Genomic DNA, 55541 nt, shown 5'->3' with positions numbered 1-55541 from the left:
CAGGACGCGCCGTCCGCCCCGCACGCGCCTCAAGGCGCCTACCCGGGCACGTGCAGGAACCTTTCCACGGCGGAGCTTGAGATCCGGCGGGCCTCCCGCCCGGCCGCCATCCGGCTCCGCGCCGAGACTCATGAATGGACTGTGGAGGACGGGCTGCAGGGGCCATACACGGGCGTCGTGGACGACTTTGTGCTCCGACGGAACGACGGCGTCACTGCCTACAATTTGGCCGTCGTGGTGGATGACGCGGAACAGGGCGTGGACCAAGTGGTCCGCGGAGACGACCTCCTGTCGTCCACACCCCGCCAGGCCTATTTGGCCTCCTTGTTGGGCATAGCCGTTCCGGAATACGCCCATGTCCCCTTGGTACTGAATCGCGACGGCGCCCGCCTGGCCAAGCGCGACGGTGCAGTGACGCTCGGCGACCTTGCCGCCGTCGGGCTGTCTGCCGGGGAGGTGCGGGAGGTGATCCTGGAATCGCTCGGCTTGCCGGGAGCGCCGCTTGGTAAGGCTTTGGATGGATTTGATCCGGCCCGATTGCCACGCGGGCCATGGATATGGAATGGCATTCAGCAATCAACCCTCCGGAAAGGGGCCTAAGTGCTCGCCTATGTGCTGACCCGCTACGGTGGCGCCGACGCAATGGAGCTGCAGGACGTCCCGAGGCCGATTGCCGGTCCGGGCGAGGTCCTGGTCAGGGTGTTTGCCGCGGGGCTCAATCCCGTGGACTACAAGCAGCGCGAAGGTGCAGTCCGGGTGATCACCAGGCCGAGACTTCCCTTGGTGGCAGGAAGCGAACTGGCGGGGATCGTCGAAGCCGTAGGGCCGGGCGTCAGCCGCTTCGCGACGGGAGACCGGGTGTTTGCCCGCGTGGACAAGACCCTGCTGGGAGCCTTTGCCGAGCACGCCGCCGTCCACGAGGATCTCGTGGCGCTCATGCCAAGGTCGCTCAGCTACATCGAGGCCGCGAGCCTCCCCTTGGCGGGCCTCACTGCGTTGCAGGCATTGCGCGACGAACTCAAGGTCAAGCCCGGGACCAAGCTGTTCGTCTCCGGAGGCGCGGGCGGCGTGGGAACGCTCGCCATCCAGCTCGCCAAATACTTTGGCGCCGAGGTGACCACCACCGCGTCTCCCCGTGGAGAAGGGTTGGTGCGGCGACTGGGGGCGGACGCCGTCGTCGACTACACGAAGGAAAACCTGGCCGAAGTGCTCAGTGGCTTCGACGCCGCGCTGGACCTCGTGGGCGGCGAGACACTCGATCAGACATTCAAGATCCTCAAGCCGGGCTCGAAAGTGGTCAGCATCGCCGGGATGCCCGAACCGCAGACGGCCCTGAAGGACCTTGCGGCCCCGGCCTGGATGACCGCGCTGTTCTGGGCAATCAGCCTCGGAATCCGGAGCCGCGCCCGTGAAGCCAACGTCCGGTACCGCTACCTTTTCATGCACCCCAGCGGCGAGGACTTGAAATTCCTGGCACGCCTGGTTTCCGAAGGGAAGCTGCAACCCGTGGTGGACAGCAGCTATCCGCTCGAAAAGATCGGCGACGCTTTCGCCGCGCTGGAGCAGGGACGCGCCAAGGGCAAGATCGTAGTGACCATGGACACTCGCGGCAGGGCCCACGCTGCTGGGTTCCCTGGCCGAGCGTAGCGAGGTTAGGGGGCGGCTGGGCCCACGCTGCTGGGTTCCCTGGCCGAGCGTAGCGAGGTTAGGGGGCGGCGGGGATTAGGCTGTCCGGGTGGATGCACAGACGATTGCCCCTGGATTCGAATCAGTCGCCGAACTCTTTGGCCGATTCCTCAATGAGGACCCGGAATATTCGGCCCAGCTCGCGGCCTACCACCGCGGCGTAAAGGTATTGGACATCAGCGGCGGGCCGTACCGCCGCCCGGATTCCGTAACCGGTGTTTTCTCTTGCTCCAAGGGAGTATCCGGTCTCGTCATCGCATTGCTGGTCCAGGGCGGCTTCCTGGACCTCGACGCCGAAGTGGTCAAATACTGGCCGGAATTCGGCGCCGAAGGAAAGGCTACGATCACCGTGGCCCAGCTGCTCTCCCATCAGGCCGGGCTTCTGGGAGTCGAAGGCGGACTCACCCTGGCCGAATACAACAACTCCGAGCTAGCCGCCGCCAAACTCGCCCAGATGCGGCCGCTGTGGAAGCCCGGGACCGCCTTTGGGTACCACGCCCTGACCATCGGCGTCTTCATGGAGGAGCTTTGCCGCCGGATCACCGGGTCCACGCTCCAGGAAATCTACGAGCAGCGCATCCGATCGGTCACGGGCGCACACTTCTTCCTGGGACTACCTGAGTCCGAGGAGCCCCGCTATGCCACCCTCCGTTGGACCGAGGATCCTTCCCAGCCGTGGATTGATCCTGCGAGCCATTTCGGCATTTCGGCAAACTCCGCCGTGGGGGACATCCTTGACCTGCCCAACATCCGGGAGGTCCGCGCAGCCGGCCTGAGTTCAGCCGCCGGAGTCGCCAGCGCCGAAGGCATGGCCCGCGTCTACGCTGCGGCACTCACCGGACTTGCCCCCGACGGCGACCGTCCCGCCGTCGCGCCCCTCCTGAGCGAAGAGACCATCCAGGCGGTCTCGGCCGAGCAGGTCTTCGGCATTGACCGAGTGTTCGGCGAGACCAGCTGCTTTGGGACCGTGTTCATGAAGTCGCACGCCCGCTCGCCATACGGCAGCTACCGTGCGTTCGGGCACGACGGCGCCAGCGCATCTTTGGGGTTCGCTGACCCTGTGTATGAACTCGCCTTCGGGTACGTGCCCCAACAGGCCGAGCCGGGTGGAGCGGGATGCCGCAACCTCGAACTGAGCGCCGCCGTGCGGAAGGCAGTCACCGAACTGGCTCAGTAGGATGAAGCCATGACCGAACCGAGATTCACCGTTGAAACAGCCATGGTCCTTGCCGAAGTGGCGCACAACCGCCAGAAGGACAAGCTGAAGCGGCCTTACCGCGAGCACGTGCTGGCGGTAGGGGATGCGCTCGCCGATTTCGACGACGACATCCGGATCGCGGGCTACCTGCACGACATCGCCAAGGACACACCTATTACCAAGCAGGCGCTGCTTGACATGGGTGTTTCGGAGCGTGCCGTGGGCATCATCGAACGAGTGACGCGCCGATTCCAGGACGACTCGGACAACGATGAAGCCGTCATGCTGCACATCGCACAGGACCATGACGGCGCCTTGGTCAAGATCGCCTGCAACGCCCACCACTCCGTGCCGGAGCGCGTGCGGGCGCTCGCCGACAAATGGCCGGACAAGGGACCCACCACACGCTACGCGGACGCCCGGGAAGTGCTCTACAAGGCGGTTCCACGGGGAGAAATCCACCTGGTCCTGCAGCGCATCAACCCGGATCTGCTGTCCGAGATGGACCGCTTGGCGGACTAGCAGTTCGACCCGGCACGTCCCGCCTGTCTACGGTTTCGTCGGTTCGTCCTGCATCGGGTTGGCTGCGGCCGCCGCCTCCCGGCTAGTGGATGCGGTGACTTCCGCCAAGACACGCTGGTGGATCTGGGCGGTGAGCTCGTGAATCGCACGCGTGAGGTCGGTGTTCTCTTCGAGCAGATGCTCCTGGGCGTTGTAGTCATGGTCCGCCTTCACCTGCTGGAAAGCCGCCTGACGGTTCTGTCCGATCATGACGAAGGTCGAGAGGAAGATCGCTTCGAGCGAGACGATCAGCGTCAATGTCGGCCACGGACTCTGCTCGAACACGAGCATCCACACGGCGAAAAGCAATATGTGCAGGTAGACGAAGTTCATCGATCCGGCGAAGGCCGTGATTGCATCCGCGACTCGAAGCTGAATGCTTGCTGCCCGGCGCTCAGCCTCCGCCAGGACCGATGGATGGAGCTTTTCCCGCTCGCTTTGAGAGAGCAACCGTGTAGGTCTCAGATAAGAGCGTGAATGCGGAAGAGTGCCCGCAGTGGAAGTCGATTGGTGTCCGGCCTGCTGTGCCATACGTTCAATCCCTTGGCTCGCGGCGAGCCAATCTCGCCTCTGAGAGCGAGCCTAGCGTCGCCATGCGCGCGAACCTAGGATCGAACCGAGCTACCCGCCCATCAACCTTCGCCGATGCTTGAGCTCCTTGACCCAGTCCCTCGTCTGCAGCGGCCCGAAAGGTGAGGCACCGGCGTCGAGCTCTGCGATGAGCGGGCCTGAGGCCTTGAGGGCGAGTCCCAAAACTCCTTCCGCCGCGCGCTCCTTGAGCCCGAGCTTGCCGGCCCAGGCAAGGAAGTGCTTTCGGGAGATTCCGCTCTTCTTGCCGCCGATGCCCAGCGCGAGCGTCTTGTCCCCGTAGACCACGGTGGAGGGGATGTCGTAGACCGGAGCGATGGTGTATTCGCCCTGCGGCGACTGAAGCCCTGCCTGTGACTGAACCATTGACACGTTCTTGGCGTGGAGGTCGCCGTTGCCGCTGAGCCAGGCGAAAGCCAGCTGGATGACGAGGTTCCGCAAGGCCGGGAGAGGTGCGGAACAGTGCGCCGCCAAAGCCTCGCATACCTCGCCGAACGGCACGCTGTACTTGTCCGCAGGGTAGAGGCCCAGCACTTGGGCTCCGTCCTCGACGGCGAGACGCACGGGGGTGCCGTCGGCTCCGGTGAGGCGATCGAAACGCTCGACGAGCAGCCCGGCCCGCCCGCCGACGTCGTGCACCAACTGAACGCTACTCACCGGGATCCGGAGCTTGCGGGCATAGCGGAACATGAGGAATTCGTTTTCCACCACGAACGGGAACTCGGGGGCGTTGAGTTTGAGGATGAAGCGCTTGCCCGCTTGCGCCACCGGGAGCGAAATCATCCCGGCCGACAACTTGTCCTGCACCCCCGCCAATGCCACAGGATCGATGAGGCCTGAATCGCCGAGTAGCGCGTCGAAGTCGAGCGGCAGTTTCGAATCGAGCACGACGGCGGAGCCTCCTTCCGTGGGCGGCTCACCGTGGGGAACCGTCTGGACATCGCCCACGGCGTCCCCGCCCGCGCCCATGAGGAGCGCGAGCTCGTCGTCGGCGCTGGCTTTGACCGCCCGGCGCAGTGAATTCAGGCGGCGGCCTTCCGGGAGGAGGCCCGTGAAGTAGGGCGGAACTGCGCCGCTCGGGGTGAACACTGCTTCGCGCGTCAGCGGGAGCGTTGTGGCGACGGCCGGGCCGCCTGATTCGACGTACCGCGGCAAGTAGCTGAACTTGGTGCCGCCTTCATGCCGCTCGATGCGCGCAGCCAGGATGCCCTGCTTGTAGACGTCGGCGATGCGGTGGAATGTCATGGCTGGCTGTTTGCAGTCTGGCTGCCCGCGGCTTGGACGTTGAGCTCGAGGCCCAGTGTGCCGAGGACCGCGAGGAGTGGTTCCAATTGGACTGTGGTCTTCCCCTGCTCCACGAAGCGGACGAACCGTTCCGAGACTCCTGCGAGGTCTGCGAGGTCGGACTGGCTGAGGCTGAGGGAGGCGCGGCGGGCGCGGACCTTGGCGCCGAGGGACTCGGTGAATTCCTTGGGGGACATGTCCATCCTTCCGAGCCTTTTGTGGGCATGCGCGTTGTGCGCGTCCGGTACGTTCGTGCCGGTTTCATAATTTTCCGCTTACTTTGGAGGCGAATCAAGGGTTGGTCGCCGGGAATCGGTACGTTCGTGCCGGTGTGCCGACGTCGACATCGTGGGTGCGGGCCGTTCGCTGTGTTCCGGTACAGCGATTTGGGGCCCAGACCCGCGAATTCGCCTAAGTGGCCGGGTGTGCCCTCAGCCTTTCCAGTGCCGCTTCCCGGCGTTGGGCCCCGCGCCGTTCGTCGATCACGATCGAGATACCCAACGCCGCCACAATCACCATCATGCAGACAGGAACTGAGACATCCAGGGCGGCCAGGCCCACACTGCCGCAGAGCAACACGACCACGAGAGCCGTGACTCCGAGGAGAGCGCGGTCGAAGCCCAGCAGGTAGCCATACAGCGAACTCAGGGCTACCTTGAACAGGGCCACCGGGACGGCGATGGTGGCTACTACAACGGTGGCGCTGATGTGGGCGGCATGATCAATGAAGAGCGCGGCCACATGAAGTCCACCACCAGTAGCGGCGATCGACCCAAAGATGAACATGTGACCGTATCCGAAGGCGAATGCCCGGTGCCGTTGGTGATGCAGGGCGTGGCCAGCCGGGAGGATGAAGTAGATCCACCACATTCCAAAGGCCAGCCCGGTCCCGCCGAGACCCACGAGGGCGGCGTCAACAGACCAGCCGTGAAGGGCCACGATTGCCCGAAGGGATTCGATGGCTCCGATCAGGCATTCGCCCAAGGCGATGATGGCCAGGAGGCCGTAGCGTTCCGCGATGTGGTGCGCGTGCCACGGCGTCTTGGCTTTGCGCTCGGCGATGGTCGGGGTCGCCATTTCCAGCAGGAAAAGCGGGGCGGCCATGAGGAAATTCGTCAGGATGTCGGCCTGGACAATCAGCACCACCACCCAGCCAACCTGCGCCACCACCAGGAATTTCGCGTAGGTGAGGCAAGCGCTTCGGCGCTCCGGATCCTGCTTCGCGGCGCGCAGCCACTGAAACACCAACGCCAACCGCATGATGATGTAGCCCAGCACCATGGTGGAGTTGTCCACGCGGTGGCCCTCGTCGAGCGATTGGAACATCGGTTCGATGCCCATGGCAAGGATGAGCACACCCACCATCTGCACCATGGTGACAACCCGGAAGACCCAGTCGTCAGTGTCGTAGGCGCTGGCAAACCACGAAAAATTGATCCAGGCCCACATGACGGCGAACATCGCGAAGGTGAAGCCCATCAACCCGGAGCCGAAACGGGCCTCGGCCAGCTCATGCGCGAACTGGCTGCCGGCCACCCCGAAGGCGATGACAAAAGTCAGGTCAAAGAAAAGTTCCAAGGGTGTGGCGGTGCGATTCAGCTCCTGGGGATCGCGCCCGCCCATGCGCGAAAGTGCATGGCGCAATGGATTCATGGACATGGTTCAGGGTACCGCCGGGAGGCCCCCCGAGTCCCGATCCTTGGAGAGAGCACCCGGGTTCCTCTTGGCCCACAACAGCAGCCCGATGTACGTCAGGTCGAAGACGCTGCACAGGACGCCAATGCCCAGAATGAACAGTGAACTCTCGAGGATCCCAAAGGTGATGGTGGGCGCGAGGGTTCCGATCCACTTCGCTACAGCGATCACCAGGGATTGGCCCCGCAGGCTGCGTCGGGCAGCGAACATCGCAATAAACAGGCCTGACATCAGCAGATTCTGCAGGAAAGCCGCGTACCGGGACGCGGGATCCCAATCGAATTCGGTGATGAAAAGCCATTGCACGGCGAACGACGCCAGGCCCAGCAGGACTGCCCATCCGATGAACAGCGGCCGTGTGACAAATCCAGGAAGTTCCCGCCTGCCGAACGCGAAGAACGTGTACACAATCGCGACGTCGGCCAACGCCCAGGCAATGTTGATGACGCCCTGCACGGAGAGCCTCGTGCTGAGCGAATGCACCGAGTAGATGACCTCCCACGCGAAGTTCAGACCAAGCGCCGCTGCCGGGATGGCATATGTCTTGTCGCGAAACCCGATCCGGATCGCGCAAAAATAGACAGTCGTCCAGGCGACACCGCTCAGGATGGTCAGAAACAGGTTCACGGTTCCTCCTTCTCCAACGCGGGGTCACTTGGCGCCCATCCAGGGCCCGAATATGGGCCGTAAGTGACCCCGCGTTGCTCTAAACCCGGGCGAGAGAGTCGATGTCTTCGAGGAAGTCTTGGTGGACTTCGTCGCTGACGGTGGTGCGGGTGTCGGCGATGGCGTCGAGATAGTCCTGAGTGACCGGTCCCTTGCGGGCGTTCGACGCCGGTGCGGGGCCCCCTGAGGAGGCGCCGGCGCCGTCGTCGTACACGGCTTTTTCCAAAGCGCGCTGGGAGGCGCTGCGTGCCGCGTACTCGATGTCGGCGGGGGAGAAGCCTTCTGTCCGCGAGACGAGCAGCGCCACGTCGACGGAGTCCACCACGCTGGCCGGGATGAAGCGCTGCCACATCGCTTCGCGGGCGTGGACGTCGGGCAGGCCGATGGGGATGACGTAGTCGAAGCGGCCGTGGCGCAGGAAGGCGGTGTCCAGGGCGCGGATGAAGTTGGTGGCGCACACCAGGAGGCGGCCGGGCTGTTCGCGGAAGGCCGGGATGATCTTGAGGAGTTCGTTGGTGACGCCCTGCAGCGGGGACGGCGGCTCGCCGGAGCGCTGCGACGCGATCTCCTCCACTTCGTCGATGAACACGACCGCGTGTTCCAGTTCGGCGATTTCCAGGAACGTCTCGCGCAGGGCGCCGGCAAGGCCCTTGGGGTCGGCGGCCAGCCGCGAGGGGAAGACCTCCACGAAGGGCCACTCGAGCCGGGACGCGATCGCCTTCGCAAAGGTGGTCTTGCCGGTCCCGGGAGGGCCGAAGAGCACGACGGCGCGCGGCGGCACCACGCCGAATTGGTCGGCGAGGTCGGCCTCGGCCAGTGGAAGGACCAGTCGGCGTTCGAGCAGCTCTTTTTCGCGGCGCATACCGGCGACGTTTTCCCACAGGTCCCGGGCCAGGATGCGGCCGCCGAGCTGGCTCAACGGCTCGAGCTCCTGGCGCTGCACCGGGATGGTCCGCTCAAAATAGTGCAGGTTTTGCTTGAGCAGGAAGCCGCGGCCCAGGAACGCTTCGACGCGGGTTTCGGACTCCGGCATGAGGGCCGAGAGCTTGTTGAGCCCGTGCGGGGTCATCCGGTTCTCGACGGCGGCCAGCAGCGAGGTGCCGATCCCCCGTCCGCGGAACTCGGGCAGCGTGGCAAGGAAAACGATCCAGCCCTGGTCATGGGCCGCGCGTCCGACGGCGGCACCCACCACCTGCTCGCCCTGCACCGCCACCACGGCGTGGTCCTTCTCGCATGACGCGAGGACCTCGGAGAGTGCATAGACCGGGTCCACGTTGTCCGCTTTGAGCGACTCCCACAGGTGCAGGATGCCGTCCATGTCCGACGAGTGGAAGTCCCTGATGCGCCAATTGCTCATGCCCTGCTCCTTGGTGGATCGCCATCGATTGCCTGGTGTTGAGCATAGGCGAATCAGTGGCGGGGAGAGGTTGCGCGGGCGTTGCGTTACGTGCCTACCCCACCGGGCGCAACCGCAGCCCCTGCATGCCGCCGTCGATCGCCAGGGACGTGCCCGACGTCGAGCCGGACAGCGGGCTCGCGAGGTAGGCGACGGCGCCCGCTACCTCGGCTGCTTCCACCAGGCGGCCGTGTGGCTGGCGGGCATTGAGCGCGGCGCGCTCGGCGGCAGGATCGGCGGAGGATTCGAGGAGCCTGCCCACCCACGGGGTGTCTACCGTGCCCGGGTTGACGCAGTTGACGCGGATCCCTTCGCGGACATGGTCGGCCGCCATGGCCAGCGTGAGGGACAAGACAGCGCCCTTCGACGCCGAATACAAGGCCCTTTGCGGCAGCCCGGCGGTCGCGGCGATGGAGCACGTGTTGACGATCGCGGCCGCGGTCGACTCGCGCAGGTACGGCAGGGCCGCACGGCTGACGCGGGCGATGCCCACCACGTTGATGTCCAGCACGCGGTGCCATTCGTCGTCGTCGTTTGCAGAAATATCACCTTGGGCGCCGATCCCCGCGTTGTTGACCACCACGTCGAGCCGGCCGAACTTCCTGACGACGGCGTCGACGGCGGCGCGCACCGAGGCGTCGTCGGCCACGTTGCATTCGACCCCGAAATGCGGGGTCCCGGAGGGGTTGAGGTCGAGCACGGCGACCTGCGCCCCGCCGTCGGCGAGCCGCTCCGCGATGGCCGCGCCGATGCCCGACGCCCCGCCGGTGACCAGTGCTACGAGCCCCTCGAACTCGGTGCTCACCGCGTGGCCTTGTCGGTGCCCACTGCTGCAAGCGAACCGGAGCGGGCGCGGTAGAACTCTTGCCGCTGGCGTCCGAGCCCTTCTACCTCGAGCTCCACCACGTCGCCGGGTTGGATGTACGGGAAGCGGCCGGAGAGTGCCACCCCTTCCGGAGTGCCGGTGAGAATGACGTCCCCGGGCTCCAAAACCATGTACTGGCTGAGGTGGTGGACCACGGTATGGGCATCGAAGATCATGTCTGAAGTGTCCGATGATTGGCGGATCTCGCCGTTGACCCACGTGCGCAACGCGAGGTGTCCGGCGTCGAGCTCATCCGCGGGAACCAGCCACGGTCCGAGGGGAGTGGACTGCGGAAGCGACTTGCCTTTGGTCCACTGGCCCGCGGCGCCGGGCAGTTGGTAATCGCGTTCGGAGAGGTCGTTGGCGACGACGTAGCCCGCGATGCAGTCAGCGGCCTCGTCCGCACTGGAAAGGTATGACGCTTCGCGGCCGACCACGATTCCGAGTTCCACCTCCCAGTCGTACTTTTCCGACGACGGCGGAATGGGCGCGGCGTCGAACGGGCCATTGACCGTGTTGCTTGGCTTCAGGAACACCACCGGTGATTCCGGGGGTGTGGCACCGGATTCGGCCGCGTGCGCGGTGTAGTTGAGGCCGATGCAGACGACGTTGCCAGGCCGCGCGATGGGTGAACCGATCCGGAGGCGCTCTGCCGATATCTCCGGCAGATTCCCGGCCGCAAGGGCTTCCCGTGTGCGTGCGATGCCGTCCTTGGAGAGGAACTCTCCATTGATGTCCTTCGTCAGCGGGTCAAGGCTGAAGTATCTTTCGGTGCCGTTGGCGTCTTGGGCGATGACAACCGGCTTTTCATTTCCGGCAGCGCCCAGCCGGGCGAATTTCATGTTCATGTATTCCTCCGTGCTCTGGCTCTAACATCCGAGCTCTAGTCTGCTGTTGCTCTCCATAATACGGAAATGTGACCCATTGACAATGCAGACATCGGATGTTTACGCTCGTCCCAGCAAACTACCTGCTGCCAAGCAAGGAGCACAATGAGCGTCATCACCGCGGTGGACACCTTCGATATCCGCTTTCCCACCTCCCAGGAACTGGACGGATCGGACGCCATGAATCCGGATCCGGACTATTCGGCGGCATATTTGGTGATCCGTACCGACGCCGGTGACGGTCATGAGGGCCACGGTTTCGTCTTCACCATCGGGCGCGGCAACGAGGTGGAGGCGGTGGCGATCGGGGCACTCCGCCACCACATCCTGGGCCGCAACGTCGAAGAATTGCTCGGCGACATGGGCGGCACCTGGAAGCTTCTTGCCCACGATTCCCAACTCCGTTGGCTCGGTCCCGAAAAGGGCGTGATGCACATGGCGATCGGCGCCGTCGTCAACGCGCTTTGGGACCTCAAGGCCAAGCGGGCCGGGCTCCCGCTGTGGGAGCTGCTTTCCGGAATGAGCTCCGAGGAGATCGTGGCACTCGTGGACTTCAGGTACCTTAGCGATGCGCTCACGCCCGCCGAGGCGCTGGGAATATTGCGGAGGGCGGAGCCGGGGCGCGCCGCCCGCAGGGCAGCGCTTCTCTCGGAGGGATACCCCGCATACACCACGACGCCGGGCTGGTTGGGTTACAGCGACGACAAACTTGTGCGCCTGGCCAAGGAAGCCGTCGCCGACGGTTTCGGGCAGATCAAGCTCAAGGTGGGGGCCTCGCTGGAAGACGACATCAGGCGCGTCCGCACGGCACGCGATGCCGTGGGACCGGATATCAAGATAGCGGTGGACGCGAACCAACGCTGGGACGTCCAGGAAGCCATTGACTGGATGGCACACCTGGCGCCCTATGACATTGCCTGGATTGAGGAACCCACCAGTCCCGATGACGTCCTCGGCCATGCCGCGATTGCCCGGGGCGTGGCGCCGATCCTCGTGGCCACGGGTGAGCATGTCCAGAACCGTGTGATGTTCAAGCAGATGCTGCAGGCCGGATCACTGCAGGTCTTGCAATTGGATGCCGCGAGGGTTGCAGGAGTGAACGAGAACATCGCCATCCTCCTCCTTGCCGCGAAGTTCGGCGTCCGCGTCTGCCCGCATGCAGGCGGAGTGGGTCTCTGCGAGGCCGTCCAGCACTTGTCGATGTTCGATTTCGTGGCGGTTTCCGGCGACAAGAATGGTCGGATGATTGAGTTCGTCGACCATCTGCATGAGCACTTCGTCACTCCGGTGGATGTCCACGACGGCTGCTACTGGCCGCCTTCGGCGCCCGGTGCCGGCGGCGAAATGGTCGGTGGCACCCTGACCGACTACAGCTTTCCCGACGGCCCTGTGTGGGCCGCGGGGTCCAATCCGTTGACTCCCCAGCAATAACCTTCATCGAAATTCCTCGAAAGCACAGTTCCCTACTGAAAGCACGTGGTGAAAGATATGCGCAAAGAAGCGTTGGTGGCAGGTGCCTTGGCACTTGGCCTTATTGGACTCATAGGCTGCGGGGGCAGCTCGTCCGGCAGTACCGCAGACGGCAAGACCGCCATGACCTGGGCCATGTGGGTCGGCGGCACGGAAGACCAGAAGAACTGGGAGAAAGTTGCCGATGACGTTAGCAACACCCTGGGCGATGTGAAGATCACCCTGCAGGGGTCTACTTTCCAGGACTACTTCACCAAGATGAGCACCCAGCTCAGCTCGAATACGGCCCCGTGCCTCGTGGCGGTACAGAGCCTGCGGACAGCGCAGCTCAAGGATGGCATGCTTCCGCTGGACGACCTCGTCAAAAAGAACAACGTGGATTTGAGCGCCTTCGACCCCTCTATGATCAAGGGGCTCAGCGCCGACAACAATCTGTACGCCCTGCCGTATGACGTGGGCCCGGTGATGATGTTCTACAACAAGGACATGTTCGACGCCGCAGGTGTGCCCGTCCCGAAAGCAGGCTGGACGGCCGATGAGTTCGTGGCCGCCGCGAAGAAGCTGTCGATCAATGGAAAGCACGCCATCGCACCAAACACGGCCGATCTCTTCGTTGAATCGCAAGTCCTCGCCTACAACGGCGGACGCGTCTTGAAGGAAGACGGCACCATGGACGCGAGCGATCCGACATTTGCCAAGGGACTCCAGTGGGTCTCGGACCTGACAAACAAGGAGAAGGTCGCCCCGCAGCTGCCCGGTGGCGACCCGGCGTTCAGCGCCAATGAATTCATGGCGGGCAATACCGCGATGAATATTGACGGCCCGTGGTCCCTGCTGGACGTCAAGGGCAAAGCCAAGTTCAAAGTAGGCGTCACCACCCTTCCCGTGGGCCCTGGCGGCGGGAAGACCTTCAGCGCCGGCTCCGGCTGGGGCATCTCCAAGCAATGCGCTACTCCGGACAAGGCCTTTGCCGCCCTCAAGGAAATGACCGGCGACAAGGTCCTGGGGAATCTGGCGGCAGCCGGGCGCGCACTGGCCGCACGCACCGCCCAGCAGACGAAGTGGATCGACAACGCGGGCATTCCGGGAGTCGCGGAGACCCTCAAGAGCGCCGAGGCCACGGCAGTGCCGATGCCAACCAACACCAACAGCGACCAACTGGGCCAGCTTTTCAACCAGTATCTCGTCAAATCCATCAACGGACAGCAGAGCGCAGCGGATGTCATGAAAGACATTGCGGCCCAGCTGCCCCGATGATCAGTGTGGTGCCTGCCCGGCAGTCCCTGTGCAACGGCCGGGCAGGCATGCACTCTTCGCAAAGGAATGAGAAATGACACTACTCAAGCCAACCAAGGCGCCGCTTGCTGAAGTCGAGGCAACCATCTCCCGTGGGCGGGCGAAAAGGAAGGCGAAGACCGAGCCGGATGCCCAGCTAGGCCGGAGGACCATGTGGGGACCGGCCTTTGCCCTTCCGCATGGCCTCGGCCTCGCGATCTTCACACTGCTGCCGATCGTTGTTTCCCTCGTCATCAGCCTCTTCCGCTGGCCGCTCCTGGGAACTCCGAGTTTCCTTGGCTTGGGTAACTACGAGCGGCTGTTCAGCGATCCCATCTTCGGGCAGGTTGTCGCGAACACGGTGCTGTTCGTGGTCCTCTATGTGCCCCTGAACCTGGTTGTTTCCCTGGGCCTTGCCGCGTGGTTGACTCCGCGCATCAAGGGCCGCCACATCTTCCGGGTCATCTTCTTCATTCCTTCGATCACCCCTGTGGTGGCCAACGTCGTCGTCTGGAGGATGCTCTACCAACCCGGTGGATTCATCGACGGCACCCTTCAAAGCACCACGGGAATTTCAGCGCCAAACTTCCTCGGAGACGAACACTGGGCAATGATGGCCATAGTCGTCATGAGTGTATGGCAGGGGTTCGGCTACAACATGCTGGTGTTCTCGGCTGCCTTGGACGCCGTGCCTGAGAACCTCACCGAGGCGGCGGCGATCGACGGCGCCAACGCCTGGACCATCTTCTGGCGGATCAAGCTCAAGCTCATTTCGCCGTCCATCTTCTTTGGCACGATGATGACCCTCATTACTTCCTTCCAGGTCTTCGCCCAGCCGTTCATCCTCACCAAGGGAGGACCCGGCTCGGCCACCTCGACGATCGTCCTGTACATCTACAACCAGGGTTTCCAGTTCCACCAGCTCGGCCTGGCATCCGCGGCCGCTTGGATCCTGTTCGTCATCATCCTGGGAGTGACGGCAGTCCAGTTCCTCGGACAAAAGAAGTGGGTCCACTACGATGCTTGAGACAACCAGCCGGATACGCCCGCTCACCGCCCGTCCCCGTGGCTCCGGAGTGCCCGGAAGGCGATGGACCGCAAGGGTCCGGCCTGCCATCGGCTACGTGATCCTTTGCCTGATCGCGCTCCTCTTCTTGTCCCCGCTGATCTACATGTTCGCCACATCGTTCAAACCCCCTGCTGAGATCTTCAGCGTTCCGCCGAAACTGTTCGGATCGGAATTCCGGTGGCAGAACTACCAGGAGGCCCTGAACTACATGCCGTTCCTGCGCTTCATGGGCAACGGTCTGTTGGTCTCGGCTGCCGGAACGGCACTCACCCTGGTGGTTTCGGCATTCTCCGGGTACGCCTTCTCCCGGCAGCGCTGGCGGGGACGGAACCTGGTGTTCATGGTGTTCCTCGCAACCCTGATGATTCCCCAAGAAGTCTTGATCGTCCCGATGTTCGTCATGATGCAGAAGGTGGGCTGGGTGAACACTTTCCAGGCACTCATTGTGCCCTGGGCGTTCACGGCATTCGGCGCATTCCTGCTCCGTCAGTTCTTCCTTGGCGTACCCCAAGAACTCGACGATGCGGCCAGGGTGGACGGCGCAGGAACCCTTAGGACGTTCCTATTGGTCATGCTTCCGCTGGCCAGGCCCACCATGGCTGTGCTGGCGGTCTTCAGTTTCATCAGCTATTGGAACTCGTTCCTGTGGCCGCTGGTAGTGATCAATGACGTCAACAACCTCGGTACCATTCCGCTCGGGCTGCAGATGTTCTTCGGCCAGCAGGGTAATCAGTGGCACCTCGTCATGGCCGCCTCCGTGATTTCGATGGCTCCCACCCTTTTGCTGCTGATCCTCCTGCAGAAACACCTCGTCAAAGGCATCGTCACGAGCGGCTTTGGCGGACGCTAACGCTAACGCGCCAGACCGCCGGCCGGCGACGCCACGTTCAACAACCCAAAGACACAACAAGGTCAGAACAACTTTGAAGGAGTAACCAGCAATGATCGCCCAAGCACCTTGGTTCAAGGAGTCCCGGTTCGGCATGTTCGTCCACTGGGGCTTGTACGCCCTGCCGGCCCGGCACGAGTGGGTCATGAACCGCGAACGCATTCCTGCCGAGGAATATGAGAAGTACTTCCAGCACTTCAACCCGGATCTCTACGATCCCCGGGAATGGGCCCGTGCTGCGAAGGACGCCGGCATGAAGTACGTGGTGCTGACCACCAAGCACCACGAGGGCTTCTGCCTCTGGGATTCCGCACTCACAGACTACAAATCCACCAAGACCCCATCCGGCCAGGACCTGGTGGCCCAATACGTCGAGGCACTGCGGGAATTCGGCCTGAAGGTGGGTTTCTACCATTCACTCATTGACTGGCACCACCCGGATTTCACGATCGACGGATTCCACCCCGAACGGGACAACCCCGACGCCGAAAAACTCAACGAGGGCCGCGACTTGGCGCGCTACCGCGAATACCTCCATGGCCAGGTACGCGAGCTGCTGAGCAACTACGGCCAGATCGATTACCTCTTCTTCGACTTTTCCTACACCAGCGAGGACCACAAGCACATCTGGGGCGGCAAGGGCCGCGAGGCGTGGGGTTCCGTGGAACTCTTGAAGATGGTCCGGGAACTTCAACCGGGCATCATCGTCAACGACCGCCTGGACATTCCCGGCGACTTCGCCACGCCCGAGCAGTACCAACCGGCTGGTCCCATGGTGGTGGACGGCGTCGAGGTGCCTTGGGAGGCATGCCAGACCCTGAACGGCAGCTGGGGCTATGACCGGGACAACTTGGACTACAAGTCGGTGGATCTGCTGGTGCGGATGCTTGTGGATGGGGTGTCCAAGGATGGCAACCTGCTCCTCAATGTCGGCCCCACGGGCCGAGGGAATTTCGATCCGAGGGCCGTGGAGTCCCTCCGGGGCATCGGCGACTGGATGAAGCTGCATTCCCGGGCCATCTACGGAGCCGGACCCGCGGCATGGACCCCGCCCGCAGACGCCCGGTACACGCGCCGCGGGGACCGCCTTTACGTGCATCTGTTTGCGTGGCCGTTCGAATACGTCCACCTCCCCGGACTCGCCGGCAAGGTGGAATATGCCCAGCTGCTCAACGATGCCTCCGAAGTCGCGATGCTCGAGATCTCACCGGACCGCGAGGCAATCAACACCACCCCAGGAGGACAACCCGCCGGTACCCTGACACTGAAGCTGCCCGTCCAACGACCGGACGTGGCGGTGCCCGTCGTCGAACTCTTCCTGAAGCCCGGGGTATAGCGTGCCGGAAACCATTGCCCTGCACACCCGGCTCAAACCGGGTGCCGATCAGGACTATGCGGATGCCCATGCGGGGATCCCTGCCGAACTCGTCGCTGCCCTGAAGGAGGCCGGCGTGGGCAATTGGCGGATCTGGCGCAGCGGCCAGGACCTCTTCCACCTCGTTGAGGTGACGGACTACCAAGCCATGCGCCGGGCGCTCGCGGACCATCCGGCCAATGTCCCGTGGCAAGCCCGCATGGCGGAGCTTCTGGACGTCCAAGATGACTATTCGGGCAATGACTCGGGCATCCCGTTGGTATGGGAGCTGGCATGAGCGGCGCGCGATGGGATGGCCAGCTGGGCAAGCTCGGGTTCGGCGCCGCCGGCATCGGCAATTTGTACCGTGCCATGCCGAACGCGCAAGCAGCCTCCACTGTCAACGCGGCCTGGGATGCCGGGGTCCGCTACTTCGACACCGCCCCCCATTACGGCTTGGGACTGTCCGAGCGCAGGCTTGGTGCCGTGCTTAGGGAGAAGCCCCGGACTGAGTTCACCGTGTCCACCAAGGTGGGCCGGTTGCTGGTACCGAATGCGGCCGGAGCCAGCGCGAAGGACGCCGAAGGTTTCGATGTCCCGGCAACGAGCAAACGCCAGTGGGACTTTTCCGAAGCAGGCATCCGCCGAAGCATCGAGGAATCACTCGAACGCCTCGGCCTGGACCACGTGGATATCGCCTACCTGCATGATCCGGATGTCCATGACCTCACCAAGGGGATCGGCGAAGCCTTGCCTGCACTGGAAAAGCTGCGTGCGGACGGCATGGTGAAGGCGATCGGCGTCGGGACGAACTCGGCGGAAGCCGCACTTGAATGCGTCGAAGCCGCGGATCTGGACCTGGTGATGCTTGCCGGCAGGTATACCTTGCTTGAGCAGCCCGGCGTTCCGCTCCTGGACCGCTGTTTGGCCCGCGGCACCGGCGTCGTGAATGTGGGCGTGTTCAACTCCGGCCTGCTGGCGCGACCCGAGGTCGCCGAGGACGCGCACTACAACTATGCGCGTGCCCCGCGGGCGCTGGTGGAGCGTGCCCGGGCGCTCGCCGGCGTGTGCCGCGACTTCGGTGTGGAGCTCCCGACGGCGGCACTCCAGTTCAGCCTGCGACACCCGGCTGTCGTGAACGTAACGGTGGGGGCCAGCAGCCCGGAGCAAGTGTCCACAAATGCCGCGAGGATGAATGAGCATGTGCCCGAAGAGCTCTGGGCGGCTTTGGCGGGTGTGCCCGGGTGATTGATTCGCACCTGCATCTGTGGGAGCTCGGGCCGGAGCTGGGTCCCGGCCCGGGTCCAGCCGGCGGCGGACCCGGCACTGGTCCGTGTCCCTATGCGTGGCTTGGCCCGCAGCACGGCGGACTGTTCCGTAGCTTCGGCGAAGCCGAGGCCCGGGAAACCCTGGATACGGCGGGCGTCGGGGGAGCAGTGCTCGTCCAGGCTGACGACACCCTCGCGGATACCGAGTCCATGCTCGCCGTCGCCGACCGCAACCCGTGGGTACTCGGCGTCGTGGGCTGGATTCCCCTCGAAAAGCCCGCCGAAGCGGAGCCGGAGCTGGATCGGTTCCTGGTGAGCTCCGCGTTCCGGGGCGTCCGGCACTTGGTCCATAACGACCCCAGGGACGACTTCCTCGAGTTGCCCACAGTCCGCTATTCCTTGCGCATGCTCGCCAGCCACGGATTGGCCTTCGACGTTCCGGACGCTTATCCGAGGCACCTTGGGCGTACGGTCCAGCTTGCCCGGGAGTTGCCCGAGCTGATGGTCGTGCTGGACCATCTCGGGAAGCCGCCGTTGGGCGATGCTGCGGCGATGGACTTATGGCGTGCGGATTTCCGGGCCTTGGCGGAGCTGCCCAACACTGTGGCCAAGGTATCCGGTCTGCATTTGCCGGGGATTCCTTACACGGCCGAGGCGTTGCGTCCACTGTGGGACGAAGCGATGGATGCCTTCGGTCCTGGGCGGCTCATGTTCGGTGGCGATTGGCCCGTCAGCACCTTGGGTACTCCGTATGGACACACACTCGGGGTGCTGCTGGAACTCGCCGGGGAGCTGACTTCGGCCGAGCGCCAGGAGTTCCTTGAAGGGACCGCGGTCCGGACTTACGGGCTTCATCAGCGAAGCATCGGCGCAAGCTAGAGCGCCTGGCGTAGCCAGCTTTCGACGCCGCTGATGTGGACTGTAACAAGCGCCCGGACCAGCTCGGCGTCGCCGCGTTCCAAGGCGTCCGCGATGGCCTTGTGCTCGGCAAGGGTGTGAGCCACAGCCTTTTCCTGGGTCAAGCCGCGCCAAATGCGGGCCCGGACGGTGCTGCTGGAGAGGGCCTCGAGCAGGCCGGCGAGGTAGTCGTTTCCGGCGGCCTGGGTGATGATGCCGTGGAATTCGAGGTCGTGGGCCACGAGTTCTTCGACGTCGGTGTTCTCGTCGATCCCGTCCATCGTGGCGCGTAGGGCCGTGAGTGCCGTTGGAGTGATCTTGCCTGTCGCGATGAATGCGGTGGCGGGCTCCAGGATTCGTCGGACCTCAAAGAGTTCCAGGATGGAACGGTCCTGATGAAGATCAACGACGAACGCCACGGCCTCGTTGAGCAACTTGGCGTCAAGGCTCGTGACGTAAGTGCCGTCCCCACGCCGCACGTCCAGGACACGGATGAGTTCGAGGGCCTTGACGGCTTCGCGCAGAGAGCTTCGCGAGAGGCCGAGCCGCTCGCTCAGTTCCTTCTCTGGCGGGAGGCGGTCCCCGGCCTTGAGTTCCCCGCGGATCAGCATGTCCTTGATCTTGCTGATCGCTTCATCTGTGACAGCCATGGCTACATCCTAACGGCGAATGATCCGATGTCTGGCACCCACCTAACGCACGACGGCGGCACCCGGGTCCGCGCGAACGGAACCTCAGGTGCCGCCGTCGGGCACTCAATACTGAAGGGCTAGATCTTGTCCTCTGCACCAGCAACCGGCAGGTTGGCGATCACGGGAGAGCTGCCCGTGAAGCCGTCGCGGGCTGCTGCGAGTTCGTGGATTTGCTTGCGGCACAGGTACCAGCCAACCACAATGAGCGCACAGGCGATGGCCGTGACAAGCATGGTGAGCGGGGAGTCGATGAACACCATCACCAGCACGCCCACGAGGAACAGCAGAGAGAGGTAACCGGTGTAGGGGGCGCCGAACATCCGGAAGGACGGACGTTTCAGCCAGCCCTTGTCCGCCCAGCGCTTGAGCTGCATCTGGCACAGGACGATCGTGGCCCACGTGACGATGATGCCCACGGAGGCGACGTTCAGCACGATCTCGAAGGCGTCGGACGGTACGAGGTAGTTCAGCGGGACGCCGAGCAGGGAGACGCCGGCCGTGATGGCGATGCCGCCGTAGGGGACACCGGCCTTGTTCATGCGCTGGGCGAACTTCGGAGCGGAACCGGCCACGGACATGGAGCGCAGAATGCGGCCGGTGGAGTACAGGCCGGCGTTCAGCGAGGACAGGGCAGCGGTGAGGACCACGAGGTTCATGATCACATCCACGCCCTGCACGCCGATGTGGCCGAAGAAGGTCACAAACGGGCTGACACCCTTGACGTAGGAGGTGTACGGCAGCAGCAGCGCCAGCAGGATGACGGAACCCACGTAGAAGACGGCGATGCGGAAGACCACGGAGTTGATGGCCTTGGGCATGATTTTCTCGGGGTTCTCCGTTTCACCCGCGGCGGTCCCCACGAGCTCGATCGAGGCGTAGGCGAACAGCACGCCCTGCATGAGCATGATCATGGGCAGCATGCCGGTGGGGAAGATCCCGCCGTGGTCCGCGAGGAGGCTGAAGCCCACTTCTTGGCCCGGTACCGGCGTGCCGAAGATGACGAAGTACGTGCCGATCACCAGGAACGCCGCCAGGGCAGCCACCTTGATCAGGGCGAAGTAGAACTCCATTTCGCCGAAGACCTTGACCGAGACCAGGTTCAGGCAAAGCACCACCAGAAGCGCGATAAGTGCCCAGGCCCACTGCGGGACGACGCCGATCCAAGGGACATATTTGCCGAAGAAGTTCATGTAGAGGGCCGCGGCCGTGGTGTCGACGATGGTGGTGGTGGCCCAGTTGATCCAGTAGAACCAACCGGAAACGAACGCAGCCTTCTCGCCGAAGAACTCGCGGGCGTAGGAGACAAAGGAGCCCGACGACGGGCGGTGCAGCACGAGTTCGCCGAGGGCGCGCAGGATCAGGAAGGCAAAGAAGCCGCAGACCGCATACGCGATGACGAGGGAGGGGCCCGCAGCGTTGAGGCGGCCGCCGGCACCCAGGAACAGGCCGGTGCCGATGGCGCCGCCAATTGCGATCATCTGGATCTGACGCGGCTTCAGGCTCTTGTGATAGCCCTTGTCCTCGGCGTGGAGGAGCTTTTCAGTGGCGTGCGCCTGTGGCGGGACGGTGTGGTCCGTGATGGGTGCATTGGTCATGGGAATCCTTAGGGGGTGTCCTGTTGGGGGTCCGGATCTCGCCGTCCGGCCTGGTTTTTCGCGCGTTCAGGCTCGACGGCGGCTGGTGGGCGCCGCCGTCGTGGGTCGTTTTGCGCGGCTCAGCCTAGTTGCTGAGGTTAGCCAGGCGTTCGGGGCGGAGGAGCTCGTCGAGCTGCTCCGAGGTCAGCAAGCCGTGTTCGAGAACGAGCTCGGCGACGCCCTTGCCGCTTGCCAGCGCTTCTTGGGCGATGGCTGTGGCTGAGGCGTAGCCGATGTGCGGATTGAGTGCCGTGACGAGTCCGATCGACTGCTCTACCGTGAGGCGCAGGCGTTCGGTGTTCGCGGTAATGCCCTGGACACAGCGCGACGTGAGGGTGCGGCACGCGGCTTCCAGGTGGGAGATGCTCTTGTGGAGGCTGTGGACGATAATCGGCTCGAAGGCGTTCAGCTGGAGCTGTCCCGCTTCGGCTGCCATGGTGACTGTGACATCGTTGCCGATGACTTCATAGGCCACTTGGCTGACCACTTCCGGGATCACCGGATTGATCTTGCCTGGCATGATGGACGATCCCGACTGCACAGCCGGGAGGTTGATCTCGCCCAGTCCCGCACGCGGTCCGGAGGACAGCAAGCGGAGATCGTTGCAAATCTTGGAAAGCTTGACGGCGACGCGCTTGAGCACGCCCGAGAGGTGGACGAACGCGCCCACGTCCTGGGTGGCCTCGATGAGGTCGACCGACGTGACGAGCGGCAGGCCGGTGATCTCAGCCAAGTGCCTGCAGGCTGCTGCGGCGTATCCAACCGGGGCGTTCAGGCCGGTTCCGATGGCAGTGGCGCCAAGGTTGATCTCGTGGATGAGCAGCTGGGACTCGGCCAGTCGAGCCCGGTCCTCGCCCACGGTCACGGCGTAACCGCCGAATTCCTGGCCAAGGGTCATGGGTACGGCGTCCTGCAACTGAGTGCGGCCCATCTTGACCACGGTGCGGAATTCTTCGCCCTTTTCGGCGAACGCGATCTGGAGTTCCTGAAGAGCCGAAAGAAGGCCCTGCACGGAGAAGATGGTGGCCAGGTTGACGGCTGTGGGGTACACGTCGTTGGTGGACTGGCTCAAGTTGACGTGGTCGTTCGGGTGCAGCCTTGCGTAGTCGCCCTTCGGGTGGCCAAGGATTTCGAGGGCCCGGTTGGCGATGACCTCGTTGGCGTTCATGTTGGAGCTGGTGCCAGCACCGCCCTGGATGACGTCCACCATGAACTGCTCGTGGAGCTTGCCGTCCAAGATGTCCTGGCAGGCCTGCTCGATGGCGTCTGCCCGCTCGTCGTCCAGGAGGCCGAGTTCGCGGTTGGTGCGCGCGGCGGCGAGCTTGACTGCGGCGAGGCCCTTGACGAGGTTGGCGTTGCTGGCCAGCGGGTGGCCGGTGATGGGAAAGTTCTCGATGGCACGCAGCGTGTGCACGCCCCAGTAGGCATCAGCAGGGACGTCGCGGTCACCGAGGAGATCATGTTCCGAGCGGAACTCTGGAATTGTCGTGGAGTGCACGGCAGATGTCATTGCTGTCCTTTGGTCTTTGTGCTTGTTTGGCTGCGTCAGTTGGACTCAGTCGAAGTCAGTTGGATGCGAGGAAGTTCGCGGCACGGAGCACGCCAACCGAATGGCCGCCGCCCAACACGGGCGCGCTGGCGAGCGTGGCGAGCTGGCCGCCGTCGAGCCCTAGTTCCTCAAGGACGCGGACGGTGACGGGCATGCGGGCGCGGTCGCCGCCGTCGGAAATCTTGATGGCGATGCCGGTGCCGTCCCGCAGGCCGATAAGCTGGAGGCCTTCGAAACCGTCCTTGGCGAGCAGTCCGGGAACTGCGCGCATGATCGCTGTGACGTCGCGACCCTCGCCGGCCACCATCTCGGGGAAGGTGCGCATGGCGTGGGCTACCTGGCCTTCTGCTTCCGTGTTTTCCGCCGCGGCTATACGGCCATAGGCCCGGGCCATGCCGTGCAGGCTGTGGGCAAAGAGCGGGGTGCCGCAACCGTCCGTGCTGATGGCCGCGGCGTCTTCGCCCGTGAGTTCGGTGATGGTGTCCTTCACAAGCATTTGGAGGGGATGCTCGGGATGCAGGTAACCATGGACCGGCCAGCCGTTGATCACGCACGTGGCGGCCATGGAAGCGTGCTTTCCGGAACAGTTCTGTGCGAGCTGGGTGGGTGTGCCGCCGGCGCGGAGCCATTCTTCGCGCTCGGCGGTGCCGTAAGGGAGGTCGGTGCTGTTTTCCAACGCGCTTTGGTCCAGGCCGTGCATTTCGAGGATGCGTGCGGCGCCGTCGAGGTGCATCGCGGCGCCGGAGTGGCTTGCCGCGGTGAGGGCGAGGAGGTTCTCCGGAAGCTTGAGTCCCGCACGGACCATGGCGACCGCCTGCAGCGGTTTGAGGGAGGACCGTGGGTAGAACGCGGCGTCGGGCTGGCCGGCTTCGAGGAGTGTTTCGCCGTCCGGCCCGACGGCGATAAGGGAGCCGTAGTGGATGCTCTCGACCAAGCCGTCGCGGGTCTGTTCCGCGAGGGGGACATGGCGCGGGGTGGTTCGAATGGTTGCTGCCGGGGTGGTTGCGGGCATAGCGGTGCGCGGTGCATGCGGGGTGGGCATGACTTCCTTCAGTTGGTGGATCATTTGCTGAGGATGGTGTCCAAGGCAACGCTGACGGCGCTGAGATGGTCGGCCATGGCGGCTTCGGCGGCGGGGGCGTCACCGGCTTCGATGGCTTTGACGATGCGGAGGTGTTCATCGTCTGAAACATGCTGGCGGTCGGCCACCATGTTCAAGGTTTCGGATTGATGGGCAAGGGCTTCGCGGATATCTGCGACAACGCTTTCGAAGACCTTGTTGCCGCTTGCGCGGGCGATGGCAGAATGGAAACTGGCGTCGAGGCTGACCCAGGTCTCAGGGTCGGTCTCGGCTGCCATTGAATCCACGATTTCCTTGAGGTGTTCAAGGTCTTCCGGGCTGCGGCGCTTCGCCGCAAGGCCGGCTGCCGGGACTTCGATATGCGGGCGGGCCTCGTTAAGGTCCCGTGCCGAGTACTGGCCAAGTGTGAGGTCATTGGCCACCCGGTCCGCTACGACGAACGTGCCTTTGCCAGTCTTGGTCACCGTCAGCCCGAGCGCTGTGCACGAGCGGAGCGCCTCACGGATGACCGAGCGGCTCACGCCGTACTGCGTGGCCAAGGTGGCTTCAGAGCTGAGTTTGGCCCCCACTTCCACGGTTCCGCCTTCGATGTCCTGGCGGATGGCGCTGAACACGGCCTCCGCTGCACTGAAGCGGGCGAGAGGCCGGGAGCTTGATGGCCGCGCCACTTGGGCCGGCCGGGGGACGGCGCCGCTTGTGGCGGTGCGCTGGCCAACCGCAGCTTTCTGGCTGACGGCTGGCTGTCCAGTGGCGGCCTGTCCGGCTGTCCGGCTGTCTGACAGGTTCACCCTATGAATATGGCACGGGTCACAGGGTGGTGTCAATGTTGGCCGGCTTGCTGGCTGAGCACCCGTTGCTGACATGGCGCCTCGACCAGATGCGATTCATGCCTCAGATACTGAGAGACACTCAATAGGCCAGTCAGTCGAACCGGCATTCCTGAGGCGAACCAACTGCTGCCGGAGCATAATTACATCCATGGCCAACCGTCCGCGCGGGGGATGGGATTCAACGACACAGGTAGCACCGCCCATCACGGTGGAGGTGCCGGTCCTCGGTGTCGGGGCTGGACCTTCGGACTATGAGCAGTTGGCGCGGTACGTGTTTGCCTTGCGCAGGCCGCGGGGATTGCACATGACGCTGTTGCACTTGGGCGTCCTGGATGACTTTTGCCGGGACGTGGCCGATTGGACCAAAGGCAACACAAGCGCCGAGTCCGCCCTGCTCAAGACCATCGCGTGGCTTGAAGCCCTGCCGGTGCTGGATGCCTTCTCCGGGAGTGCCGAACGGCTGATCGTCCTAGGCAGCGGCGGAGTGTGCGGGCTGGAAGTGGATGTGCCCGCCTCGGTGCGTGACTATCAGGTCTCCCTAGTGCACGCCCTTCATGAACTCCTGGATGAACTGCTGGTCGACAACATAGACGACTTCATCCTCAGCTCCCCTGCCCTTGGATTCCGTTCGCCTCACTGGGTACCCCATGTGGCTGTGGGCAGGCCGATGCGCGGGGGCCGCGGACCGTGGGAGATTGGCCAGGTCGGAATTGATTTCGGCGAATCGCGGATCAGGAACCGCCGGGTCCTCCGGGATAGCGGTCCCGGCTGAGGGCTATCCGTGGCTTCTGAGCCGGAGCGTCCGGGCCTGGCGGATGGCGGCCAGGGCAACGGCGCTGGCTGTGAGCCTGAGGGCGTGCACCTTGTACCACCGCTTCAACAGCGGACTGCGGCGCGTCTCGTCGAGCGGCTTGGGGCTGAAGAACAGCTTGGGATTGACGGATCGAAGCAGGTACGCCGTAGCGGCCGCGCCCGTGATGGAACTGGCGGCACCCACTATCAACCAAGGTCTGCTGCCGGAAAGCTTCCACCCGGTGATCAGGGCTGCGACGGCGGCAGGGGCACTGAGCGGTGCGATCGGTGCGTAGTAGCGCCCGGGGCTTCCCGCCCCAAAGGGGGTTCGAGGGAGTCCGGGGCGTGCTTCCGAGGCCGCGACCCGGTCCGGGATTTTGACGAGCGCCTCATAGAGATTGCCGAAGAACCAGTGTGCGTGGGTGAACTCCGCGACACCCAAGAGTCGGTCAGCGAACACGTCTCGACGGTCTGAAGAAGTCTGACCCATGCCCACAATCTACCGCCGATGCAGAGCAGCGGGCATGTAGTTCGCCTTCCACGCAAGCTGGACGGGCTATATGGTCAACACCATGGTCTGAGGACCTTGAGGCCAAACGAGCAGCGTGATGGAGGAGTAGCCCTTGGTCAAGATCCATATGATTTTGCCCGCAAATGTGCGCCATCGTTCCGGGGGAAATATCTACAACGCGAGGCTGGCTGAAGCCCTCCGCGCCCAGGGCGCAGAGGTCTCGGTCTGCAAGCTCGACGGCGACTGGCCTTCGAGGAGTGCCTCAGACCTGAGCAGCTTTGCCGACGCACTTTCCGGAGGCGATCAGTCCATCTACATTGTCGATGGCCTGATTGCCACGGGCGCGCCTATGGAAATCGAGACAGCAACCGCTACAGGGCACCACGTTTGGGTGTTGCTTCACGTGCCCCCTTCCGGCGGGGATCCAGTGGAAACGAGCGCGCTCCGCACAGCGACGGGTCTTATCTGCACTGGTTCCCGTTCCGCCGATGCGGCCAGAAGCTTAGGCCTGAGCAACGTGCACCTGGCGACCCCCGGTGTAGATCGCCCATCGAAAGAACGCCCAAGTCGACGAGGCGCTGCGGCGGCACCGCATTTCATGATGGTGGGCGCCTTACTCCCCAATAAGGACCAGATCTTCTTCGTCGACGCGCTGGCCCGGATCAAGGACCTGGCGTGGACCGCGGCGCTCGTGGGGTCCACAAAAGCAGACCCCTCCTACGCCGCCGCCGTGCGGGAGCGTATCCTCCGGAATGGACTTGAAAAGCGGGTGGAAACCACAGGTGAGCTTTCCGGCCCGGCCTTGGAAGAGCAGTGGCTCCGTGCTGAACTCAGTCTGTTGATCTCACACTCGGAGTCCTTCGGCATGGTGGTCCAGGAATCCCTGGCTCACGGCATACCGGTAGTCGTGCGCAAGGGAACCGGCGCCGTCGAAGCGCTCGGCGCCCACGGTGCCGGTGAAGCGATCGATCTCACGGCAGGAATCGGATCGTTGGAGAAGCTCCTGCGGAGATGGCTCAGCGACCCTGCCCTGCGGGAGGGATGGCGGGCAGCAGCCGAGGCAGCCAGCAGTGTGTTGCCGCGATGGGAAGACACAGCACGGGAGGTCCTTCGCGCCGTTACGGCGACGTAAGGGCTTCCCTAGAGGTGCTGGATGCCTGCCCGTTGCATCGCGTCCCTGTAGGTTTCGATGTTCTTGGCCAGGAGTTCCTGCTGCTTCGCCTCGGACAGGGCAAATGCCCGTCCACCGAGCGCGCTGGCCTTGTAGACCTTGATCCCGTGCTGCCGGAGCGGCGAGTGGTAGGTCTTCTCAAAGAGTGCCAGGAAAGCGGCGGCCTCCGCGCCGTGAGCGACGACGGCGGAAACCCGCTTGTTGATCTTGAGGAACTGGCGGAACGGGCGAAGACCGTCGGTCTTCTCCTGTGCGCTCAGTGCCGGTGGCAGTTCGGGGTCGCGGACCCAGGGGTAGCAGTTCCACGGCATGACATAGCGGACGTCCAAGTCGGCTGAGTCATAGATCAGCTGCGCACGTCGGGCGGCGTCGTCGTCGTTGAGGTGCGATACGAAACCCGAGGTGGGAGCCCGCCCCGGGCTGGTCTGGAGGGTGACGATCCGGCACTCATCTTCGTCATGCACCGGATCGATGTAAGGCACGGTAGAACCGGGCCTTTTGGCCATCAGTTCGTCGCACAGCTGCGTCACCGCAGCAATGTTGGGCTCCTGTAGCAAAGCCCTTTTTTCGTCCCAGTCAATGGTCACGTTCTCTCCTTCGGCAGCGCGGCGTCCAGAATCGGCGTCTCTTGTCACTTTACGCGTCGCTCACGCTCCTGCAGAGCCGAGGGACAAAACTGCCCGACGCCGGGCCTTGCAGCGAGCTTCCAGTCCCGCCTTTCCGCGGGCTACTGTCCCTTGAGCTTCTGCATATCGCGCCGGTCCTTTTTGGTAGGCCGTCCTGCGCCTCGATCGCGCTGCGGCAGCCCGAGGGCGGGCGCGGCGGGGCGCTCCGGAGTGTGGTCGGTAAAGCAGTGGGACGCAGCTTCGGCCCCTACCCTCTTTGCAATGAGCTTGCGGACCTCAAGGATGCGCTCGAAGCCGGGCTGCCGGACACGGATGGTGTCGCCGATAATCACGGACTGCGAGGCCTTGACCGGGTTCCCGTTGATTCGCACGTGTCCCGCCCTGCAAGCGGTCGTCGCTGCGGAACGGGTCTTGTAAGCGCGGATAGCCCAGAGCCAGGCGTCAATGCGCACATTGCCGGTTTTTGATGCTTGGGCGGAAGTCGGAAGGCTAGTCATGATTGCGAACGAGTATAGTCGGCGCGCGGCCTGGGCTGTTGTCCACGAAGCCGATTACCGGCGTCGAAGTTCCGCATATTCAAGGTGCGGGACAACGGTCCCTGCGTCACGCTCCAGGAAGTTGGTGCCGGGCGCCACGATCTCGTCAATGGCATCCAGGACGGCTTTGTTGAGGACAACATCGGCGGCCTTGAGGTAATCGACCAGATGGTCCTCCGTGCGTGGACCGATAACCACGCTGCTGACGGCCGGGTGATTCAGGGCGAAGCCGACAGCAAGCTGGATAAGGGTGAGTCCATGCCGTTCGGCGACGCGGGCCAAGGCGTCGGCCGCCAGGAGTTTGTTCCTGTTGAAAGGTGCCGAGACGTCGAAGCGCCCGGGAACGGCCGACGCGCGGGAGCTTGCGGGCTGGGGGACTCCCACGCGGTAGTTCCCGGAGAGCCAGCCGCCGTCGAGCGGTCCGTAGCTGAGCACGCCAAGGTTGTACTGCTGCGTGATCGCGAAGACGTCGCGCTCATTCGCCCGGACCAGCAAGGAATAGGGCACCTGATCCACCACCGGCGGTATGAGGTGGTTCGTGGTGGCGATCCACTGTGCCTCCACAAGCTGCGACGGCGTGAACACCGACGTTCCGTAGTAGAGGATCTTGCCCTGCCGGATGAGGTCGTTGAGGGCCGTGATGGTTTCCAGTACGTCGGTGTTGTAGTCCGGACGGTGCGCCTGGTAAAGATCGATCCTGTCCGTCTGCAAGCGGTGCAGGCTGCCTTCCACCGCTTTCATGATCCAGCGCCGGGAATTCCCCGCATGCGCAGGATTCGGCCCCATTTGTCCGTGGAACTTCGTGGAAAGGAAAACGTCATCCCGCCGGCCATGGAGGGCCCGGCCGACAATAGCCTCTGCCTCGCCCTGGGAATAGATGTCGGCGGTATCGACACTGTTGATGCCGGCGTCCAGGGCCGCATGGATAATGCGGATGCTTTCTTCGGCGCCTGTGGGCGCCGAGCCCGTCCCGAGGTTGAGGGTTCCCAAGGTGAGGGGGCTGATCAGGGCGCCTGTGCGTCCCAGGTTTCGAAGCTCGTTGAGGCTCATCTCCGGCTTCCTCCGTGAAGAATCAAGGCTGTGCAATGGATTGACACGACGCTACACATGCCGTGGCCGGGGCACTCGAAAAACGTACAAATTCTTCGTTTTTCGTATTGCGGGGTAACGAAAACAAGGCATGACGAATTATGAATTGACTTCAATCGACACGCGAATACACAAATATTGCCGTTGTCGGCATCCAATGAATTAGTAGAAAGGCAGGCACGAAACTACAGAGAAAGGAACCCGCCATGACCCAGATAACGGTGGATGGAGCCGCCTCGATCAAGCAGGCGTTCGCGCAATTTCCCTCAGGCGTGGCGGTCTTCAGTGCCATGGTCGGCTTCGCGCCGGAGGCCCTGGTGGCATCGAGCTTCACAGTGGGAGTCTCGCTCGATCCACCGCTGGTCATGTTTGCGGTGCAGAATTCCTCCACGACGTGGCCCAAGCTCCGGCGCGCCCCTCGATTGGGTGTTTCCATCTTGGCCCAAGGCCAGGAAGCCGTGTGCCTGCAGCTGTCCTCACGGACCCAGGACCGATTCGCGGGCCTTGCGACCTCAACGAGCGACGCCGGTGCGGTGTCGATCGACGGCGCGGCGCTGTTGCTTGAATGCGAAGTGGTCTCCGAGACTCCCGCGGGCGACCACGCGATCGTCGTCCTCGAAGTGAAGTCCGTGGAGATCAACCACGACGCCGAGCCCCTCATCTACCACGGGGCCGGGTTCAGGCAATTGGCCGCCTGAGCTTGGGCGCGGCCCCAACTGACTCGCAGTAAGTGTCGTTATCGGGCGCCAAAACGACAACTGCGTGGGCCCACGCCGCCAGGGTTCCCTGGCCGAGCTTGCGAGGCGAGGGTGGCGGTGGGGATTAGTTGGGTCAGCCGGGCAATGCGGACGCTATGCCCGGGGGCGGGCCCCAGCAGAGGCCGTCACGCGGCCGGAAGAGACAGGCTTGCCGCCATGGAGTTCTCCTCGGTGTTCGCGGACCGGCGCGCCAGTCCCAGACGACTCCGCGACGTTCCCTTCGGCGGTTTCCTTGCCAAAGGCTGGCGCTTCTTCATCGCCTGACGCTTTCTGCGCCCGTTCAGCTTCGCGTGCTGCCGCCCTGGCGTCTGCCTCGGCGACGGCGGCGGCCCACTCGCTGTTCAGCGCCGGAGGATCCTGCTTTACCGCAACCACAAAGGGATGTTCCTTCGCCTGGGTTGTGGCTACAGCGGTGGCCGTGGCCGCGATTCCGTCCTTGATCTGGGCAGGCTTGGGCCACGTCCGTGGGTTTACCAGCGACTTCCAGGGGACGTTCCGGACAGCAGACCACGACGCCGACCACAGCAACCTTGTGGTCTCAACGATTCCAGGACGCAGTTTCCGGGCAACGGATGGCTCCGCGCCCAACAAGCCGTCTTCCGACGTCGTCGATTCCTCGGAATCCGACGGCGGGGAGGGGGCGCGCCGAGGCCACGCGGGCAAGTGCACCACGGGCACGGCATCGCGCTTCGGGAAGATCCCCACCATCGCGAGCAGGATGATCCAAACCAGCTTCGCGACGCCGGCCAGCACCAAGGTGACAACCATCAGGAAGGCCAAACCAAGGAACATCAGCAAAGCCAACCCGAGCGTTCCAAAAAAAGTCAGATTGAGGCCAAGTGTTGTTGGATCCTCCACGTAGCCTCCTCGAGCCAGAGTTGTGGGGTGGACGCCGCAACCGTAGGTCTGCGGGCATGTCATCTAGCCTAAGGGCGAAATGTTAATGAATCATCCGCCAAACTCCGGCTCGCCGAGGTTGTTTCGAAGCTGTTATCTGCTGTGACAAAATTTGTTGCCTAGCTCTCACCTTCTCTTCCAGATAGGGCTCCAATGCCACTCGATCCGGCCCGCCTCCGACCAGGCGCTTGCCCTTGTTTGTCCGGAGAGCAGTACACCGACTGCTGTGGACGCTTCCACCGCGGAGACGCCGACGCGCCCACGGCAGAACAGCTCATGCGTTCGCGCTACTCCGCCTTTGTGGTCCTTGACAGCGATTACCTTCTGCGCACGTGGCACCCGGAAACAAGGCCTGCCACGCTGAACCTGGACCCGGACATTGAATGGCGCCGGCTGGACATCCTGGCGACGCACCGAGGCGGCCCCTTGGACACCGAAGGGACGGTCGAGTTCGCGGCGCACTACCGTTCCGACGGCGAACGCGGCGTCCAGCGCGAAAACAGCCGCTTCCTGCGGATCGACAGGCGCTGGTACTACCTCGACGGCGACGTCGGCTAGCGGTACTTCCGGTGCAGGCTCTCCTTCGACGACGCACCCGGGGTGGCGTCGGCGATCCATGGACCCGTTCCTTCGGATTGGTCCAGGATTCCGGCCTCAAGCCAGGCGTAGTCGCCCGCGAGCACGTTCGAGGACAACTCGTGATCGATGTCGTCGGTGTTCCGCCACAACTGATCGAAGTATCCGTCCACGCGAATCCGCGCCTGTTCGCAGTAGGCCTCGGCGAGCTCGTACGCCGCCGCGCCTTGCTCCGGTGCGGTCTGCAGCAGCATCTCGGCCCGTGAACAGCACGCTGCCATGGCAAACAACTCGGCCCCGATATCCACGATCCGGCCGAGGAACGCTTGTTTGTATTCGAGCCTCGCCTGCCAGCGGCCCATGCCGTAGAACGTCTGGCGGGCGAGTCGGCGTGAAGCCCGCTCCACGTACCTCAGTTGCTTTGCGAGGCGCCCGAACTCACCGTAGGACCGGGGGTCCATGCCGGCTCCGGCCACAAGCTTAGGGAGCCATTTGGCGTAGAAACCAGAGGCGCCGACGGCGGCACGCGCTTTCTCTTGCAGTGTTGCGTCCGCGGAGGCGAGCTCGCCCGCGGCCGAAAGGTGGGCATCGACGGCTTCGCGGGCGATGAGCAGGCGCATGATCTCGGACGATCCTTCGAAGATCCGGTTGATGCGCATGTCCCTCAGCAGCTGCTCGGCGGCCACCGCACGCTCCCCGCGGGCCTCCAAGGAATCCGCGGTCTCAAAGCCGCGGCCGCCCCGGATCTGCACCAACTCATCAGCCACCGTGTAGCTCAGCTCGGTGGACCAAAGCTTGGCCAGCGCCGCCTCGATCCGCACATCCTTCTGGCCGGCATCGGCCATCTCGGCAGACAGTTCAAAAACAGCTTCAAGGGCAAAGGTGGTGGCGGCGATGAAGGCGATCTTCTTGCCGACGGCCTCATGTTTTCCGACCGGCCGGCCCCATTGGGTGCGGGCGTTGGACCATTCGCGGGCGATCTTCAACGACCATTTGCCCGCAGCCACGCATAGGCCGGGGATGGAGAGCCTGCCGGTGTTGAGCGTGGTGAGCGCGATCTTGAGTCCCTGGCCTTCGCGGCCCAGCCGGTTGGCTGCCGGTACGCGGACTTGGTGGAACCGGGTCACGCCGTTCTCGATGCCGCGCAGGCCCATGAAGGCGTTGCGGTTCTCCACGGTAATGCCGGGGGAGTCCATTTCCACGACGAAGGCTGTGATACCGCCCTTGAGTGCCGTGCCGTCGGGGGCGGTGCGGGCTGGAACAACCGCCATGACCACTACCAGCTCGGCAATCACGCCGTTGGTGGTCCAAAGTTTGACACCATCCAAAACGTAAGACTCGCCGTCGTCGCTTGGCACTGCGGTGCAGCCCATCCGTGCAGGGTCGCTGCCGACGTCGGGCTCTGTCAGCAAGAAGGCTGTGATGGCGCCGGCCGCGCAACGCGGCAAGTACTCTTGCTTTTGTTCGGGGGTCCCAAAGACTTTGACCGGCTCCGGGACCCCGATCGACTGGTGTGCCGAGAGCAACGCCCCGAGGCTCGGATGGACTGATCCCAGCAGCGCCAACGCCCTGCCGTAGTAGACCAGCGACAGGCCCAAGCCGCCGTACTCGCGCGGAATCTTCATGCCGAAAACGCCTAATTCGGTGAGTCCTGCGAGGTATTCGTCCGGGATTTTGGCATCGCGTTCGATGGCCCGGCCGGACATGGTGCCGCAGAACTCCGTCAGCTTCGCCATGAACTCTTCGCCGCGCTCGACGTCTTCGGCCTTTGCCTGGGGCCAGGGATGGATCAGCCCCAGATCGAAGTCTCCCAAATACAGTCCCTTGGCGAAACTCGGACGGTTCCATTCGGTGTCGCGGGCGGCCTCGGCGACGGCGCGGGCTTCTGCGGCAGTGACGCCGTTGCTTTTGTTGTCAGTGGCGGAGGTCATGGGAGGACTCCTCTTGCCGGTTGTGCCGGTTCGAGCCCAGGATCCGCCTCGGGTGGGGGACCCTTCAGCTGTCCCTCAATGCTACCCGCGGGTAGGTACCTGTGCTAGGGGCGGTTTGCGCCGGGAATTCCACCGGCAGTTCCACTTTTCCGGCCTGGTGGACAAGCTGGTCCCACGCAAAATTGATGCCGTGGACCAGCCCGCCCAGCACGTTCTTCAAGGTGTACCAGGCGAGGCTCCCGGCTCCGACCAACGCAAGGGCGGCCGTGGCCGCGACCGCGATGAAGGCTGCCAAAACCAGGCCAAGGATTAGTGTTCCCGCGAAGACATAAGTGCTGCTGTCTAAAGTGGTCAAGTCGAACTGCATTGGGTCCCCTCCGCAACGCTGCCAAAGCCGACGTCGGAGCGTCGACGTCGTTGGTGTCGACACTAGGGGCGGAATCAATGGTTCAGCCAGCAACAACACCGGCGCGGGGCCTGTTGATACGCGATCGAAACCATACCGGCAGGTAGATCACGGAAGGGTTGCGGTGCACCCTGCGTTAACCTTGTACGGGGCAGTTTTCGGGATTTCCGCTGCCAGAAGGTTCCGCGGCAGCTGAAGGAGAGTAAGTGTCCCGCTCAGCAATGTCCTCAGCCGATGCCATCAGTGCGCGGCTCAGGGACCTCGAACTCCTGACCAAAGGCCCCGCGTGGGCCCTCACACGCTCGGCTCCTTGGGTCATCGCGGTGCTCCAGGCATCCTTCACCCGGACAAGGCCGCAGCTTCCGCTCGAAGAGTTCCATGCCGACGTCGACGCTTTCCTGGAGCAGCTCCGCAGGCAGGATCCCGGGCTGGGCGGCCAGGGGAGCGGCAAGGCATTTGCCGACGAATGGACCCGCAAGCAGTTCCTGACCCGGCGCAGCCAGTCGGGCCAGATCGTCTACGAAATCACCGAGGCCGCCGCGCGAGTCCTGGCTTTCCTGGACAGCCTGTCCAGCGAACGCTCCACCCTCAACGGTTCCCGGCTCGGGACGTTGCTCGGCGACGTCGAAAAGCTCGCCAACGAGACGAACCCGGACCAAAGCGCCCGTTTGGAATCCCTTGAAGAGGAGATCCAGGAGCGTCAGCAGTTGATCGAGGACATCAGCTCGGGCGACTTCGACGGTCTTTTGGACGATGAGGAAGCCGTCGAAGCGGCCGGGAACATCCTGGACCTTGCGGCGAGCCTGCCTGCCGACTACAAGAAGATGCGTGACCGCATCGAGGAATTGGTAGGCGAGCTCCGCAACCAGATCATCGAGGAATCGCTCAGCAAGGGTGCCACCATGGCGCAGGTCCTGGAGGCAGACAAACGCTTGCGCCAGAGTCCCGAAGGGCGCACGTTCCGCTCATTCACGGCGTTCCTCGAGGACCCGCAGCAACAGTTGCGCTTCCGTTCGGCGATCGGTGACGTGCTGAGCCGCCAATTCGCAGACGACCTCAGCCAGGAGGACAGGGAAACCCTTAAGAACCTGGTGGCGGAATTGCGTACCCAGCACAGCCAGATCCAACGCATCTACGGCCGGCTGTCCGAAAGCCTGAACAACTACATCCAGAGCGATGACATCCGCCAGTCTGTCCGGCTCCGGCAGGTCCTGCGCGAAGCCGAACAGGCTATCCGGTCCATGCCCTACGAACGCGACCGTCCCGGCCTGGTCCGCGGCCCGGTGTTGTTCAACGCGGGATTTGAATCGCTCGCCATGGTCAAGCTCTTCGATCCGGATGAGTTCGCGGCGCCTCCAAAGCTTGCCGACCCCATCGCGTTCAGCGATTCGGACCGCGTGCGTTCGCTGCGCTCCGCGAAGGCAAGGCCCGACGTCGTCCGCTCGGCAATGGCGGGCGCCTCCACACTGGCGGGGGCCTGGGCGAACCTCCCGGAGGAAGAACGGCACATCAACACTGTCCGGGCCCTGCTGTCCGAAGCGCTGCACGGCGGTGCGGCGTTCGACCGGTCCGCCTGGGAAAACATCGACTTCGAACAAATCGATGGCAGCACACGCACCGCGTACCTGCCGTTCGTGACCCTGACTAAGGATTCCGATGACTGACGCCCACCCCACCGAGCATGCCCCCTCTCCGGAGCAAGGAGTGGACATAACGCAGCATGTCCAGTCCGAGGCTTCGCAGAACGGACATGTCCACCCGGATCCGTTCCGGGTCACGGCCCGCGACACGTTCGTCGACGGCGCGGCGCTGTTCCCGGGCGACACCGGCGTCCTGCCTATGAAGGTCCGCCAGGCCCTCGTACGGCTGCTCAAGGGCCCCTATGTCGACGGCGGCCGCGACGAAAAGCTCTGGACCACCCTTCTCGACAACCAAGTGATCCTCCGCAGCCGGCTTTCCGAGCTCTTCCTGAACCTGCAACTCGACCACGAACGCAAGATCGCGGTGCTCCGACCCGTCGATCCCGAAGCCATCGGAGGCAGCACCCGCTCAAGCATCCTTCGCCAGCAACGCGCGTTGAGCCGGGTGGAAACCATCGTGCTTCTGCGTCTGAGGCTCCTCCTCGACCGCCACGTCACGGCCCAGACCGATCCGGTGATCACTCGCGAAGAAATCGCTGAACTCGTGGCGCACTACCAGCCATCCGGTCAGCAAGACGCTCTGCGCGACACCGACGTCGTGAACCGCACGGTCACGAAGCTCCTTGCCCGCCAACTCCTCCTCCCCACGGGCATCGACGACACCTTCGCGATCTCCAGGGCGCTCCCCCTGGCCCTCCCCTTCGAAAACATCGGCGACATCCCGGCCCAAATCGAAGCACTGATCGCAGTAGCAGCCGACGAATCAGGCACGGAACCCCTCATCGAACTAACGGAACCGGACGACGACGGCCCCAACTCCAACGACGACGCTGACTCCGGCACCGAGGAAGATGACGATCCGGTGACTGACAGCAGCGGTGAGGAACACGCCGGAGCAGCCGATGCCGCCCTGGGAGTGGCATCGGGCCTGTCGGAGCCGGACGGCCTGCTGCTTGCAGCAGTGCCGTCCGGCGAAGGGGCGGGGGCGGCATCGGCTGCGGAGGCAAACGCAACCACAACTGACGTAACCACAACAGCGAAGACCAACGAGGAGGCATCCAAATGACCATAGCGACGATGCTTCCGATCGGCGAACTCACGAACCCGGGCCAGATGCGCCTCGCCTTGGTCCAGGTGGTCAATTGGGGCACGTTCCATGGCGCCCACACGATGCGCGTGGACCGCAACGGCACGCTGCTTACGGGCAATTCGGGCGTCGGCAAGTCGACGCTGTTCGATGCCATGCTGCGCGTCTTCGATGCCCGTCCGCGCTCCAACGAGGCTGCGGCACAGCGGGCCGGCGGGGCTGTGGAGGACAAGAGGACCACGTTCACGTACATGCGTGGAAAAGTGGGCGACAAGGCCGTGGGCGAGGGCTCGGCGAGTGCCTTCCAGCGCCCCGGTGCCACCTGGTCCGCCGTCGCGCTGACGTTCGACAACGCGGCCGGCACCAAGATCACTATTTCGGCCCTCTTTGACCTGCCCAAGAACGGCACTGAGTCCAGCGTCGGCCGGTTCTACGTGATTGACAACAAGCCTCTGGATCTTGGGGAGATCGAGGGTATCGCGGAGAAGCGCTTCACCAAGGGCGCGCTGGAGACCATCTTCCCGGACGCACAGATCTTCGATGTCCACAAGGCTTTTGCGGAGCGTTTCCGGCGGCTTCTCGGCATCAACTCGGACCAAGCGCTCCCGCTTTTGCGCGTGATCCAGGCCGGCAAGGGGCTCGGCGGCAGCGTCAACACGTTCTTCCGCGACCAGGTGCTCGACGCGCCCGCGACGCTCACTGCTGCGGACGACGTCGTCGAGGAATTCAGCAACCTCATGTCCATCAGGCAGAGGCTTGAGGACGTTCGCCAGCAGCGCGATCAGCTCGCCCCCGTGCCCGGGATGAACAAGGAATATGCCCAGTCGTTGCTGGAGGCCAACCGGCTCCGGGAGCTCAGCGGCGAGGAATTCGACGCCTACAAGCAGCAGCTCTCGGTCACGGTCCACGCCAAGACTTTGGCTCGTTTCAAGGACCTTGCCCAGTCGAAGGCCAAGGAGCTCAGCGCTGAGCGGGGAGTCCGGGACGCGCTCGCCAAGGAGCTTCGCCAGCTCGAATCGGACTACAACAACCAGGGCGGGAACGCGATTTCGGCGATCGAGCAGTCGCTCGAAAATGCCCGGGTCGGCCTCAAGCTTCGCCAGCAGGTGGAGGAAGCGGCCCGGCAAGCATTGGCCGACGCCGGACTCAACCTTGAGTGGACGGCTGACGGTTGGGAGCAGGCCCACGAGCAGGCCGCGAGCCGCTCCGCTGAACTCAAAGACGATTCCGAAGCGCTGAGGGAACTCCGCTTCGAAGCGTTCGACGGCCACGCCACCAAGAAACGTGAACTCGCCGCAGCCCAGCAGGAGCTCGTCTCGCTGAAGACGCGCAAGTCCCTTCTGCCGCCGTCGAGCATTGAAAACCGCGCCGCGATCGCCGCAGCCACCGGCGTTCCGGAGGACCGTATGCCCTTTGGAGGCGAGCTGATCGACCTCGCCGAGGGGGAGGAACAGTGGCGGCCCGCGGCCGAGCGCGCCTTGCGTAACCTCGCAACGACGCTGTTGGTTCCCGGCGAGCACTTTGCCGCCGTCACGCGATACCTGAACGACAACAGCGTCCGCGGAGCGCTGCGGGCAGTGGATGTTTCCAAACCGCTCGCGGGCGGCGCTTTGGCTGTGGAGGACGTGTCCGACGGCGACCTGTTGACGAAGCTGAACATCCTCACTTTGGGGGCGAATGCCGACGCCGGTGAGTGGATCCGCGAGCGGATCGCCCTCGATTTCTCCTACCCGTGTGTGGAAGACCCGGACGAGCTCGCCCAGCTCGACAAGGGCCTGAGCCTGGGCGGAGTGGTCAAGCGCAACAGGCACACAGTCGAGAAGGACGATCGCTTCACGAGCCGGCAGGACTACGTTCTCGGTTTCGACAATGCTTCCAAGCTGGAGCTCGTGGCGGCGAAGGTCGGCGAGCTCGAAAATGAGCTTCTGAAGGCCGCGGAACTCGCCCAAAGCCGCGAGGATTCCCACCAAGGCATGACGCGCCAGCTCGAAGCGTTGCGCCGCATCGCCGACGACGAGCGGGGGTGGGAACAGGTCTCTGCAGCAGTGGCGGCCGAGGAGCTCGCGAAGATCGAACAGCGGCTCAAGGATGCCTTGGCAGCGCAGGCCGACTTGGAACCCTTGCGTGCGAACATCGAGGCCGTGCGCGAAAAGCACCAGTCCTCCACAGGGTCGGCGGCGGTGTTGCAGAGCGAGTACAAGACGCTCGACCACCAGATGACCACGGCTGACGCCCTCCTGGATGCTGCACGCAGCCGCCTGGACCAGGCGCCGCCGTCCGGCGCTACCGTGACTGCTCTCGAACCGTACTTCAGTGCATTCGCCGAGGTGGGCGAGCTCCACGAACTCGACACACTCGCTGCCGAAGTCCGGAGCAAGCTCCTGGCGGAACTGCACGCCGCCGAGTCCCGCGGGCAGGCGTTGGCCGAGCGGCTGACGCGTATGTTCGAAGGATTCGTGCGTGAATGGGGCACCGCCATTTCCGCGGACCATGGCACCTCGATTGGCGCCGCGGGGGAATTCGAGTCCCGTTACCACCAGATTGTCAGCGAAGGGTTGCCCGCGCAGGAAGCCGAATTCCGGCAGTTCTTCAACCAGCGCACGCACGAATCATTCAGCACGCTGCTCCACTTGCTCGACGAGGAACGCCGTGCCATCACGAGCCGCATCCTTCCCCTCAACGGCATCCTGTCCGAGGTCAATTTCCACGAGGGCAGCTTCCTGGAACTCGACATCAAGCAGACGCTGCCCGCCACGGCAAAGCAGTTCAAAGACGCCATCCACAACGCCTTGAAGACGCGTCACTCGCGGCCATCCCGGGCGGCCGCCGCTTCGGGTGGCGGTGCCCCGAGCGAGGCGGACGACGACGTCGAACTCACCAACCGCTACAAGTCGCTCGAAACCCTGGTCAAACGGCTCGGTTCGCAGACCCCCGAGGACCGGCGGTGGCGAGCCGAGGTGCTGGATGTCCGCGGGCATCTCTTCATCCAGTGCAAGGAGCACCGCTCCGTCCAAGGCCCGCGGGGTGGAAAGAAGACCGAGGTGTACATGCACGCGGACACCGGCTCGATGTCAGGTGGAGAGCGGCAGCGTTTCACGGCGTTCATCATGGCCGCAGCGCTGAGCTACCAGTTGGGTATCGCCGAGCAGGGTTTCACGACCTACGGAACGGTGATGATGGACGAAGCGTTCGTCCTGGCATCGGAGGAGTTCGCCGGTGCGGGCATCAAGGCCCTGCACGAGTTCGGCTTCCAGTTGTTGCTGGCCGCGCCCGAAAACGTCATTGACCTCTCCCGGCACCTTGGCTCCGTCACGGAAATCCTGCGCGACAAACGAACCAACCGCTCCGGCGTGCTTACGGCTCCCGTCATCGGCGGCCCGGGCATGCCCGGCGAATGGCGTTCCGAAGCCAACCCCGTGGACATCGTCCTCCGCTAGCCCCGACGCCCGCTCACTTATGTGGGACTTTCGGCGGACGCTCGCTCACTTATGTGGGACTTTCGGCGGACGCTCGCTCACTAGAAGTGAGCGAGCGTCGGCGCCGAGGCGGCTACTTTCCTTGGACCCGCCCCAGGAACTGGGCGGACCGTGACTGCAGTCCGGCGATTTGGCGAACGACGACGGCGGCCGGGTCCGGATTGATCTCATTCGCTGGGGGCTCCTTGCGGACGTTGGCGCAGCAGCCGAATTCTGCGCAGATCAACGTCCCCACGGTGTTGCCGTCGCGACCCGATTGGCCTGCGCGCTTGGCAACCCAAAGATAGACATCGTCTTTGGAAAACACGTCGCGGCACAGCTCGCAAAGAACCGAACGCTTCTTACCGGAGCCTCCCTCGGGCGCGCGCAGCATGATGCCAGTGAGGGCACCATCGTTCGGAAGGACGAGGTAGCCCCGCATCGGCATCTTTTCGTCGCGCCAGCCAAGGAATTCGAGGTTGTCCCAGTCGAGGGAATCGAAATCCTTCGGGAGGTTGAGTTTGGCGGCCTCCGAGCGGCTCGCATTGATGAAAGAGGAACGGATTTGTTGAGCGGTGATTTTCTGCACGGCGAAGTTCTTTCAGATCGTTTGGGCTCCGAAGAGGAAGGGCGCTGGCGTCCGGCGATCAGGGGCACAGCAAAGGAACCCTTCGTGTGCTTCTCGCGCGGGGCGGTGGGGTTAGTTTCCCTGGCCGCCGAGCGGGATGGCCGACGCAGAGGGAGATGCAAAGTAGGCCGACACGGCCACCTCGCCAACCATGGCAGCGCCAACGTGTGCAGTGCGCATGCTCATCCTCTCGATCTTCGCCGCTTTCGCGGCCCTGACGCGGTTCGTTGAATCAACCGGCTCTGTCATCTTTGCAAACGCCGCCCTCGGTGTCCAAAGATCCCGTGCGTTGAAGCGCCCGTTAGCCCCGACGCTCGCTCGCTTTTGGGGCGTTTCCTGTCGACGCTCGCTCACTAGATGTGAGCGAGCGTTGGGGTTTTGGCCCGGATAGGTGAGCGAGGGCTGGGGGCCGGCAGGGCGTGAATTAATTACGCGACGCAAACGTTTCGTAATTACGTGAAGGCTAGGCTAACCTTACTTAGGTTTGCGTCACTTACCTAAGGAGTCTCGTGGCTTCCCGCCCCTCACGCCGTGCCCTGTTGAAGACCGCAGGCGCAGCGACCGCAGCCTTTGCCGCCGTCGCACTGTCCCTCACCGCTTGCTCGACCGGCTCAACCACCGCCAGTTCCGCGACGTCCCCGGTCTCAAGCGGCCAGTTCCCGGTCACTCTCAAGAACGTTTTCGGCGAGACCACCATCAAATCGCAACCGCAGCGCGTGGTGACCGTCTCGTGGGTCAACGACGACGTTGCCTTGGCCCTCGGCGTCGTGCCGGTCGGTGTACCGAAGGTCGCTTGGGGCAACAACGACAAGGGGTCTACTCCCTGGAAGGACGCCGCGCTAGAGAAGTTGGGCGCTGGCTTCGGCACCGCCAAGGCCCCAGCCCAGTTCTCTGAGGCGGACGGCATCAACTTCACGGAGATCGCCAAGTTGGCCCCGGACGTCATCCTTGCCGCCTACTCGGGCTTGACCGAAGCCGACTACAAGAAGCTCTCGGAAATTGCCCCGGTGGTGGCGCAGCCCGAACTCGCGTACGGCGCGCCATGGCAGGAAGCCACCTCGATCATCGGCAAGGCCTTGGGTAAGCACTCAGAGGCGGCAAAGCTCGTCTCGGACACCGAGGCAACCATCAAAAACAAGGTTGGCGCCTTCCCGCAGCTCGCCGGCAAGTCTTTCATCTACGGCAACCTCGAGCCTGCGAAGGGCGATGGCGTCAACGTCTACACAGCCAACGACAATCGTCCGCGTTTCCTGTCCGAAATCGGCATGAAGCTCGCTCCCGTGGTGGAGAACGCCAGCAAGGGTTCCAAGGAATTCTTCGTTCCATGGTCCGCTGAAAAGGCCAATGAGCTTTCCTCGGACGTCTTCGTGACCTGGGTGCCGGACTCCAAGACCACGGACCAGATCAAGCAGGACCCCCTTCTGGGCCAGATCCCCGCCGTCAAGAAGGGCGCCCTGGTCGCCGACTCCGACAACACCCTCACCCTCGCGATCTCCGCATCCTCGCCCCTGAGCCTGCCGTGGGCACTGGACATGTTCCTGCCCCAGCTGGCCAAGGGCGCCGACGCGGCAGCCAAGTAAGCGACACGCCCCACATGACACAGAGCACGACGACGGCCGGCCCACCTTCTCGAGTGGGAACCACGCGCGAACTGGCAGCTGATGACCCTCAAAGCACGTCCAAAGGGCAACAGCTGCCAGTTCGCGCGAAGGTCGCGTGGCTGTTGGCCGCCGTCGTCGTGCTTGTGCTTGTCGTTGCGGCCTCGCTCGCGATCGGCGCACGGGGCATGTCCATCGAAACCGTGTGGCAAGCACTCACTCAGTTCAACCCCGACGACGGCAACCATGCGGTCGTCCGCACCCGCATTCCACGCGCTGTGCTCGGCTTGGCGGCAGGGGCTGCCCTCGGCCTTGCCGGCGCCGCAATGCAGGGCGTCTCCCGCAACCCCTTGGCCGACCCGGGCATCATGGGTGTCAACGCGGGGGCGGCACTGGCCGTGGTCACCGGGATCAATCTTTTCGGTATCTCAGGGGCGAGTGGCTACATCTGGTTCGCTTTCGTCGGTGCCGCCGCGGCCGCCGTCGTCGTCTATCTGATTGCGTCCATGGGACGGGACGGTGCGACGCCGGTGAAGCTCGCTTTGGCGGGCGCCGCGCTGAGCGCTGGACTCTATTCGCTGATGAACGTCATCCTGGTTTCGAGCCAGGACACTCTGGACCGCTTCCGTTTCTGGCAAGTGGGTGGGATTGCCGGCAGCGACTGGTCCGTGGTGTTGACCGGGTTGCCGTTCCTGCTGCTTGGGGCGTTGATCGTTCTGGGTAGCGGCCGGATTCTCAACAGCCTGGCCCTCGGTGACGACGTTGCCCGCGGGCTCGGCCAGAATGTGGCGCTGGCCAGGGGCGTCACCGCGCTCGGCATCGTGTTGCTTTGCGGCTCGGCCACGGGGCTGGCCGGTCCCATCGGATTCGTCGGACTCGTGGTTCCACACGCAGTGCGTTTCTTTACCGGCCCGGACTATCGCTGGATACTGCCGTTCTCGATGGTTCTCGCACCGGCACTCCTGCTGGTTTCGGACGTGATCGGCCGGGTGGTGCTCCTGCCGGGCGAAGTCCCCGCGGGCATCATGACGGCCATCGTCGGTGCTCCCGTCTTCGTCTGGCTCGTCCGCCGGGGCAAGGGGGCCTCGCTATGAAGCCCCGCAGCAGGACCGCGCTCCTGGGCGCCGGCGTCGTCGTCCTCTTTGCGGCGACCGTGCTCCTGGGCAGCTACACGGTCACCGTCCCCGATTTCTTCAGGATCCTCACGGCCCACCTGACAGGCGGCGAGAAGATCCCGGGCGCAAGCTTCATCGTCATGGAGAACAAACTGCCCCGGGCCGTGGTGGGAATCCTGATCGGTGTGGCCTTCGGCCTCTCCGGCGGGCTCTTCCAAACCATGCTCCGCAACCCGCTCGCAAGCCCGGACGTCATCGGCATCAGTTACGGCGCGAGCGCCGCGGCAGTCCTGGCCATCGTCGTGTTCGGCGCGTCCGGTGCCGCTGTGTCCGGTGCAGCGCTGGCTGGTGCAATCGGCGTCGCGCTCCTCATTTACGCCATTTCGCGCGGCGGCGGGGGTTCCGGCGGCAGTTCAGGCGGCAGGCGCGGGAACGCGGCAGGCAACCGGCTCATACTCGCCGGCGTTGGTATCGCCGCAGCCTTGGGGGCGGTGGTGAATTTCCTCATGACCCGGGCGGACATCCGGACAGCCTCCGAGGCACTCATTTGGCTCAACGGTTCCTTGAATACTGCCAATTGGGAACGTGTGGGCGTCCTCCTCGCCTCGCTCGCGGTGCTTGTTCCCGCGCTGGCCCTCCTCGCGGGACCGCTGCGCATGCTCGAACTCGGGGACGACGCCGCGGCCGGACTGGGAATCCGCGTGAACGCCGTGCGTTTCGGCCTGGTGATTACCGCCGTCGCGCTCGCAGCGGTGGCGACGGCGGCTGCCGGACCGGTTGCTTTCGTCGCCTTCCTTGCCGGGCCGATCGCCCGGCGGACGGTCGGGCGGCCCAGCCTGCCGGCGTCGGCGTTCACGGGCGCCCTCATTGTCCTGGCGGCCGACTACTTCGCGTACAACGTGGCACCCCTGATTCTGAGCGGCATCGTTCTGCCGGTCGGTGTCATTACCGGCGCCCTCGGCGCTCCATTCCTGTTGTGGCTCCTCGTCACGTCCAATCGAAAGGAAGCCTGACATGGCACAACTGAGCGCACGCGGCTTGACGCTCCAATACGATCAGCGACGCGTGGTCGAAGGACTCTCGACGCAGATTCCCGAAGGCAAAGTGACTATGATCGTGGGTGCCAACGCTTGCGGAAAATCCACGCTCCTCCGAGGGCTGTCCCGGCTCCTGAAGCCGAGCGCCGGCATTGTCACTTTGGATGGCAAGGACATCCACTCCCGCCCGCCCCGCGAACTTGCCCGCACGCTTGGCCTTCTTCCGCAGCACCCCCTTGCCCCGGATGGCATCACAGTCCGCGAGCTCGTGGGCCGCGGACGCTATCCGCACCAAGGATTCTTCCGCAGCTGGAGGACTGGCGACCTGTCGGTGCATGATCTCGCCGTTCAGCGCGCGCTCGAAACCACCGCAACGTTGGAGTTGGCTGAACGGAACGTCGATGAACTGTCCGGCGGACAACGACAGAGAGTGTGGATCGCCATGGCCCTTGCGCAGGAGACGGACGTCCTGCTCCTCGACGAACCCACCACCTACCTTGACCTGGCACACCAAGTGGAGGTGCTGGATCTGGTGACCGATCTCAACCGCAGCCGCGGAACCACCGTGGCAATCGTGTTGCACGACCTCAACCTGGCAGCGCGATACGCGGACCACGTCATCGCGATGAAAGCCGGGGCAATCGTCGCCGAGGGGCCCGCGCCCGCAGTGGTCACCGAGGACCTGGTCCGCGATGTCTTTGGCCTGGAATCCCGGGTGGTTCCGGACCCAATTTCCGGCACCCCGCTCATTCTCCCAATCGGCCGGCACCACACCGCCGCTCCCTCAACACCCATCGAATTGGAGTTCGCCTCATGAACGCAGACGCCGCCGTGCGGAACGCCATCACGGAGCCGATGACCCTCGCCTTCGACGTCACCGTCACCGCCGTCGAGGATGTTGGGCCCAATTTCCGCCGCATCACGTTCGGGGGATATTGCCTGCGCGGATTCGGTGTTTCAGGGAACACCCTGGACCTGCGTATCAAACTCATGATTCCCTCGCTCGATGCCGAAGGTCGCCCGCTGCCCTTGCCCGCCTTCAATACGGGCGACACCGGTTGGTACCAGGAGTGGTTGGCGATGGATCCCGCGGTGCGCGGTTCGATGCGGACCTACACCGTGCGGAACGAGAGGCTCGACGCCGTCTACCCGGAGATCGACGTCGACTTCGTGATGCACTTCGGCGACGGCGGTGGCGCGGCGGGGTCCGACGTCGACGGCGGTGCGGCTCACCCGAAAGGCGGGCCCGCGGTCAACTGGGCACTCGGCGCGAAACCCGGGGATTCCATCACCATCATCGGCCCCACCAACCGGGCAGCCCACTGCATCACGGCCGAAACATACTCCGGCATTGAATGGCGTCCCGGCCTGGCACAGCGGGTCCTCCTTGCCGGCGACGAAACGGCTGTCCCTGCCATCAGTGCAATCCTGGAATCCTTGCCCGCGGGAATCACCGGCCATGCCTTCCTCGAAGTACCAGAGGCTGGCGATTTCCAGGACCTCGCTTCAGACGCCGACATCGAAATCACCTGGTTCGCGCGCGGAGCGGTCCTCGGCCGGTCCCGCCCCCACGGCGAATTGCTTAAGGAAGCCATCCGCGGAGCCATACCCGTGCCGGGCTGGGTCGGCATCATCCCGCTCGACGGCGCCGCCGGCCCCGAGCCCGAAGACGTCAATGTGGACCAGGATATCTTGTGGGAAACTCCGCTGCGCATGGACACTGCCGCGATCGAAGCGAGCCGCAACCCGGGCCTTCCCGCCGGTGCCTTGCCGTTCTACGCCTGGATCGCTGGCGAGGCCGGGGTCATCAAGGAGCTGCGACGGTACTTGGTCCGGGATGTGGGGATCGACCGGAAACAGGTGGCGTTCATGGGCTACTGGCGCAAAGGGAAAGCCGAACTCTAGCCCGACCCCGACGCTCGCTCACATATACCGTCCTTTTCGCCGACGCTCGCTCACATATGCGGCCAAAAGCCGGAACGCTCGCTCACCTCATGTGAGCCGGCGTTTGGCCGAAAGGCCTCATATGTGAGCGGGCGTTTGGCCCACGTGCCTCATAGGTGAGCCGGCGTCGAATTAACCTGGGCTTTGCCGGCGGGCAACCGGGCGGGGCTACGCTGGCGGGGTGGCTGGGAACGTGTTTCATGCTGACCAGAACGGACGACGGCGGTTTGTCGCCTTGGGCGATTCCTTCACCGAGGGTGTGGGGGACCGGAACGAGGCCCTACCGAACGGCGTCCGGGGCTGGGCCGACCGCGTTGCCGAGAAACTCGCCAAGGCCGAACCTGGCTGGGAGTATGCGAATCTTGCCGTCCGGAGCAAGCGGCTCCGCCATATCGTCGACGAGCAATTGGACCGGGCCCTGGCCATGGAACCGACGCTCGTCACGCTCTACGCCGGTGGCAACGACATCCTCGATTTCGGCACGGACATGGACATCCTCATGGCCGAGTACGAAAGGCTCGTGGCCCGCCTCGCAGCCACGGGAGCCACCTTGGTCTTGTTCACCGGGTACGACGTCAAGGTCTCGGCCGTGCTGGAACCCTTCAAGAAGCGGAACGCCCTGTACAACGAACGCGTCCGCGAACTGGCTTCCAAGTACGGGGCCGTGCTGGTGGACTATTGGTGCCTTGACGCCTACCACGACCGCCGGATGTGGGCCTCGGACCGACTCCACATGTCTAAGGCCGGGCACAAATACATGGCGTCGCAGGTCCTGGATCACCTCGGCGTACCGCACAAGTTCTCGCCCAAGGACTGGGAACCACCACAGCGCCTCAAGTTGCGCGACTGGGAACGTCGCCAGCGCCGGTGGGTGAACGACTGGGTCCTGCCGTTGTTCGGCCGGAAGCTTCGCGGCGTCACGCTCGGGGACAGCCTGCACCCCCGATGGCCGGAGCTCGTCAAGGTACCGCGGAAAGCCGGGCTACGAAAAGTCGCGGAACGCCAAGCCGCCGGAGCAGCCGCCACCGACTCTGGAAGCAAGGCGCCAGGAAAAGCCCAAGACAACGGGGGGACATGACCATGGCCAGACATACACCGCTGCGATTCGTCGCGGTTGGAGATTCCTTCACCGAAGGCGTCGGCGACACAGACCTTCGCCTCCCCAACGACTGCCGGGGCTGGGCCGACCGCGTGGCCGAGGAACTGGCCAGGCACCGGCCGCAGACGCAGTACGCCAATCTGGCCCTCCGCGGCCGTCGGCTCAGGCAGATCGTGGTTGAACAACTTGAGCCCGCGCTCGCTATGGCTCCCACTCTGGTCAGTTTCCACGCCGGCGGCAACGATCTCCTCGGCGCACGACTGGACATGCGCCTACTGGTCCGTGGATTCGAGGACGCCGTTGCCCGGATCGCCGAAAGTGGTGCCCAAGTCCTGCTGTTCACCGAGTACAACGTGCCACTTTCGCCGGTGTTGGAGCCGCTTAAGCTGCGCACGGCGGTTTTCAACAAGCACATCCGGCGCATTTCCGCGGCCTACGGAACGCTTCTGGTGGACCATTGGTGTTTCGAAAAGTACCAGGACCGCCGGATGTGGGCTCCCGATCGGCTGCACATGTCCGGCATTGGACATGAGTACATGGCGAAGAAAGTCTTGGAGGTGTTGGGCGCCGCGCACTCGCTGGGCTCACCCGTGCTTGGGGCGCTCCAACCGCGGAGCCGCGCCGAGATAATGGCCGACGACGCCGAGTGGCTCAGGCGCGACGTGGCACCCTGGCTTTCGCGTCGTTTCAGGGGAGTTTCGAGCGGTGATCACCTGAGCGCCCGCTGGCCGGCCCTTATGCCGGTGGTCTTGCCGGAGCGATTGGGGACGTCCGCCGAACCGGTCCGGATTTGAAGCGTCAGCGTCACGCCCGACAACTTTTTGGCTGCGGACGGGCATCAAAGCCGCGAATTTCCGGGGTTTTCGCCGAGTCGAGGCGCCAAAAATGCGCTCTGCGTGACGCCCCGGACGCACAACCCAACTAGTCCAGCAGGTTTTCGAAACCCGTGGACGCCGTGGTGACCGTGAATTCGATGATCTCGAAGTCGGCTACCCCATTGACGTAGAACGGATCCGTAGCCAGGGAAGCGTCCAGTGTCGCGCGATCGACGTTGGACAACAGCACGCCCCCGATGGCTGGAACGCGACGTCCGGACGCGACGAAAGTGCCGGCGTCGAACGCTTCTTTGACCCAATCCATGTGTGCCGGGCGGTGGAAATCGACAATCTCGTCTGGAACTTTGTAGGTCAGCGAAACCACGAACATGCCGCCCAGCCTACAACGCGGAGGGCGGCCAGGCAGGCCGCCCTCCAAAATGAACTACGGCAGGAGCTTGACCGCGGAGTTCCAGTTGTAGTCGGGGTGGGCTTCGCTGATCTGGAGCGTCATGACGAGCAGCTGGAAGGCTTCGAGCTCACGCGAGCGGCGCAGCGGGCCGACGTTCACGGGGCGCAGCCCGGCATCTTTGACGAAGTCGACGACGGCGCCCGTCGCGTCGGCGTCGTCGCCCGCCACCAGCACGTCCAGCGTCTGTCCGGCCACTTCGCCGGCCGCGAGAGTCGTCGCGAAGGTGGTGTTGAACGCCTTGACGACCGACGCGCCCGGCACCAGGGCCTGGAGTTCCTCGGCCGCCGACGATCCGGCGGGAACAGTGAGGGAATCGAAAGTCTCGACATTCACTGGGTTGGAGATGTCCACGATTGTCTTGCCGTCGAGCGCCGCGCCGTAGGAAGACAGCACTTCCTTGGAAGCCTCGAACCACGTGGCCAGCACCACGATGCTGCCTTCCGCGGGTGACCCGGTGATGCCTGACGTTCCGTTGACCGTTGCCGCCAGCGCAGCAGCAGAGTCGGCGTCGCGGCTGAGGATCTGGATGCTCTTGCCGGCCGCGGCCGCACGGGCTGCAATGGCGGAGGCCATGTTGCCGGTGCCGATGATAGTGATGTCAGTCATTGTTGTTTCCTTTGCTTGCGTTCTCATGATCCCGCGGATTGGTCCGTATTCATATACTTGAAGCTTCAACTAAAATAATAATGGCCTTAAGTTGAAGTGTCAAGCATTAATTTCCTTCTAAGATGAATCCATGACCGAACCGCGCTGGCTCAACGCCGACGAACGCCGTGCCTGGCTGGCCCTCCTGAGCATCAACACCCTGCTGCCGGCAGCCCTGGACACCCAACTGCAGGCGGCCGGCAAATTGTCGCTGTTCGACTACAACGTGCTCGCCATGCTGTCCGAAGCGGAGGGGCGTTTCCTGCCGATGAGTGAGCTTGCCGCCCGTACCAGCGCTTCCTTGTCCAGGCTGTCGCACGTTGTCACAAAGCTCCAAGGACGAGGTTGGGTGGATCGCGAGGCCCACCCGGGCGATGCCCGCGTCACGGTCGCGCACCTGACCGACGCAGGCATGGACACCATCGTGTCCCTCGCCCCGGGGCATGTGGATGCCGTCCGCGCCTTGATGTTGGACGCCATGACCGACGACGACGTTGCGGACCTCGCGCGGATCGGCGAGAAAATCGTAGCCCGGCTGGACGACGATCACTGGATCCTGCGCGAACAGTGAGCCGCGGCCGCTGAGCCGCCAAACACGGCCGCCGTACGCTGCGCAGCCGGCGCCGCGCGTGACGACCGCCCCGCACTGATGAAAGACTGGCGCCATGGATTTTTCCGCTCGGTATGTGGCATTGGGTGACTCGTTCACCGAAGGACTTGGCGACGCCGACCCCTCGCGCCCCAACGGAGTGAGGGGATGGGCGGACTTGGTTGCCCATCAGTTGGCCCAAAGCAACGACAACTTCGGTTACGCCAACCTGGCCATCCGCGGCAAGAAGCTCCGGCAAGTCATGGCAGAGCAGGTGGACGCCGCCGTCGCGCTTCAACCGACGCTGGTGACCCTGTACGCGGGAGCGAACGACATCTTCCGCCCCAAGGTCGATATCGACAGGCTCATGGAGGACTACGAAGCCGGCATCGAGAAACTAAGTGCCACCGGCGCTACGTTGCTTCTCTTTACGGGTTTCGATGCCCGCAGTTCCAAGGTTTTCGGCACCATGCGCGGACGCACCGCGATCTATAACGAATTGCTGCGGGAAATCGCCGAAAACCACGGTGCGCTGCTGGTGGACTATTGGCGCTTCAGCGAATACCACGACTGGCACATGTGGGCGCAGGACCGGATGCACATGTCCGCTGCTGGTCACATCAACATGGCCAACAGGGTCCTGGCGGTCCTGGAGCACGAAGGTTCCCTCGAGGTCCCGCCTCCCGTCCCGCAACCGCAGCTTGCGCGGGTGGAAGCGTTGCGGGCCAATGCGCGTTGGGCCCGTGAACATGCCGCCCCGTGGGTCGTCCGCCGCGTTACGGGGAAGTCTTCCGGAGACGGCCTCAGCCCGAAGTATCCCCAGCTGATCAAGCCTTAGCCGTTCTGAGCAGCGAGGTTCCGGAAACCGGGCGTGGCGAGCAGTCCGCCGTCGTTGTTCACCGCGAGCACGTCCACGTCCCAGTGGGAGGTCGCCAGCGTGAGGGTCCGGGCGCCGCCGGCCATGATGGCGGTGGCCAGGACATCGGCCGTGATGATGTCGGTGGCTGCCACCGAAACCTGGCGGAACCGCTCGTCCCGTGTCGCCGGGAGGCCGGCGGACCAAATGTGGTGGCCGCGTTCGCTGGTTCCTGAGGTCGCGAGCGCGTGCTTGCGCGCCTTACTGAGCGGAAACGCGGTCAGGAGCGTCGTCCGATCCTCCGGGTCAACGATCCCCGCGAGCCACGACTGCGCGCCGCCCGGCGTCGGCGAACCGTTCACCAGCACGTCCCCGCCCGCATTGAGGCACCAATCCTTCAGGCCCAGTGCGAGCAACGACGTTCCGGCTTCCCGGATGGCATGTGCCTTGACGATCCCCGACAAGTCGACGACGCCGTCGGGCCGTTCCGCCGTGAACGCACCTTCCGTGAGGGTGCGCCATTCTGTCGCCTCGACATAGAGCCGGCGTACGTCCGTCGAGGCATCCATCAGGGCCAGCTCGCCGCGCGCCATCGCACTCGCCTCTGAGTCGGGACGGTAGAGACTAAACGTCCGGTCCAGCCTGTTGAACAACTGCTCGACGACGGCGGTGGCCGCCTCGAGTTCTTCCACCGCAGCTTGGGGGGCCGTCCCTGGAGCAGCTGGGATCGCGAGGCTCACCACGGTGCCCATGCTGGTGAACGTGCGGGAACGAAGGCAGGGCTCCGCGCTGCCTTGTCCGTGCCCGTGGGGCTTAGAAATGGGCTGCATCGAGGGCTGCCTGGAACGATGTCAGATAGGCCTCGCTGGTAAAGGTGGCCCCGCCGATGGTCTGCACGTTGGCCGACTGGGCGCTCAGCACCTCGGATCGCAGAAGGGGTGCCGCCCTGGCGCTGATCTGGACGGATCGTTGCTCTTGGTCAGTCAGATGCAGGGCTGTGACATCCGTGATGACGCCGGCCTTGATGGTTACCTGGACCTGGACTGTTCCGAAGCGGGTCTCCACTGCGGTTCCTGCATAGGTGCCGCCGGCCTTGGCCGTGGCTCCCAAGGTGGAGCTGGAACTCGAGCCCGCGCCGGAACTGGAGCCTGTGCTGGAAGTGGAGCCGGCTCCGGTTCCCGAGGACGATCCGGAAGCGCTGCTCCCGGAGGTTCCATTCGCCGTCGAGCCCGTACTGGTTCCGCCTGTGTTTCCTGTGGAAGAGGTGGTGACCGCCGACGCGTTGGACTCCGTTACCTGCGTGCCTGCCTGCCAGCCGACCACGATGATTGCCGCGGACGCTAGCGCTGCTGAAATTCCTGCCCTGAGTCTCACCAGTCAAACCTTTCGTAGTGGAGTTGCTCCTCCCGCACGCCGGACCTTTTCGCCTCAGCCAGCACCTGGCGCCCCCAAGCTGTCGGACCACAAACGTAAACGTCGGCGTCCGCTATGTCCGGCACAAAGTCCCGTAGCCGCGAGGTGCCAGCAGAAGCGGGAAGCCAGGCGCTTTGAGGATTCGCGGACCGCGGGCCCGTCAAGTGGAAGAGTGTCGCACCACGCTTCCGGCACAATTCGAGGATCTCGTTTCCGAGGAATAGCTCTTCCTCGCTGCTGCCGCGCAACAGGACCGTCGCCTGACCTGGCGCGAAAGGAGTGGATTCCAGGAGCGCCCGGAGGGGAGTAATCCCGATTCCTGCCCCTATCATCACGACGCGGTCCCGGCTACGGGCTGCCGTACTGAAGACCCCATATGGTCCTTCGATAGCAACTTTCGTCCCCGGCTTGAGGGAAGCGAGGCGGGCCGAACCGGCACCCAGATTCCGGACGGTGATCCTCAAGGTGGGCTGCCGCGATGATTTCCCCACCTGTGGTTCCGCGGACAGGCTGAACGGATGCGCCTGCCACCACATGCCGGGAGCGAGGAAGCGCCACACGAAGAACCGGCCGCCGTTTCCCGACAATTCATTCAATCGCAGCCCGCTCATTTCGATGCTGAAGACGCCGGGCGCAAGGGGCACCACGCGCCGAACCGTCAGCTGGTGCCGGTAGGTGGCCATCACCGGCTGGGCGATACGGAACCAAGCCAGCGCCGAGCCTGTTCCAATGTAGAGCGCCAGCCAGTACCAGCGCTGCCAGGTGCCTTCGGCGAACAAGCCGCCCACACTGAACTGGTGCGGAAGGGCTACTGCTACCGCCAAATACGTGAGCAGGTGGACGAAGTACCAGAATTCATAGGGGAAGCGGCGCCGAACAGCCACTAGCGAGGTGACCACCACGGCAATGAACAATGCCATGGATACGAACGCCAGCCACATATCGGGTACCAGCGTCCAGAGCGCGACCGCCTCGCTCACGGGATTCAGGCCTTCGGCCATGCCGTAGCCGGTCGCCAGGAGAAGTCCGTGCGCCAGCAACAGGTAGAGCGCCGGTTTGCCTAGCTTCCGGTGGAACTCCAACGCCCTGTCATGCCCCACCGCGGCGTCCACGAACGGCAGGCGTGCCGCGAGGAGAAGCATCAGGAAGACCAGATCCATGCCGGCAAGGCCGGCCAGGATCCCGACGGCGGTGACCGCCTGGGTGGGGTTCCCGACCGACGACATCCCGCCGTCGGCGAGCCACAAAGCAAGCGCCGCTGCAAGGGAAGCCCACAGCGCAACGGTGAGCATGTCCGTCCGGAACATGCGTCGGCGATGCTGCGCAGCGAACCTTCCCTTGGTGGGATTGCGCCGCGGGGCCGTTGGAGGATGGCCTGACGGTGTATCCACGCGTTGGCCCGGGGAGGCGAGGAGTTGTGACTTCATGTCTCAAGATTGAACTCTCAACCTTTCGTTCTCCTGTGAAGGGCCTAGCCCCCGCTTATGATTTGAGGGACTGGCTCTTATACACGCGATTGGTCTTAATTTCCCCCAGCCCCTAGACTTATTAGGCGCTAGGTGGCGCGGAGCGTGTGCAATTGCTCCGGTTGGCGGTGACTGTTGGCAACAACAGGAGATCCGCGGGCCGGTAGTTAGGGGCTCAAGTTGCGTGCATTCCAGTATTCGCCCAGTATTCCGGCCTGTTGTCCGGACCCACTACCTTCGCCGCAGCGGTGATCATTGGCTGGTTTCAGTCGAGCGATCCAGCCCGCGGGAACTACCGAAAACGGTGTGGACTGGTTGCGGACGTCGCCTATTGCACGGGAAGTAGGAACTCTGCTTGCCGTTTCATTTTATTTTTTAGGAGAGTCGTCATGGCAGCAAACTGCCAGGTGACCGGAGCCGAGCCGGGCTTTGGACACAGCATTTCGCACTCGCACCGCCGCAACAAGCGTCGGTTCGACCCCAACATCCAGAAGAAGCGCTACTGGGTTCCGTCCCTGCGCCGTAATGTCACGCTGACCCTGTCGGCCAAGGGCATCAAGACCATCGACGTTCGCGGCATCGACGCAGTCGTCGCCGAAGTTCTGGCTCGTGGGGTGAAGCTCTAGTGGCAAAAGACAAGGACGTACGTCCGATCATCAAGCTTAAGTCGACTGCGGGAACGGGTTACACGTACGTAACCCGCAAGAACCGTCGTAACGACCCGGACCGTCTGGTCCTGAAGAAGTACGACCCCAAGATCCGCCAGCACGTCGAATTCCGAGAGGAGCGCTAAACATGGCTAAGAAGTCCAAGATTGCTCGCAACGAGCAGCGCAAGGTCATCGTTGAGCGTTATGCTGCCAAGCGTCTCGAGCTGAAGAAGACCCTGGTTGACATCAACGCGACTGACGAAGCACGCGAAGAAGCTCGACTCGGCCTGCAGAAGCTGCCCCGCAACGCTTCCCCGATCCGTCTGCGTAACCGCGACATCATCGACGGCCGCCCGCGCGGTACCTTCCAGAAGTTCGGTATCTCCCGTGTTCGCTTCCGCGACATGGCTCACCGTGGTGAGCTCCCGGGCATCACCAAGTCTTCCTGGTAATCCAGAAGCACTAGGAGGGCCGGCAACCGTTTGGTTGCCGGTCCTTCTTGCGTTTAAGGCGCCCGTTTCTGGGCTTTGGTGCGGAGGATCTCCGGCTTTGCGATTAAGTGGCGCAGGGCACAATGCTGAATTACGACGCCGGCGGCTTCTTTTTGCGCGCAACCGGCTGTTCCGTCCCGGATTACCGCGGTTCTTGCTCGCCTGAGGGGTGATTTGCGCCTGGTGTTGGGGGTGTGTAAAGTAGTTCGAGTCGCCGCCGCTGATGCGGAAAGATAGCGACCGACCCCCTCTGATAAACGGCCTGGAAATGGCGCGCTGATTAGCGTGCTGTGGATGGGTGGGGACCCCTGTTGAGCAGTGAATCGCGGAAACGCCGATTTGCTTGATCCTGGCAGTTAGGGTAAGTTTGGGAAGTTGCTCCGGAGCGATCCTGGACCCTGTGGGGTGTGGGTGG

At 64.0% G+C, this 55541-nt stretch carries 56 protein-coding genes and 1 pseudogene (1 of these 57 running past the window's edge); 31 read left to right on the top strand and 26 right to left on the bottom strand.

Annotation, left to right across the window (positions count from 1 at the left end):
• The 4 genes from gluQRS to AC4CS3_RS20525 all read left to right on the top strand — a co-directional run.
• Window positions 1-600 carry the 3' portion of a tRNA glutamyl-Q(34) synthetase GluQRS gene (gene gluQRS, locus AC4CS3_RS20540; RefSeq protein ID WP_490784990.1) on the top strand. 309 nt of this gene lie to the left of the window's left edge, so the window shows 600 of its 909 coding nt (coding positions 310-909); its start codon lies off the left edge, out of view; it ends in the stop codon at window positions 598-600.
• Window positions 601-1647 carry an NADP-dependent oxidoreductase gene (locus tag AC4CS3_RS20535; protein WP_490784989.1) on the top strand — a complete coding sequence of 349 codons (1047 nt, stop codon included), beginning with the start codon at window positions 601-603 and terminating at the stop codon, window positions 1645-1647. It abuts the gene before it with no gap.
• A gap of 88 nt (window positions 1648-1735) precedes the next feature.
• Window positions 1736-2863 carry a serine hydrolase domain-containing protein gene (locus tag AC4CS3_RS20530; RefSeq protein ID WP_490784988.1) on the top strand — a complete coding sequence of 376 codons (1128 nt, stop codon included), beginning with the start codon at window positions 1736-1738 and terminating at the stop codon, window positions 2861-2863.
• Between the two features lie 9 nt (window positions 2864-2872).
• On the top strand, window positions 2873-3406 hold the full coding sequence (locus AC4CS3_RS20525) for an HD domain-containing protein (RefSeq protein ID WP_490784987.1): 534 nt from the start codon (window positions 2873-2875) through the stop codon (window positions 3404-3406).
• A 27-nt stretch (window positions 3407-3433) separates the two neighbouring features.
• On the opposite strand, the gene AC4CS3_RS20520 is transcribed toward AC4CS3_RS20525, so the two are convergent.
• The 8 genes from AC4CS3_RS20520 to AC4CS3_RS20485 form a co-directional block, all read right to left on the bottom strand.
• Window positions 3434-3976, bottom strand: a complete 543-nt coding sequence (locus AC4CS3_RS20520; protein WP_490784986.1) for a DUF1003 domain-containing protein — start codon at window positions 3974-3976, stop codon at window positions 3434-3436.
• 90 nt (window positions 3977-4066) lie between these two features.
• The gene (locus AC4CS3_RS20515; RefSeq protein WP_490784985.1) at window positions 4067-5278 is read right to left on the bottom strand and encodes a type II toxin-antitoxin system HipA family toxin; all 1212 of its coding nucleotides are present in this window, start codon (window positions 5276-5278) and stop codon (window positions 4067-4069) included.
• Window positions 5275-5514, bottom strand: coding sequence for a helix-turn-helix transcriptional regulator (locus AC4CS3_RS20510; protein ID WP_490784984.1), 240 nt, complete (start codon window positions 5512-5514; stop codon window positions 5275-5277). Before AC4CS3_RS20510 ends, AC4CS3_RS20515 begins: the two co-directional genes overlap by 4 nt.
• A 214-nt stretch (window positions 5515-5728) precedes the next feature.
• On the bottom strand, window positions 5729-6976 hold the full coding sequence (locus tag AC4CS3_RS20505; protein WP_490784983.1) for a low temperature requirement protein A: 1248 nt from the start codon (window positions 6974-6976) through the stop codon (window positions 5729-5731).
• 3 nt (window positions 6977-6979) lie between these two features.
• Entirely contained in the window at window positions 6980-7639 is a 660-nt protein-coding gene (locus tag AC4CS3_RS20500) for a transmembrane-type terpene cyclase (protein WP_490784982.1), read from the bottom strand.
• Between the two features lie 79 nt (window positions 7640-7718).
• Window positions 7719-9035 (bottom strand): ATP-binding protein, encoded by a 1317-nt coding sequence (locus tag AC4CS3_RS20495; RefSeq protein WP_490784981.1) that lies wholly within the window; start codon window positions 9033-9035, stop codon window positions 7719-7721.
• Window positions 9036-9129: 94 nt separating this feature from the next.
• The gene (locus AC4CS3_RS20490) at window positions 9130-9879 is read right to left on the bottom strand and encodes an SDR family NAD(P)-dependent oxidoreductase (protein ID WP_490784980.1); all 750 of its coding nucleotides are present in this window, start codon (window positions 9877-9879) and stop codon (window positions 9130-9132) included.
• Complete coding sequence (locus AC4CS3_RS20485; RefSeq protein WP_490784979.1) at window positions 9876-10787, bottom strand: fumarylacetoacetate hydrolase family protein; 912 nt, start codon at window positions 10785-10787, stop codon at window positions 9876-9878. Before AC4CS3_RS20485 ends, AC4CS3_RS20490 begins: the two co-directional genes overlap by 4 nt.
• 144 nt (window positions 10788-10931) lie before the next feature.
• On the opposite strand from AC4CS3_RS20485, the gene AC4CS3_RS20480 reads away from it, so the two are divergent.
• From AC4CS3_RS20480 to AC4CS3_RS20445, 8 genes are all read left to right on the top strand, one after another.
• Entirely contained in the window at window positions 10932-12257 is a 1326-nt protein-coding gene (locus tag AC4CS3_RS20480) for an L-fuconate dehydratase (RefSeq protein ID WP_490784978.1), read from the top strand.
• A gap of 57 nt (window positions 12258-12314) precedes the next feature.
• A complete protein-coding gene (locus AC4CS3_RS20475; protein WP_490784977.1) occupies window positions 12315-13553 on the top strand; it encodes an ABC transporter substrate-binding protein in 1239 nt (412 codons plus the stop codon).
• Between the two features lie 73 nt (window positions 13554-13626).
• Entirely contained in the window at window positions 13627-14598 is a 972-nt protein-coding gene (locus tag AC4CS3_RS20470) for a carbohydrate ABC transporter permease (RefSeq protein ID WP_490784976.1), read from the top strand.
• Window positions 14591-15490, top strand: coding sequence for a carbohydrate ABC transporter permease (locus AC4CS3_RS20465; RefSeq protein ID WP_490784975.1), 900 nt, complete (start codon window positions 14591-14593; stop codon window positions 15488-15490). The genes AC4CS3_RS20470 and AC4CS3_RS20465 overlap by 8 nt, the downstream gene beginning before the upstream one ends.
• Window positions 15491-15581: 91 nt before the next feature.
• A complete protein-coding gene (locus AC4CS3_RS20460; protein WP_490784974.1) occupies window positions 15582-16865 on the top strand; it encodes an alpha-L-fucosidase in 1284 nt (427 codons plus the stop codon).
• Window position 16866: 1 nt separating this feature from the next.
• The gene (locus AC4CS3_RS20455; protein ID WP_490784973.1) at window positions 16867-17181 is read left to right on the top strand and encodes an L-rhamnose mutarotase; all 315 of its coding nucleotides are present in this window, start codon (window positions 16867-16869) and stop codon (window positions 17179-17181) included.
• On the top strand, window positions 17178-18131 hold the full coding sequence (locus AC4CS3_RS20450) for an aldo/keto reductase (protein ID WP_490784972.1): 954 nt from the start codon (window positions 17178-17180) through the stop codon (window positions 18129-18131). The genes AC4CS3_RS20455 and AC4CS3_RS20450 overlap by 4 nt, the downstream gene beginning before the upstream one ends.
• Window positions 18128-19030: an amidohydrolase family protein gene (locus AC4CS3_RS20445; RefSeq protein WP_490784971.1), complete on the top strand. Its 903-nt coding sequence runs from the start codon at window positions 18128-18130 to the stop codon at window positions 19028-19030. Before AC4CS3_RS20450 ends, AC4CS3_RS20445 begins: the two co-directional genes overlap by 4 nt.
• Here the strand turns inward: AC4CS3_RS20445 and AC4CS3_RS20440 are convergent.
• From AC4CS3_RS20440 to AC4CS3_RS20420, 5 genes are all read right to left on the bottom strand, one after another.
• Window positions 19027-19698, bottom strand: coding sequence for a FadR/GntR family transcriptional regulator (locus tag AC4CS3_RS20440; RefSeq protein ID WP_284984788.1), 672 nt, complete (start codon window positions 19696-19698; stop codon window positions 19027-19029). The genes AC4CS3_RS20445 and AC4CS3_RS20440 overlap by 4 nt on opposite strands.
• Before the next feature lie 119 nt (window positions 19699-19817).
• Complete coding sequence (locus AC4CS3_RS20435; protein WP_490784970.1) at window positions 19818-21335, bottom strand: amino acid permease; 1518 nt, start codon at window positions 21333-21335, stop codon at window positions 19818-19820.
• A 124-nt stretch (window positions 21336-21459) separates the two neighbouring features.
• Window positions 21460-22884: an aspartate ammonia-lyase gene (gene aspA, locus AC4CS3_RS20430; protein ID WP_490784969.1), complete on the bottom strand. Its 1425-nt coding sequence runs from the start codon at window positions 22882-22884 to the stop codon at window positions 21460-21462.
• 55 nt (window positions 22885-22939) lie between these two features.
• Window positions 22940-23965 (bottom strand): asparaginase, encoded by a 1026-nt coding sequence (locus AC4CS3_RS20425; protein WP_490785000.1) that lies wholly within the window; start codon window positions 23963-23965, stop codon window positions 22940-22942.
• Between the two features lie 20 nt (window positions 23966-23985).
• A complete protein-coding gene (locus AC4CS3_RS20420; protein ID WP_490784968.1) occupies window positions 23986-24792 on the bottom strand; it encodes a FadR/GntR family transcriptional regulator in 807 nt (268 codons plus the stop codon).
• 190 nt (window positions 24793-24982) lie between these two features.
• On the opposite strand from AC4CS3_RS20420, the gene AC4CS3_RS20415 reads away from it, so the two are divergent.
• Window positions 24983-25606 carry a hypothetical protein gene (locus tag AC4CS3_RS20415; protein WP_490784967.1) on the top strand — a complete coding sequence of 208 codons (624 nt, stop codon included), beginning with the start codon at window positions 24983-24985 and terminating at the stop codon, window positions 25604-25606.
• A 3-nt stretch (window positions 25607-25609) separates the two neighbouring features.
• Here AC4CS3_RS20415 and AC4CS3_RS20410 read toward each other — a convergent pair whose 3' ends face one another.
• Window positions 25610-26116: a hypothetical protein gene (locus AC4CS3_RS20410; RefSeq protein WP_490784966.1), complete on the bottom strand. Its 507-nt coding sequence runs from the start codon at window positions 26114-26116 to the stop codon at window positions 25610-25612.
• A 133-nt stretch (window positions 26117-26249) separates the two neighbouring features.
• On the opposite strand from AC4CS3_RS20410, the gene AC4CS3_RS20405 reads away from it, so the two are divergent.
• Entirely contained in the window at window positions 26250-27269 is a 1020-nt protein-coding gene (locus AC4CS3_RS20405) for a glycosyltransferase family 4 protein (RefSeq protein WP_490784965.1), read from the top strand.
• Between the two features lie 8 nt (window positions 27270-27277).
• On the opposite strand, the gene AC4CS3_RS20400 is transcribed toward AC4CS3_RS20405, so the two are convergent.
• The 3 genes from AC4CS3_RS20400 to AC4CS3_RS20390 all read right to left on the bottom strand — a co-directional run bounded on the left by AC4CS3_RS20400 (window position 27278) and on the right by AC4CS3_RS20390 (window position 29520).
• Entirely contained in the window at window positions 27278-27895 is a 618-nt protein-coding gene (locus tag AC4CS3_RS20400; protein ID WP_059388685.1) for a uracil-DNA glycosylase family protein, read from the bottom strand.
• A 140-nt stretch (window positions 27896-28035) separates the two neighbouring features.
• A complete protein-coding gene (locus AC4CS3_RS20395) occupies window positions 28036-28431 on the bottom strand; it encodes an RNA-binding S4 domain-containing protein (protein ID WP_490784964.1) in 396 nt (131 codons plus the stop codon).
• Window positions 28432-28485: 54 nt separating this feature from the next.
• Window positions 28486-29520 carry an aldo/keto reductase gene (locus AC4CS3_RS20390; protein ID WP_490784963.1) on the bottom strand — a complete coding sequence of 345 codons (1035 nt, stop codon included), beginning with the start codon at window positions 29518-29520 and terminating at the stop codon, window positions 28486-28488.
• Between the two features lie 245 nt (window positions 29521-29765).
• On the opposite strand from AC4CS3_RS20390, the gene AC4CS3_RS20385 reads away from it, so the two are divergent.
• Complete coding sequence (locus AC4CS3_RS20385) at window positions 29766-30257, top strand: flavin reductase family protein (protein ID WP_490784962.1); 492 nt, start codon at window positions 29766-29768, stop codon at window positions 30255-30257.
• A 153-nt stretch (window positions 30258-30410) separates the two neighbouring features.
• On the opposite strand, the gene AC4CS3_RS20380 is transcribed toward AC4CS3_RS20385, so the two are convergent.
• Complete coding sequence (locus AC4CS3_RS20380) at window positions 30411-31175, bottom strand: hypothetical protein (RefSeq protein ID WP_490784961.1); 765 nt, start codon at window positions 31173-31175, stop codon at window positions 30411-30413.
• A gap of 192 nt (window positions 31176-31367) precedes the next feature.
• Between AC4CS3_RS20380 and AC4CS3_RS20375 the strand changes: the two genes are divergently transcribed.
• On the top strand, window positions 31368-31772 hold the full coding sequence (locus AC4CS3_RS20375) for a YchJ family protein (RefSeq protein WP_490784960.1): 405 nt from the start codon (window positions 31368-31370) through the stop codon (window positions 31770-31772).
• Here the strand turns inward: AC4CS3_RS20375 and AC4CS3_RS20370 are convergent.
• Together AC4CS3_RS20370 and AC4CS3_RS20365 are read right to left on the bottom strand one after the other, a co-directional pair.
• Complete coding sequence (locus AC4CS3_RS20370) at window positions 31769-33721, bottom strand: acyl-CoA dehydrogenase family protein (RefSeq protein ID WP_490784959.1); 1953 nt, start codon at window positions 33719-33721, stop codon at window positions 31769-31771. The genes AC4CS3_RS20375 and AC4CS3_RS20370 overlap by 4 nt on opposite strands.
• Before the next feature lie 64 nt (window positions 33722-33785).
• Window positions 33786-34088, bottom strand: a complete 303-nt coding sequence (locus AC4CS3_RS20365; protein ID WP_490784958.1) for a hypothetical protein — start codon at window positions 34086-34088, stop codon at window positions 33786-33788.
• A gap of 245 nt (window positions 34089-34333) precedes the next feature.
• Here AC4CS3_RS20365 and AC4CS3_RS20360 point away from each other — a divergent pair, with 245 nt between their 5' ends.
• From AC4CS3_RS20360 to AC4CS3_RS20350, 3 genes and pseudogenes are all read left to right on the top strand, one after another.
• A complete protein-coding gene (locus AC4CS3_RS20360) occupies window positions 34334-35791 on the top strand; it encodes a DUF3375 family protein (protein WP_490784957.1) in 1458 nt (485 codons plus the stop codon).
• Between the two features lie 40 nt (window positions 35792-35831).
• Window positions 35832-36623, top strand: a pseudogene (locus AC4CS3_RS20355) (DUF4194 domain-containing protein); the annotation flags it as partial.
• Between the two features lie 206 nt (window positions 36624-36829).
• A complete protein-coding gene (locus AC4CS3_RS20350) occupies window positions 36830-40291 on the top strand; it encodes an ATP-binding protein (RefSeq protein WP_490784956.1) in 3462 nt (1153 codons plus the stop codon).
• 112 nt (window positions 40292-40403) lie between these two features.
• On the opposite strand, the gene AC4CS3_RS20345 is transcribed toward AC4CS3_RS20350, so the two are convergent.
• Window positions 40404-40898: an FBP domain-containing protein gene (locus AC4CS3_RS20345; RefSeq protein ID WP_490784955.1), complete on the bottom strand. Its 495-nt coding sequence runs from the start codon at window positions 40896-40898 to the stop codon at window positions 40404-40406.
• Window positions 40899-41446: 548 nt separating this feature from the next.
• On the opposite strand from AC4CS3_RS20345, the gene AC4CS3_RS20340 reads away from it, so the two are divergent.
• The 7 genes from AC4CS3_RS20340 to AC4CS3_RS20310 all read left to right on the top strand — a co-directional run bounded on the left by AC4CS3_RS20340 (window position 41447) and on the right by AC4CS3_RS20310 (window position 48524).
• The gene (locus AC4CS3_RS20340) at window positions 41447-42517 is read left to right on the top strand and encodes an ABC transporter substrate-binding protein (protein WP_490784954.1); all 1071 of its coding nucleotides are present in this window, start codon (window positions 41447-41449) and stop codon (window positions 42515-42517) included.
• Window positions 42518-42531: 14 nt separating this feature from the next.
• Window positions 42532-43629 (top strand): FecCD family ABC transporter permease, encoded by a 1098-nt coding sequence (locus tag AC4CS3_RS20335; RefSeq protein WP_490784953.1) that lies wholly within the window; start codon window positions 42532-42534, stop codon window positions 43627-43629.
• Entirely contained in the window at window positions 43626-44663 is a 1038-nt protein-coding gene (locus tag AC4CS3_RS20330) for a FecCD family ABC transporter permease (RefSeq protein ID WP_490784952.1), read from the top strand. Before AC4CS3_RS20335 ends, AC4CS3_RS20330 begins: the two co-directional genes overlap by 4 nt.
• A gap of 1 nt (window position 44664) precedes the next feature.
• Complete coding sequence (locus AC4CS3_RS20325) at window positions 44665-45504, top strand: ABC transporter ATP-binding protein (protein WP_490784951.1); 840 nt, start codon at window positions 44665-44667, stop codon at window positions 45502-45504.
• Window positions 45501-46592, top strand: a complete 1092-nt coding sequence (locus AC4CS3_RS20320) for a siderophore-interacting protein (RefSeq protein ID WP_490784950.1) — start codon at window positions 45501-45503, stop codon at window positions 46590-46592. Before AC4CS3_RS20325 ends, AC4CS3_RS20320 begins: the two co-directional genes overlap by 4 nt.
• A 220-nt stretch (window positions 46593-46812) precedes the next feature.
• Window positions 46813-47709: an SGNH/GDSL hydrolase family protein gene (locus AC4CS3_RS20315; protein ID WP_490784949.1), complete on the top strand. Its 897-nt coding sequence runs from the start codon at window positions 46813-46815 to the stop codon at window positions 47707-47709.
• 2 nt (window positions 47710-47711) lie between these two features.
• The gene (locus AC4CS3_RS20310; RefSeq protein WP_490784948.1) at window positions 47712-48524 is read left to right on the top strand and encodes an SGNH/GDSL hydrolase family protein; all 813 of its coding nucleotides are present in this window, start codon (window positions 47712-47714) and stop codon (window positions 48522-48524) included.
• Between the two features lie 127 nt (window positions 48525-48651).
• Here AC4CS3_RS20310 and AC4CS3_RS20305 read toward each other — a convergent pair whose 3' ends face one another.
• Both AC4CS3_RS20305 and AC4CS3_RS20300 read right to left on the bottom strand, forming a co-directional pair.
• Window positions 48652-48936, bottom strand: a complete 285-nt coding sequence (locus AC4CS3_RS20305) for a YciI family protein (protein WP_234754497.1) — start codon at window positions 48934-48936, stop codon at window positions 48652-48654.
• Between the two features lie 54 nt (window positions 48937-48990).
• Entirely contained in the window at window positions 48991-49623 is a 633-nt protein-coding gene (locus AC4CS3_RS20300) for an NADPH-dependent F420 reductase (protein ID WP_490784947.1), read from the bottom strand.
• A gap of 130 nt (window positions 49624-49753) precedes the next feature.
• Here AC4CS3_RS20300 and AC4CS3_RS20295 point away from each other — a divergent pair, with 130 nt between their 5' ends.
• Together AC4CS3_RS20295 and AC4CS3_RS20290 are read left to right on the top strand one after the other, a co-directional pair.
• Window positions 49754-50233 carry a MarR family winged helix-turn-helix transcriptional regulator gene (locus AC4CS3_RS20295; protein WP_490784946.1) on the top strand — a complete coding sequence of 160 codons (480 nt, stop codon included), beginning with the start codon at window positions 49754-49756 and terminating at the stop codon, window positions 50231-50233.
• Window positions 50234-50327: 94 nt separating this feature from the next.
• Entirely contained in the window at window positions 50328-51089 is a 762-nt protein-coding gene (locus AC4CS3_RS20290; protein WP_490784945.1) for an SGNH/GDSL hydrolase family protein, read from the top strand.
• Here the strand turns inward: AC4CS3_RS20290 and AC4CS3_RS20285 are convergent.
• The 3 genes from AC4CS3_RS20285 to AC4CS3_RS20275 are packed head-to-tail and all read right to left on the bottom strand — an operon-like array spanning window position 51086 to window position 53947.
• Window positions 51086-51937, bottom strand: coding sequence for an FAD:protein FMN transferase (locus tag AC4CS3_RS20285; RefSeq protein WP_490784944.1), 852 nt, complete (start codon window positions 51935-51937; stop codon window positions 51086-51088). The genes AC4CS3_RS20290 and AC4CS3_RS20285 overlap by 4 nt on opposite strands.
• Entirely contained in the window at window positions 51921-52481 is a 561-nt protein-coding gene (locus tag AC4CS3_RS20280; RefSeq protein WP_490784943.1) for an FMN-binding protein, read from the bottom strand. The genes AC4CS3_RS20285 and AC4CS3_RS20280 overlap by 17 nt, the downstream gene beginning before the upstream one ends.
• On the bottom strand, window positions 52478-53947 hold the full coding sequence (locus AC4CS3_RS20275) for a ferredoxin reductase family protein (RefSeq protein WP_490784942.1): 1470 nt from the start codon (window positions 53945-53947) through the stop codon (window positions 52478-52480). The genes AC4CS3_RS20280 and AC4CS3_RS20275 overlap by 4 nt, the downstream gene beginning before the upstream one ends.
• 428 nt (window positions 53948-54375) lie before the next feature.
• On the opposite strand from AC4CS3_RS20275, the gene rpmB reads away from it, so the two are divergent.
• From rpmB to rpsN, 3 genes are read left to right on the top strand one after another with little or no spacing between them, the layout of a single operon-like run.
• A complete protein-coding gene (gene rpmB / locus AC4CS3_RS20270; RefSeq protein WP_078107326.1) occupies window positions 54376-54612 on the top strand; it encodes a 50S ribosomal protein L28 in 237 nt (78 codons plus the stop codon).
• Window positions 54612-54779, top strand: coding sequence for a 50S ribosomal protein L33 (gene rpmG / locus AC4CS3_RS20265; RefSeq protein WP_003798558.1), 168 nt, complete (start codon window positions 54612-54614; stop codon window positions 54777-54779). Before rpmB ends, rpmG begins: the two co-directional genes overlap by 1 nt.
• 2 nt (window positions 54780-54781) lie before the next feature.
• Window positions 54782-55087, top strand: coding sequence for a 30S ribosomal protein S14 (gene rpsN, locus AC4CS3_RS20260; RefSeq protein ID WP_234754509.1), 306 nt, complete (start codon window positions 54782-54784; stop codon window positions 55085-55087).
• Window positions 55088-55541: the final 454 nt, after the last annotated feature.

The organism is Arthrobacter sp. SE2, assembly GCF_058244265.1.
The sequence above is the reverse complement of the archived record's forward strand: the minus strand, read 5'-3'. Positions and strand labels throughout refer to the sequence as shown.

Excerpts from the sequence above, each read along its gene's own strand:
- AC4CS3_RS20525 (WP_490784987.1), top strand. The coding sequence starts at position 2,873 with ATGACCGAACCGAGATTCACCGTTGAAACAGCCATGGTCCTTGCCGAA.
- AC4CS3_RS20520 (WP_490784986.1), bottom strand. The coding sequence starts at position 3,976 with ATGGCACAGCAGGCCGGACACCAATCGACTTCCACTGCGGGCACTCTT.
- AC4CS3_RS20515 (WP_490784985.1), bottom strand. The coding sequence starts at position 5,278 with ATGACATTCCACCGCATCGCCGACGTCTACAAGCAGGGCATCCTGGCT.
- AC4CS3_RS20510 (WP_490784984.1), bottom strand. The coding sequence starts at position 5,514 with ATGTCCCCCAAGGAATTCACCGAGTCCCTCGGCGCCAAGGTCCGCGCC.
- AC4CS3_RS20505 (WP_490784983.1), bottom strand. The coding sequence starts at position 6,976 with ATGTCCATGAATCCATTGCGCCATGCACTTTCGCGCATGGGCGGGCGC.
- AC4CS3_RS20495 (WP_490784981.1), bottom strand. The coding sequence starts at position 9,035 with ATGAGCAATTGGCGCATCAGGGACTTCCACTCGTCGGACATGGACGGC.
- AC4CS3_RS20485 (WP_490784979.1), bottom strand. The coding sequence starts at position 10,787 with ATGAACATGAAATTCGCCCGGCTGGGCGCTGCCGGAAATGAAAAGCCG.
- AC4CS3_RS20480 (WP_490784978.1), top strand. The coding sequence starts at position 10,932 with ATGAGCGTCATCACCGCGGTGGACACCTTCGATATCCGCTTTCCCACC.
- AC4CS3_RS20475 (WP_490784977.1), top strand. The coding sequence starts at position 12,315 with ATGCGCAAAGAAGCGTTGGTGGCAGGTGCCTTGGCACTTGGCCTTATT.
- AC4CS3_RS20470 (WP_490784976.1), top strand. The coding sequence starts at position 13,627 with ATGACACTACTCAAGCCAACCAAGGCGCCGCTTGCTGAAGTCGAGGCA.
- AC4CS3_RS20465 (WP_490784975.1), top strand. The coding sequence starts at position 14,591 with ATGCTTGAGACAACCAGCCGGATACGCCCGCTCACCGCCCGTCCCCGT.
- AC4CS3_RS20460 (WP_490784974.1), top strand. The coding sequence starts at position 15,582 with ATGATCGCCCAAGCACCTTGGTTCAAGGAGTCCCGGTTCGGCATGTTC.
- AC4CS3_RS20450 (WP_490784972.1), top strand. The coding sequence starts at position 17,178 with ATGAGCGGCGCGCGATGGGATGGCCAGCTGGGCAAGCTCGGGTTCGGC.
- AC4CS3_RS20440 (WP_284984788.1), bottom strand. The coding sequence starts at position 19,698 with ATGGCTGTCACAGATGAAGCGATCAGCAAGATCAAGGACATGCTGATC.
- AC4CS3_RS20435 (WP_490784970.1), bottom strand. The coding sequence starts at position 21,335 with ATGACCAATGCACCCATCACGGACCACACCGTCCCGCCACAGGCGCAC.
- aspA (WP_490784969.1), bottom strand. The coding sequence starts at position 22,884 with ATGACATCTGCCGTGCACTCCACGACAATTCCAGAGTTCCGCTCGGAA.
- AC4CS3_RS20425 (WP_490785000.1), bottom strand. The coding sequence starts at position 23,965 with ATGCCCACCCCGCATGCACCGCGCACCGCTATGCCCGCAACCACCCCG.
- AC4CS3_RS20415 (WP_490784967.1), top strand. The coding sequence starts at position 24,983 with ATGGCCAACCGTCCGCGCGGGGGATGGGATTCAACGACACAGGTAGCA.
- AC4CS3_RS20410 (WP_490784966.1), bottom strand. The coding sequence starts at position 26,116 with ATGGGTCAGACTTCTTCAGACCGTCGAGACGTGTTCGCTGACCGACTC.
- AC4CS3_RS20395 (WP_490784964.1), bottom strand. The coding sequence starts at position 28,431 with ATGACTAGCCTTCCGACTTCCGCCCAAGCATCAAAAACCGGCAATGTG.
- AC4CS3_RS20390 (WP_490784963.1), bottom strand. The coding sequence starts at position 29,520 with ATGAGCCTCAACGAGCTTCGAAACCTGGGACGCACAGGCGCCCTGATC.
- AC4CS3_RS20385 (WP_490784962.1), top strand. The coding sequence starts at position 29,766 with ATGACCCAGATAACGGTGGATGGAGCCGCCTCGATCAAGCAGGCGTTC.
- AC4CS3_RS20375 (WP_490784960.1), top strand. The coding sequence starts at position 31,368 with ATGCCACTCGATCCGGCCCGCCTCCGACCAGGCGCTTGCCCTTGTTTG.
- AC4CS3_RS20370 (WP_490784959.1), bottom strand. The coding sequence starts at position 33,721 with ATGACCTCCGCCACTGACAACAAAAGCAACGGCGTCACTGCCGCAGAA.
- AC4CS3_RS20365 (WP_490784958.1), bottom strand. The coding sequence starts at position 34,088 with ATGCAGTTCGACTTGACCACTTTAGACAGCAGCACTTATGTCTTCGCG.
- AC4CS3_RS20350 (WP_490784956.1), top strand. The coding sequence starts at position 36,830 with ATGACCATAGCGACGATGCTTCCGATCGGCGAACTCACGAACCCGGGC.
- AC4CS3_RS20335 (WP_490784953.1), top strand. The coding sequence starts at position 42,532 with ATGACACAGAGCACGACGACGGCCGGCCCACCTTCTCGAGTGGGAACC.
- AC4CS3_RS20330 (WP_490784952.1), top strand. The coding sequence starts at position 43,626 with ATGAAGCCCCGCAGCAGGACCGCGCTCCTGGGCGCCGGCGTCGTCGTC.
- AC4CS3_RS20325 (WP_490784951.1), top strand. The coding sequence starts at position 44,665 with ATGGCACAACTGAGCGCACGCGGCTTGACGCTCCAATACGATCAGCGA.
- AC4CS3_RS20320 (WP_490784950.1), top strand. The coding sequence starts at position 45,501 with ATGAACGCAGACGCCGCCGTGCGGAACGCCATCACGGAGCCGATGACC.
- AC4CS3_RS20310 (WP_490784948.1), top strand. The coding sequence starts at position 47,712 with ATGGCCAGACATACACCGCTGCGATTCGTCGCGGTTGGAGATTCCTTC.
- AC4CS3_RS20305 (WP_234754497.1), bottom strand. The coding sequence starts at position 48,936 with ATGTTCGTGGTTTCGCTGACCTACAAAGTTCCAGACGAGATTGTCGAT.
- AC4CS3_RS20300 (WP_490784947.1), bottom strand. The coding sequence starts at position 49,623 with ATGACTGACATCACTATCATCGGCACCGGCAACATGGCCTCCGCCATT.
- AC4CS3_RS20295 (WP_490784946.1), top strand. The coding sequence starts at position 49,754 with ATGACCGAACCGCGCTGGCTCAACGCCGACGAACGCCGTGCCTGGCTG.
- AC4CS3_RS20290 (WP_490784945.1), top strand. The coding sequence starts at position 50,328 with ATGGATTTTTCCGCTCGGTATGTGGCATTGGGTGACTCGTTCACCGAA.
- AC4CS3_RS20285 (WP_490784944.1), bottom strand. The coding sequence starts at position 51,937 with ATGCAGCCCATTTCTAAGCCCCACGGGCACGGACAAGGCAGCGCGGAG.
- AC4CS3_RS20275 (WP_490784942.1), bottom strand. The coding sequence starts at position 53,947 with ATGAAGTCACAACTCCTCGCCTCCCCGGGCCAACGCGTGGATACACCG.
- rpmB (WP_078107326.1), top strand. The coding sequence starts at position 54,376 with ATGGCAGCAAACTGCCAGGTGACCGGAGCCGAGCCGGGCTTTGGACAC.
- rpsN (WP_234754509.1), top strand. The coding sequence starts at position 54,782 with ATGGCTAAGAAGTCCAAGATTGCTCGCAACGAGCAGCGCAAGGTCATC.